At 55.2% G+C, this 44,603-nt stretch carries 40 protein-coding genes, 2 pseudogenes and 1 riboswitch; of the genes and pseudogenes, 10 read left to right on the plus strand and 32 right to left on the minus strand.

Translation table 11 applies throughout. From position 1 onward, the window contains the following. Positions 1–192 precede the first annotated feature (192 nt). From KXG62_RS29525 to KXG62_RS29545, 5 genes and pseudogenes are all read left to right on the plus strand, one after another. Positions 193–495 carry a hypothetical protein gene (locus KXG62_RS29525; RefSeq protein WP_218095605.1) on the plus strand — a complete coding sequence of 101 codons (303 nt, stop codon included), beginning with the start codon at positions 193–195 and terminating at the stop codon, positions 493–495. 177 nt (positions 496–672) lie between these two features. Further along, entirely contained in the window at positions 673–939 is a 267-nt protein-coding gene (locus tag KXG62_RS34780; protein WP_218095606.1) for a recombinase family protein, read from the plus strand. 47 nt (positions 940–986) lie between these two features. Continuing rightward, positions 987–1,265, plus strand: a pseudogene (locus tag KXG62_RS34785) (recombinase family protein); the annotation flags it as partial. Next, positions 1,246–2,283: a recombinase family protein gene (locus KXG62_RS29540; protein WP_246627707.1), complete on the plus strand. Its 1,038-nt coding sequence runs from the start codon at positions 1,246–1,248 to the stop codon at positions 2,281–2,283. The pseudogene KXG62_RS34785 and the gene KXG62_RS29540, both read left to right, overlap by 20 nt. An 88-nt stretch (positions 2,284–2,371) precedes the next feature. Further along, positions 2,372–2,644 (plus strand): hypothetical protein, encoded by a 273-nt coding sequence (locus tag KXG62_RS29545; protein ID WP_218095608.1) that lies wholly within the window; start codon positions 2,372–2,374, stop codon positions 2,642–2,644. A gap of 105 nt (positions 2,645–2,749) precedes the next feature. Here KXG62_RS29545 and KXG62_RS29550 read toward each other — a convergent pair whose 3' ends face one another. Both KXG62_RS29550 and KXG62_RS29555 read right to left on the minus strand, forming a co-directional pair. Beyond that, on the minus strand, positions 2,750–3,118 hold the full coding sequence (locus tag KXG62_RS29550) for a DUF423 domain-containing protein (RefSeq protein WP_218095609.1): 369 nt from the start codon (positions 3,116–3,118) through the stop codon (positions 2,750–2,752). A gap of 96 nt (positions 3,119–3,214) precedes the next feature. Further along, positions 3,215–3,730: a CcdC protein domain-containing protein gene (locus tag KXG62_RS29555; RefSeq protein ID WP_218095610.1), complete on the minus strand. Its 516-nt coding sequence runs from the start codon at positions 3,728–3,730 to the stop codon at positions 3,215–3,217. Positions 3,731–4,011: 281 nt separating this feature from the next. On the opposite strand from KXG62_RS29555, the gene KXG62_RS29560 reads away from it, so the two are divergent. Beyond that, positions 4,012–5,193, plus strand: a complete 1,182-nt coding sequence (locus KXG62_RS29560; RefSeq protein WP_218095611.1) for a sensor histidine kinase — start codon at positions 4,012–4,014, stop codon at positions 5,191–5,193. 2 nt (positions 5,194–5,195) lie between these two features. Further along, the gene (locus KXG62_RS29565; protein WP_218095612.1) at positions 5,196–5,870 is read left to right on the plus strand and encodes a response regulator; all 675 of its coding nucleotides are present in this window, start codon (positions 5,196–5,198) and stop codon (positions 5,868–5,870) included. Between the two features lie 93 nt (positions 5,871–5,963). On the opposite strand, the gene dgoD is transcribed toward KXG62_RS29565, so the two are convergent. The 22 genes from dgoD to KXG62_RS29675 form a co-directional block, all read right to left on the minus strand. Then, entirely contained in the window at positions 5,964–7,112 is a 1,149-nt protein-coding gene (gene dgoD / locus KXG62_RS29570) for a galactonate dehydratase (protein ID WP_218095641.1), read from the minus strand. Next, positions 7,112–9,895 (minus strand): glycoside hydrolase family 2 protein, encoded by a 2,784-nt coding sequence (locus tag KXG62_RS29575; protein ID WP_218095613.1) that lies wholly within the window; start codon positions 9,893–9,895, stop codon positions 7,112–7,114. The genes dgoD and KXG62_RS29575 overlap by 1 nt, the downstream gene beginning before the upstream one ends. A gap of 16 nt (positions 9,896–9,911) precedes the next feature. Beyond that, the gene (locus tag KXG62_RS29580) at positions 9,912–10,745 is read right to left on the minus strand and encodes a carbohydrate ABC transporter permease (protein ID WP_218095614.1); all 834 of its coding nucleotides are present in this window, start codon (positions 10,743–10,745) and stop codon (positions 9,912–9,914) included. Positions 10,746–10,771: 26 nt separating this feature from the next. Next, positions 10,772–11,650, minus strand: a complete 879-nt coding sequence (locus KXG62_RS29585) for a carbohydrate ABC transporter permease (RefSeq protein WP_246627705.1) — start codon at positions 11,648–11,650, stop codon at positions 10,772–10,774. 66 nt (positions 11,651–11,716) lie between these two features. Beyond that, entirely contained in the window at positions 11,717–13,000 is a 1,284-nt protein-coding gene (locus KXG62_RS29590) for an extracellular solute-binding protein (protein WP_218095616.1), read from the minus strand. Positions 13,001–13,139: 139 nt separating this feature from the next. Further along, on the minus strand, positions 13,140–14,063 hold the full coding sequence (locus KXG62_RS29595) for an ArsR/SmtB family transcription factor (protein ID WP_218095617.1): 924 nt from the start codon (positions 14,061–14,063) through the stop codon (positions 13,140–13,142). Positions 14,064–14,199: 136 nt separating this feature from the next. Continuing rightward, positions 14,200–14,853 (minus strand): TVP38/TMEM64 family protein, encoded by a 654-nt coding sequence (locus KXG62_RS29600; RefSeq protein WP_218095618.1) that lies wholly within the window; start codon positions 14,851–14,853, stop codon positions 14,200–14,202. Between the two features lie 17 nt (positions 14,854–14,870). Continuing rightward, positions 14,871–15,722 carry a hypothetical protein gene (locus KXG62_RS29605; RefSeq protein WP_246627706.1) on the minus strand — a complete coding sequence of 284 codons (852 nt, stop codon included), beginning with the start codon at positions 15,720–15,722 and terminating at the stop codon, positions 14,871–14,873. A gap of 55 nt (positions 15,723–15,777) precedes the next feature. Beyond that, positions 15,778–16,398, minus strand: a complete 621-nt coding sequence (locus tag KXG62_RS29610) for an NAD(P)/FAD-dependent oxidoreductase (RefSeq protein ID WP_218095619.1) — start codon at positions 16,396–16,398, stop codon at positions 15,778–15,780. Positions 16,399–16,434: 36 nt separating this feature from the next. Beyond that, complete coding sequence (locus tag KXG62_RS29615) at positions 16,435–18,867, minus strand: heavy metal translocating P-type ATPase (protein ID WP_218095620.1); 2,433 nt, start codon at positions 18,865–18,867, stop codon at positions 16,435–16,437. 118 nt (positions 18,868–18,985) lie between these two features. After that, positions 18,986–19,186 (minus strand): copper ion binding protein, encoded by a 201-nt coding sequence (locus tag KXG62_RS29620; RefSeq protein ID WP_218095643.1) that lies wholly within the window; start codon positions 19,184–19,186, stop codon positions 18,986–18,988. A gap of 24 nt (positions 19,187–19,210) precedes the next feature. Further along, positions 19,211–19,537, minus strand: a complete 327-nt coding sequence (locus KXG62_RS29625) for a metal-sensitive transcriptional regulator (protein WP_218095621.1) — start codon at positions 19,535–19,537, stop codon at positions 19,211–19,213. Positions 19,538–19,698: 161 nt separating this feature from the next. Then, a complete protein-coding gene (locus KXG62_RS29630) occupies positions 19,699–21,075 on the minus strand; it encodes a DJ-1/PfpI family protein (protein ID WP_218095622.1) in 1,377 nt (458 codons plus the stop codon). A 406-nt stretch (positions 21,076–21,481) separates the two neighbouring features. Next, positions 21,482–22,138 carry an ABC transporter permease gene (locus tag KXG62_RS29635; protein WP_218095623.1) on the minus strand — a complete coding sequence of 219 codons (657 nt, stop codon included), beginning with the start codon at positions 22,136–22,138 and terminating at the stop codon, positions 21,482–21,484. An 18-nt stretch (positions 22,139–22,156) separates the two neighbouring features. Then, positions 22,157–23,053 (minus strand): glycine betaine ABC transporter substrate-binding protein, encoded by an 897-nt coding sequence (locus KXG62_RS29640; protein WP_218095624.1) that lies wholly within the window; start codon positions 23,051–23,053, stop codon positions 22,157–22,159. An 83-nt stretch (positions 23,054–23,136) separates the two neighbouring features. After that, positions 23,137–23,835 carry an ABC transporter permease gene (locus KXG62_RS29645; RefSeq protein WP_218095625.1) on the minus strand — a complete coding sequence of 233 codons (699 nt, stop codon included), beginning with the start codon at positions 23,833–23,835 and terminating at the stop codon, positions 23,137–23,139. Beyond that, a complete protein-coding gene (locus tag KXG62_RS29650) occupies positions 23,825–24,982 on the minus strand; it encodes a betaine/proline/choline family ABC transporter ATP-binding protein (protein ID WP_218095626.1) in 1,158 nt (385 codons plus the stop codon). The genes KXG62_RS29645 and KXG62_RS29650 overlap by 11 nt, the downstream gene beginning before the upstream one ends. A gap of 85 nt (positions 24,983–25,067) precedes the next feature. Then, on the minus strand, positions 25,068–25,931 hold the full coding sequence (locus KXG62_RS29655; protein WP_218095627.1) for a tyrosine-type recombinase/integrase: 864 nt from the start codon (positions 25,929–25,931) through the stop codon (positions 25,068–25,070). Between the two features lie 250 nt (positions 25,932–26,181). After that, positions 26,182–26,697 carry a DUF2179 domain-containing protein gene (locus KXG62_RS29660; RefSeq protein WP_218095628.1) on the minus strand — a complete coding sequence of 172 codons (516 nt, stop codon included), beginning with the start codon at positions 26,695–26,697 and terminating at the stop codon, positions 26,182–26,184. A 421-nt stretch (positions 26,698–27,118) separates the two neighbouring features. Continuing rightward, positions 27,119–28,012, minus strand: coding sequence for a glycine betaine ABC transporter substrate-binding protein (locus KXG62_RS29665; protein ID WP_218095629.1), 894 nt, complete (start codon positions 28,010–28,012; stop codon positions 27,119–27,121). A gap of 4 nt (positions 28,013–28,016) precedes the next feature. Next, positions 28,017–28,856, minus strand: coding sequence for an ABC transporter permease (locus KXG62_RS29670; RefSeq protein WP_218095630.1), 840 nt, complete (start codon positions 28,854–28,856; stop codon positions 28,017–28,019). Next, a complete protein-coding gene (locus KXG62_RS29675) occupies positions 28,831–30,051 on the minus strand; it encodes a quaternary amine ABC transporter ATP-binding protein (protein ID WP_218095631.1) in 1,221 nt (406 codons plus the stop codon). Before KXG62_RS29675 ends, KXG62_RS29670 begins: the two co-directional genes overlap by 26 nt. Positions 30,052–30,325: 274 nt before the next feature. On the opposite strand from KXG62_RS29675, the gene KXG62_RS29680 reads away from it, so the two are divergent. Together KXG62_RS29680 and KXG62_RS29685 are read left to right on the plus strand one after the other, a co-directional pair. Beyond that, positions 30,326–30,889 carry a GbsR/MarR family transcriptional regulator gene (locus tag KXG62_RS29680; protein WP_218095632.1) on the plus strand — a complete coding sequence of 188 codons (564 nt, stop codon included), beginning with the start codon at positions 30,326–30,328 and terminating at the stop codon, positions 30,887–30,889. A gap of 254 nt (positions 30,890–31,143) precedes the next feature. Beyond that, positions 31,144–32,184 carry a YkvI family membrane protein gene (locus KXG62_RS29685; RefSeq protein ID WP_218095633.1) on the plus strand — a complete coding sequence of 347 codons (1,041 nt, stop codon included), beginning with the start codon at positions 31,144–31,146 and terminating at the stop codon, positions 32,182–32,184. A gap of 112 nt (positions 32,185–32,296) precedes the next feature. On the opposite strand, the gene KXG62_RS29690 is transcribed toward KXG62_RS29685, so the two are convergent. The 7 genes from KXG62_RS29690 to KXG62_RS29720 form a co-directional block, all read right to left on the minus strand. Then, positions 32,297–33,157, minus strand: a complete 861-nt coding sequence (locus tag KXG62_RS29690) for a DUF421 domain-containing protein (RefSeq protein WP_218095634.1) — start codon at positions 33,155–33,157, stop codon at positions 32,297–32,299. Positions 33,158–33,252: 95 nt separating this feature from the next. Continuing rightward, positions 33,253–34,425 (minus strand): cation:proton antiporter, encoded by a 1,173-nt coding sequence (locus KXG62_RS29695; RefSeq protein WP_218095635.1) that lies wholly within the window; start codon positions 34,423–34,425, stop codon positions 33,253–33,255. A gap of 186 nt (positions 34,426–34,611) precedes the next feature. Next, on the minus strand, positions 34,612–36,141 hold the full coding sequence (locus KXG62_RS29700) for a glycine betaine uptake BCCT transporter (RefSeq protein ID WP_218095636.1): 1,530 nt from the start codon (positions 36,139–36,141) through the stop codon (positions 34,612–34,614). 79 nt (positions 36,142–36,220) lie between these two features. After that, complete coding sequence (locus KXG62_RS29705; protein ID WP_218095637.1) at positions 36,221–36,547, minus strand: hypothetical protein; 327 nt, start codon at positions 36,545–36,547, stop codon at positions 36,221–36,223. 20 nt (positions 36,548–36,567) lie between these two features. Further along, positions 36,568–36,732, minus strand: coding sequence for a hypothetical protein (locus KXG62_RS29710; RefSeq protein WP_218095638.1), 165 nt, complete (start codon positions 36,730–36,732; stop codon positions 36,568–36,570). 227 nt (positions 36,733–36,959) lie between these two features. Continuing rightward, positions 36,960–37,097, minus strand: a riboswitch (cyclic di-AMP (ydaO/yuaA leader). Positions 37,098–37,169: 72 nt separating this feature from the next. Beyond that, complete coding sequence (locus tag KXG62_RS29715; RefSeq protein ID WP_218095644.1) at positions 37,170–37,928, minus strand: class I SAM-dependent methyltransferase; 759 nt, start codon at positions 37,926–37,928, stop codon at positions 37,170–37,172. A 115-nt stretch (positions 37,929–38,043) separates the two neighbouring features. Further along, positions 38,044–40,161, minus strand: a complete 2,118-nt coding sequence (locus KXG62_RS29720) for a bacterio-opsin activator (RefSeq protein ID WP_218095639.1) — start codon at positions 40,159–40,161, stop codon at positions 38,044–38,046. A gap of 137 nt (positions 40,162–40,298) precedes the next feature. Here KXG62_RS29720 and KXG62_RS29725 point away from each other — a divergent pair, with 137 nt between their 5' ends. Then, entirely contained in the window at positions 40,299–44,171 is a 3,873-nt protein-coding gene (locus KXG62_RS29725) for an S-layer homology domain-containing protein (protein WP_218095640.1), read from the plus strand. Between the two features lie 120 nt (positions 44,172–44,291). Here KXG62_RS29725 and KXG62_RS29730 read toward each other — a convergent pair. After that, positions 44,292–44,423, minus strand: a pseudogene (locus tag KXG62_RS29730) (DinB family protein); the annotation flags it as partial. Positions 44,424–44,603 lie beyond the last annotated feature (180 nt).

Consider the following 44,603-nt stretch of genomic DNA (forward strand, 5'->3'; position numbering starts at 1 on the left):
TCTTCTGTTGTGGTAGTGATTGGTCGCACTTTCACTTTACCAAACGAAGCGGTGTTTTTCTATTTTTCAAGTCAACTACCTAATTGCTTGGAAAACCTCCCTGTACAAGGATTCATGCCGATTTTGGCTCTGCGAAAGTTGAGTTATAAACATATATCATAATCTGGAATGTAATCGAATGGAGGCTATCTTATGGACAAACCCACGCAACAAAAGCTAATGGATTTTCTGAAAGCAAACTTCGATACGGATGGCAATTTACGCTTTTTAGCAGTGTCAGCAATGAAACTTGTAGCAGCCGATCAGTTGACAACACTCTTCAAAGTTAGAATCGCCATTACTTTTCAGGCAGGTGATTCAGTCATCCCATTCTTCGACGGAACCGACATGTACGTTGGGATTAGTCCGAGTTCCATCAAATTTGCTCGCGAGCACGAGTGGGCCGACGGACCTCCGATCATGGAGGGAAGCCCGAACGAGCTTGCTCTGCCCTGAGTTTTGGAACTAGCTGAACCGTTCTTCGTTTCCCCCGAGGCTCAAGAAGCGGCAAACACAAGCTCTCACTGCAAAATGTGAAGATTTCCACCCTGACCGAGCGGATAGACTTCTCGGTGGCGCTGAATCAATTCGCTCTTCAATTGACGTCAGCACTCCACTCTTTGGAGCATCGCCGTGATCGGAATTAAGGTGCGGACTTTGTTTGAATTGAACGCAAAACCGATCATCACCGCTATTTACGTCCGGATATCGACCGAAGAACAAGCCGAGCACGGCTACTCCATAGACGCCCAGCGCGAAACACTGGAAAAGTATTGCGCTGATACCCAAAGAACGGTTTTCCGGATATATTGCGACCGGGGAGTGAGTGGTAAGAGCATCAATGGTCGCTTTGAACTGCAGCAGATGATGAAGGATGCGGAAAAAGCGTCGAACACTTAAACAAGCATAATGTAGCCTTCCGCTCATTCTCGGAGAATTTCGAGACAGCGACGCCAATGGGACGCTTCGCCCTGCAAATGATGGGAGCAGTCTCCGAGCTGGAGCGGAATACCATCCTGGAAAATATCAAGCTGGGACAGGGACAGAGGGCGCGGATGGGAAAGCACATCACCAAACTGCCACTCGGCTACCGGTTCGTCGACGTGCCGGATAGCGGCCCGGAGGCGCGTACGCTCGCTAGAGATCATCCCAGCGGAGGCGGCAATCGTACGGCGTATTTTCGAGCGGTATGCGTCTGGCCGGGGTCTGAAGTCGATCGCCAATGAATTGAACCACGGCGGTTTCAGGACAAGGAACAACAACCCCTTTTCCATCTGCGCCGTTCGAGATATTTTGGATAATCCGTTCTTTGTCGGCAAGGTGCGATATAACAGGTACACCAACTGGAGCGAGCGTCGAAGGAAAGGCAAAAACCCTAATCCTCTCCTAGTAGACGGCCATCATCCTCCTATCATCGTTGAAGAGCTCTGGGAGAAGGTCCAGTTTCTGCGCGAACGCAAGGCGTACACGTCAACCAAACGGTTCCATGGCAACTACGAGCTGACCGGGCTGATCCGCTGCCCCCAATGCGGCGCAGCGATGACGGCCAGCCGGACCAACAGCAAAGACAAGCACGGCCAGCCGCTCATCCTGATGTACTACTCGTGCGGAGCCTTCCGCAGCAAAGGCAGCGCGGTGTGCGGCGCGAACAGCGTCCGCAAGAAGGACGCCGAACGCTATGTCATCGACCGGATCAAGCAGGCGCTCGCCAAGCCGCACATCCTGCAAGCCATAGTCAAGAGCGTCAACGACCGCAAGGGGAACCAGGTTAAGCCGCTACAGGAGGGGCTCTCCACCATTCGGTCCGCGCTTGCCGACGTGCAGGCGAAGAAGTTGAGATACCTGGATCTCTACGAGAACGACCAGTTCGACAGCAGCCTGTTCGCGGGCCGCCTCTCCAAGCTGGAGGGCGAGATTAATCGCCTCCACGCCAGATGGTCCGAGCTGGAGTTGGACGGCAACCACTCGCCGCCGGTCTCCTACGAAACCGTCCGCTCCCTGATCGCGAGGCTCGACCACCTGCTGGACGCCTCCTCCACAGACCAGCGAAAAACGCTGCTCCATCTCATTATCAAGAAGATCACAGTCGACGATCACCGGCAGATCGATAAAATTGAAATGACCTTCGACGAAACGACGGAACACCATTTTTTAAGCCAGGCCCCTTCCGCTTGCACAACGGCGGAAGGGGCTTTTCCTTTTGACGGAAAAACCCCGAAGCATAGCCTGACCATCACCTTCTGAACAGCCGGATCAGTCAAAGGAGGGCGTAAGCATCTTCTCGCGCCTCCGCTCTTCCTCTATATAAATATTCCATTGGAGGTACACGACAATGAATGAATTCTACGGCCTGTCCTCACTCAAAGGCCTGCTGGCGGACACCCTGCGCGAAAAGCCCTGCGGCTATGTCATCGAAGAGATTTTCGCCCGTTTCCCCTCCGTCCCCGAACTGCTGGACGCGACCGAACAGGAGCTGACCGGCATCAAGGGCGTCGGCAAGGCAAAGGCGCGGCAGATCGTCTCCAACTGGCTTAAAGAGGCTCCGAACGTGCCTGAGCCTCTTCATTCTGGGGATATACTTACCTATCGTCTCCCATTCCTCTAATTTCGGAAATAATAATTATCTCCAGAAATCAAAACAACCGAACAACCCGCCGATCCCCATGTCGACGGGTTGTTCGATTGGCTATTACGTCAGCTCCCGCCATCCCTACCCCCGTATGAACGCACACGCCAGCACGATCCAGCCGGCTACAAATGCAAGCCCGCCGAGCGGGGTGATCGCACCGAGTTTTCGAATGCCGGTTAAGCTTAGCGCATACAAGCTGCCGGAGAAAAGGATGATACCGACCAGCAGCAGCCAGCCGGTTATGTTCACAAGTGGGCTCATCGGCACGCTGCCTGCGATCAGTCCGACGATCAGAAGCCCGATCGCGTGAATCATGTGATACTGCACGCCGGTCTGATAAACAGCCAGCATATCCGCCGTAAGCTTCTTCTTTAAGGCATGTGCCCCAAAGGCACCCAAAATGACGGAAACCGCCATATTCACGCTGCCTAACAGCAACATCACATTCAATGAACTTCCCCCTTACGTTCTTTCAGCTTCGCTTCCACCCCCATTGTAGCACGGTGTGACGCCCGGCGCCTAACGTCGGTTTGTGTCGCTGCACCACTACCGGGACAGCTGTCTTTGCTTCCGCAGAACGAGCAGATTGTACCCGGCATAGTAAGCAAACATCACAAGCAGCAATCCGGCCGACCAGCCGCTTACCATCGTCTGTATACTGCCTGCCCCCGACAAGCCTCCTTGTAAGCCGCCGCCCGGCTGCGCCTCGTATATACTGTAAAAGCGATAAACCAGCCGTCCGAAAAAGAGGACGGTGACGGCAACGCCGATCCATGCATTCGGACGGTAATGCCACCGTCCGCCGCGCTGCTCGAAATGCGTCAGCGCCGCGCCGTAATAGGCGAGCACGATCCCGAGAACAATTCCCGCCACATCCGAAACCAAGCTGACTGCGTGGGATAAGCCCCCCGCCAGAAACAACAGTCCGAGTACGGTGAAGACGACGATCATGATTTGCATTTTCTTGGAATTCAACGGCTGCCAGCCAAAGTTTCGGCGCACGCGGTTGAACATTCGGTACATAATAAACAGGCATAGCAGTACAATAATTACGGTTTGCATCTTTATTCTCTCCTCTGTTCAGGTCTATGTACTGATGTTACCTCAGACGCTGCCCCGAACACGACCGCCCCGAGATACAATTCGGTTCGGCACCGCCTCTATCTGCAGATAGAGACGTAGGCTGCCCCCTACTGTTTTCACCGCGCTCACTCCGGCTCATATTTTTTTGATTTCGGCGGACGACAAGGCTACAATGAATTCAACTTCTTCATGCGCAGGAGGCAGGAGGGCAACCCTGCTTCGCGGAACAGCCCGCGCAGCGGATATATGGAGGAATCAACATGTCGTCTGTCGATTATCGGGTGTACGGACAACCGCTCGTCCGGGCCGCGATTCTTTTCTTTCTTATGGATATGAACCGGTTGTTCAGCGGTTCTCCCTACCAAACGGCACTCCATCTCGTCATCTGGGCTTCCTTCTCCATCGTGCTGTCGATCCCCAGGTCATGGTGGACCAAAACACGGTTGGTTGCGGCAGGCGCCGTGATTACGATCGAGGCCGTATCGGCTTTTTTCTGGTTTCAAGAGGTGAAACCGCTCTACTTCATCGCGATTTTTATTTTTGCCGCCGCGGTTCACTTGTTCACCTCCAAGTCGCCGATTCCGGCAATGGCGGTTATGTTCGTAACGGCATGGCTGTATATCAAGTTCGGGCGTAACGACCTGTTCAATTTCATCTCCTTCGGTTTGCTCGCGTTCGTATTTTATTTTTCAATCCGAAGCCGCAAGCAGCGAAATGAAATGTACGAATTGAATAAGCGGCATTTGGCGGAGCTGCAGGAGGCTTACGACCAGCTTCAGGCGGCGTCCGTCACTTCGATGCAGTATGCGGTGCTGGAAGAACGGACGCGGATCGCCCGAGATATTCACGACGCGGTCGGGCATAGCCTGACCTCCTTGATCGTACAAATGCAAGCGATGCGCTACATGATGGCCAAAGATCCCGCCCAAGCGGAGCGCACGCTGGAAGACATGCTGACCATAGCCCGCCAAGGTCTTCAGGACATTCGAACGTCCGTCCATTCGTTGGCCGGCGACCGGTCGATTCCCGGCGTCATTCCTTTGAAGGCCTTGCTCTCCCGGATGGAGGCGTCGGCCAATATACACTATACGTTCCATGCCGACTTCAATGAGTATGAGGTGCAGGACGAGGTGTACGGCACTTTATTCCGAGTGCTGCAGGAAGCGACCACCAACATTATTCGTCATTCCCAAGCTTCGTTCGTGGAAGTCCGTATCCACAGGCAGTCCGACACCATCGTAATGCACATTCAGGACGACGGGATATTGCAGCCCGGGCAGAGCATCCGCGAAGGGTTCGGTCTGCGGGTGATGAAAGCCCGGCTGGAGGAAGGTGGCGGACGCCTTCATTATGCCATTCAAGAACCGCATGGCCTGGAGCTGATCGCCGAGATTCCGGCGTTTGCTCCAGGCCTGCCTCGTACTGACCAGAAGGAGGAATGACGATGCCGAACGATGAAAAAATTAAAGTGCTGCTCGCCGACGATCAGACGATGATCCGCCAAGGGTTCGGCTACATGATCGGCCTGCAATCCGATATGACGCTTGCAGGCGAGGCGGCGGACGGAGCTGAAGCGGTTGATCAGGCGCTGCAATGCCAGCCCGATGTCGTCCTAATGGATATTCAAATGCCGCGGATGTCCGGAATCGAGGCTGCACAGAAGATTTTGCTGCAGCGGCCCGATACGAAGATTGTCATATTGACGACGTTTGACGATCAGGAGTACATCTATCAAGGCATTCGCGCGGGAGCGGTCGGGTATTTGCTCAAGGACGCGGAGGTGGAGGACATGCTGGATGCGATTCGTTCGGCGTATCGCGGCGAAGCCGTGTACAAGACGGGGCAGGCGGCAAGCGCCATATCCAGAGCGATGGCGACAGGGCCGATCCCTTCTTCCCGCGAGTCAAGCCCAACGCCGCTGCTCGAACCGCTGACGGAAAGAGAGCGTGAAATATTGCAGGAGATGGCTTACGGGCTGCGCAACGACCAGATCGCCCACAAGCTGTTCATTACCGAGGGAACCGTGAAATCGCATGTCCACCGCATCTTGCAGAAGTTCGGCTGCGAGGACCGGACGCAGGCCGTCGTCGCCGCGCTGCGCAGCGGCATGGTGAACTAAGCTGCGCGCGGACCCGAAGACAAACGTCAGGCCAGCACCGACTTTTCGCACCGATGCTGGCCTCATATCCATTCATTTATTGTATAGCGCGTCTTACCACTCCGCGACCGTACCGTCCGCGTTGCGCCATAACGGGTTTTTCCAATCATGGCCGATCCGAGCCATCTCGCGCACCTTCTCCTCATTCACTTCCACGCCGAGTCCCGGCCCTTGCGGAATATCGACAAAGCCGTCCTTGTAGCGGAACACCTTCGGGTCGATCAAATAGTCGAGCAGGTCGCTGCCTTGATTGTAATGGATGCCCAGGCTTTGCTCCTGAATGAAGGCGTTCGGCGAGCAGGCGTCGACCTGCAGGCACGCGGCCAGCGCGATCGGCCCGAGCGGGCAGTGCGGAGCGAGCGCCACGTCGTAGGCTTCCGCCATCGCTGCGATTTTGCGCGTCTCCATCACGCCGCCCGCATGTGATACGTCGGGCTGAATAATGTCGACGATGCCCTGCTGCAGCAGCTCCTTGAAGCCCCAGCGCGTGTACATCCGCTCTCCGGTCGCGATCGGCGCCGAAGTGTACTTGGCGATCTCTTTCAGCGCTTCGTTGTTCTCTGGAAGCACCGGCTCTTCGATGAACATCGGGCGGAACGGCTCCAGCTCTTTGACCAATATTTTGGCCATCGCCTTGTGCACTCGGCCGTGAAAATCGATGCCGATCCCGAACTCCTTGCCGCCTACTTCGCGTACGGCAGCGATCCGGTTCAGCACTTCCTCCACCTTGTCGAACGAATCGATATAGTGAAGCTCCTCCGTACCGTTCATCTTCACGGCCGTAAACCCGGCGTCGATCTGCTTCTGCGCCGCTTCCTTCACGTCGCTCGGCCGGTCGCCGCCAATCCAGTTGTACACGCGGATACGGTCGCGGCACGCGCCGCCCATCAGCTCGTACACCGGCGCGTTGTAGAACTTGCCCTTAATGTCCCACAGCGCCTGCTCGATGCCGGACATGGCGCTCGTCAGCACCGGTCCGCCGCGGTAAAATCCGCCGCGGTACATCACCTGCCACAAATCTTCGATCCGCATCGGGTTTTGCCCGATCAAATACGGGGTCAGCTCTTCGACCGCCGTTTTGACCGTTTCCGCCCGGCCTTCGACGACAGGCTCGCCCCATCCGACCAGCCCGTCGTCGGTCGTCATTTTCAGAAACAGCCAGCGCGGTGGAACTTTGAACAATTCGATCGATTTAATTTTCATCATTCATTCTCCTTCATGGCAATATCGATTAATCGATGCAGCACGAGCGAAGCGATCGGATCGGCTTCGTAATGGTCAAGCAGCTTCCAGGTGACGACCGTGACGGTTCCTTTGCCTAGCGGATGACGGACGATGGAACCACCGTTCTGCCCTAGCCATCCCTGGAAGTATCCCGCGATCACTTCTCCGGCTTCGGCGATTCCGGGGTTGCCGAACATGTTGACCGTCCGCTTCACGCCGACCTTCTTGTAATCGGCAAACGGCAGCACATAGTCCGGATACAGTCCGCCCGCTTCCCACCCCATTTCACGGTGCAGCGGAATCCCCCGGAACATGTCGGGGTCGACGTAATTGAGCGAGGACGCGCGCGGCCAGCTTTCCCCCGGAGGCAATTCCCGGAACGTGAACGGTCCCGATGCGGACAGCTTATCGCCCTTTTCCGCCAGAAACAACACCCGTCCGCCTTGACGGGCGAACGTCTCGATGTCCTTGTCCAGGCAATCGGTGACGACAACCTGGTCCTGCTGTAAGCCGGAAGCGATCTGCCAGCCTTGCCGCTGCAGCTTCGCCGCAAATGCCGGACTCATGCGGTGGACCGTGATTGGAGTCGTGTTCCCTGCCTGCAGCACGCATTGCGACCTCGGCGTAATCGTCAGTTCATACTCGTTGCGAGCAATAAGCCTTCCTTCGGAATACCACTCCAGCTCCAGCCGTTCGAATGCCGCCGCCGCCGTCTCGGGAACGGCAAACATAAGAGCTTGCGGCAGGCGGTTCCACGGCCCGCTGCATTCCGCCGCTATTTCGCCCGTTAGGCCCGACTCGGCCAATCGCCAGCGCACCAAGCCGCTGCGAGGCTCAAGATCGTCGTTCGTCAGAACAAGATCCCAGGCTACCGTATCGCCCGACCATACGTTGGCCGCAGCTATCTCGGCAAAGACGCACGCCGCTCCGTTGAAATCGGCCAAACGGTCGAAGCCTTCCTTCGGCTGACGCAAAAAGTCGAGCCATCCGTTCGTTTCCCACTCGATGTCAGTGAACTCCGTTACGACGTATCCGCCGATCGCCGGTCTTTTGCGCATTTCTTCAACAAGCGATTTGACCGCGCGGAACATACGGCGCTGCGAGTGCAACGCAAGCTGTTCGAAGCTGCCGAACGTCCGGTCCAAGCCGAATTTGTTCATATTCTGCAAGGCCGTCGTCGGCTTTTTGTAATCGTCTTGATGCGTTTCTTCGCCTTGATTAACGAACCACCATGGCTCATTGCCGTCATAGAACATTTTGAGCCGTTCTACGTCGGGCAGCCCCCACACCCCGAATTCGGATACAATGATCGGTTCGCCTTGGGAGCGGTACGGCTTCACGAAGTTGGCATCGGGGTCGCCGATGACGAACTCGTCCAAATCTTTGCGCCACTCGTCCAGTTGGTCGGGACAAGCAAAGTAACGGTGATGATCGTTGATGTCGGTCTTAATATGAGTCCAACCGCTGTTGTCGCAAATGAGCCGGGTCGGGTCCCATGCCCGTACACTGTCGACCAGTTCGGCTACATGGCGCTGCTTCTCGGGGTCGAATTCCAAATCCCATTCGAGCCCCCATTCTTCATTATATATCGACCAAATAATAATGGAAGGATGATTATAGTCCCGCTTCAGCATCGCCCGGAGCTCCGCCACAAATCGTTCCCGCGCGGACGCAGTCCACTTGACGTAATTCGGCGGTTCCGCCCAAATGAGCATGCCGAGCCGATCGGCCCAATATAAGTATTCGGGTGTTTCCACTTTTATATGCTTTCGCAGCAAATTAAAGCCCATCTGCTTGGCCAGAGCGATTTCGCGTCGAATATACGCCTCGTCCTCCGCCGTATAGATCGTATCCGGGTAAAAGGCTTGATCCAGCGCGCCGCGAATATATACCGGCTGGCCATTGACGTAAATGCGCCCGTCCTTTTGCTCCACTTTACGCATTCCGAATGTCGTGACATACTGATCCGTTTCCGTCCGATGATCGATGAGGATAAGTTCGATTTCATATAAATGGGGCTGCGCCGGTGACCACAGCTTCATATCCGCTACGTTCACCCGCAGCTCGGCTTCCAGCCGTTCCTCCGACCGCAGCGCTGCCGGCACGACCAGGATGCCGTCGTATGACGAAGCTTCGAACGTATCGGCTTCCCCGCAAGCATGCGGCCGGATCGTATATTTCAGCTTCAAGTCTCCGGGAGCGCCGCTGCCGCCCGTCAGCTCGATGCGAACGCCCAGCTCCATCGCATCCGTATCCGGCGTAATCGCGGCGCTCAAGATATGCGCGTCCGACCGCTCTTCGACCCGGACTGATTGCCATATGCCGCTGACGCGCGTATACCAGCTGCCTTGCTTTCCGATCGGGATTTCCGCATTGTCCTTCGGATCGAATACGCTGACCGTTACCGTGTTCCGCTCCCGGATCAGCTCGGACGGGATGCGCAGCTCGAACGGCGTAAAGCCGCCCTCATGCTCGCCGACCCACTCATCGTTCCACCATACGGAACAACGATAGTCGACCGCGCCGAAGCATATATAGTGCTGCCGCTGCGTCGAGCAATCCGTTAATTCCACTTCTCGCCGATACCACGCAACGCCGTTATATCCGACAAGGTCGCCGCCCTCGCGCTGCCAGATGTGCGGTACCTTGACCTTCATCGCCTCTTCATCCCATGGCTTCTCGTACCAAGCTTCTCTCTCTCCAATCTGCAGCGGGTCTTTGGCGAATCGCCACTCCCCGTCCAGACTCCATGTTTGTCTCATGCTATCTCTCCCCCGATTATTTGATTCCGGTCATCGTTATGCCTTTAATAATATGTTTCTGGAACAAAATAAACGCGAGAATCGCCGGCAAACTGGCCAGCACATTGGCCGCCATCGGAATGATCAGCTCCGCGGTATATGCGCTTTGGAACGTCGGGATCCCGACGGGGAGCGTCATCATTTTCTCCTCGGTCACGGCCAGGAAAGGCCACAAGTAGTTGTTCCAGGAGGTGACGAAGGTGAAGATGCCGAGCGCCGCCATGGACGACCGGGACAAAGGCAGGAACAAGCTCCAATAAATGCGCAGCCAGCCGGCTCCGTCGATTTTGGCGGCCTCCACCAAATCTTTCGGAATGCCGTCATAAAACTGCTTCAGAATAAATACGCCGAGCGGCGCCGCCAAGCTGGGCAGTATGAGAGCCGGATACGAATTGATCAGCTCCATATCGACCATGATTTGAAACAGCGGAATGATCTTCGCTTCGATTGGCACCATCAGCCCCATAATGACAAGCCAGAAAATAACCGATTTCCCGACGAATTGAAGCCGGGACAGCGCAAAAGCCGCCAGCGAATTCAATATGACGGTCAGCACGGTCGTCACGACGGCGACGAACGAACTGTTCCAGGTCCAATTCCAAATGGACGCGTTGCCAAGCACATACTTATAGTTGTCGAGCGTAAACGGAGGCTTGAACAGCTCCCCGATTACCGTAACCGCGCTGCCGCCGGGCTTGACTGCCGTAACAAGCATCCATACGAGCGGTATGAGCCAGACGACGGCCAGTCCGAAGCTGGCCACATAAAGCAGCAGACGGCCCAAGGTCATTTTTCGCAAGCGATGTGTCATGTGGTTTCACCTTCCCGTACTAGCCGTCAGTCTTTGTTCGACAGCAGCTTGAATTGGATGATCGCGAATACGATCGTGACGACGAACAGCACGTAAGACATCGCCGATGCGATTCCCATGTCGCGTTCGATAAAGCCTTTTTCATAAATATATTGAACGAGCGTCCGGGTGGACGTTCCCGGCCCGCCCTTCGTCATCAAGTACGTTTGTCCGAACAGCTTGAAGGACGAAATGGTCTGCAATACGACCGTAAGCAGCATGACGCTCTTAATCGACGGCAGCGTGATGGCTGTAAACTGGCGCCAAGCCCCTGCCCCGTCAATTCTCGCCGCTTCGTAGATGTCCTCCGGAATTTCTTGAAGCCCGGCCAGGAACAGCACCATATTGAACCCGACGGTCCACCATACGGTCGCGATTAATACCGAAATCCAGGCCAGCTGCGGCTCGTCGAGCCAGAACAGCTCCTGCACGACGCCGAGCTTGTGAAGAAACGTATTCAGCAACCCCGTATACGGCTGCAAAATAAATACCCAAATGCTCGAAATGACCGAGATGGACAACACGAACGGCAGGAAAAACACCGAGCGAAGCAGCGTCGTTCCTTTCAATTTGGCATTGACGATAAGCGCCAATCCCAGACCTACGACAATTAAGGAAGGCGTTGAAATGAGCACGAAGTAAAATGTGTTCCAGAGCGCTTCCCAAAAATAACGGTCGCGGAACATGTCCGCATAGTTGGCCAGTCCTACGAATGTGTAATCCATCGAAATGGACACTTTGTTCAAGCTGGTCACGAAGCCCCGAATAATAGGGTAGAGCATAAACATCGAGTAAATGATCAGGAAAGGAAGCAAGAACAAGTAAGCCGCGATATTCTCGCTCTTTCGTCCCCACAGCTGTCTCACGGCGCAATCCTCCTTATCAGAAGCAGAGTGCCTGAGAACCTGCCCCAGACACTCTCGTTCCATCCATTATTTAGCCAGCAGTTCGTTAATTTCTTTCTCCGCCCGCTCCAGCGTTTGCTCCGGCGTGGCCTGGCCGTTCATCATGACATTGAGATGCTTCTTGAATATATCCTGCACGGCCGTAATCTTCGGCGAGTTCGGCATATAGCTGACGTAGTCCGCGATTTCCACGTAGTCGCTGCGGTATTTCAGCGCCTTGAATTCATTGGATTGCAGAACAGACGGCTTGCTTGGCACATGGCCCGCTTTAGCCCAGGACGCTGCGTTGGAAGCAACCCAGTCCGCGAACTTGAGCGCCGCCGTTTGCTTCGCTTCGTCGGCCGTTTTTTGCACCGGCAGCACGAACGTGTGGGAATCACCCCAGGTCGCTTTCTTCTCGAACAGCTGCGGAATCGGCGTAGCGATGAATTTTAAGTTCTGATTTTGCTCCAGCGAGCCGGTCATCCACGCCCCGTTGAACATGAGCGCGCCTTTGGCCGCGGTGAAGATTTCGCCGCCGTTCTTCGTATTTTTCGGCCACAAGTCCTCCGTGACCATTTGGTTCATCAACGCAAGCGCCTGCTTGCCTTTATCATTGTTGAAAGCGGCTTTCTTGCCGTCATCGCTGAGCAGCTTGCCGTTCATCTGGGAGTACAGCGTCCACCAGATGCGCAGCGGCGAATCGCCGCTCGAGGTTGCCGCCACCGGGAAGACGCCGGCCGGCGCTTTCGACTTGATCGCTTGCAGCGTTTTCATAAATCCGTCTTTGCCGGCTTCCAGCTTCACTTTGCCGTTCGCATCGACAAGTCCGGCATCCTTCATGATGCTTTCATTCGCGAACAGGATGAGCGCATGCGTATCCAGCGGCACCGCGTAATTTTTCCCGTCGACAATCGTCGAGCTTAGAATGTTCTTGCTGTACGTATTCCAATCGATACCGGCTTTCTGTGCCGTACCGCTAAGTTCCTGAATCATTTTCGCCGAGGTCAGCTCCGCCAGCTTGGACGCATGCGCGATCGCAATATCCGGGGCTTGGTTCGACGCGATGGAGGTTTGCAGCTTCGTGTAATATTCCTCAGCTTTCAGATTCAATATTTCCACTTGAATGTCGGAATGACTGCCGTTGAACTTCGTAACCAGCTCTTTCATGAAGTCGCCGTCTCCGCCGCTGAACGGAGCCCAATATTTCAATTGAACCGCAGCCGGTTTGGAACCGCCTTCATTCGAGCCTGCAGCCGGTTCTTTCCCGCAGCCTGCCATGACCCCCGTCAACAGGACTGTGCTCAATACCAAAGCGCTTAACTTTTTCATCGTAATCCCCTCTCTGTTGTAACTGTCGACGCTTTTATTATTACATATTTAGTTGTTATATTTCAAGTATATTGGTAATAAAAATGTTGCCAAAGCCAGGAACCGTTTCTTCCACTCAAAACGGCCCCTTCAGTCTTTCTTATTGGCGTCCCTTCGGCACATATTTGACCTTCATGAGCAGATCCTGCTCGTAGTTTCCGAATTTCTTGCCGAAAAGATTCATGCCCCCCACATTTTGCGCATCCTGCTTAATGCCAAGACGCAATGAAATGAACGGCTTGTCCAGCAGACCAAGCTCATCGATCTTGATGCTGGAGATGCTTAACCCGTCAACATAGCTTCCTTCGCTATTAATTTTCCAATTTTTCAGCAAACCATACTGCGTATTGTTCGTTCCCCACCAAGAGGGCGTCAGGAAGCCTCTCTCCCCGCCAAAATCCCCCGGCGATGTCCAGGTGCCGATTTCTTGCCCGTTCACCCAGCACGTAATATCCGACGGCCAATCCGGCTTATGATAAGGAGCCTCCGAGCACAGTTCAAGCGAAAACTCCAGCTCCTCAACCTGCGTGCCGTAAGGAATCCGGTTCGGAAAATGATACTCCACATATCCCGAGCGGAACCAGAGCAGCTGCGCCCTTTTCCGGTCGGGCTCATAGAACGAACGCGGGTCGTCCTGCACAAGCAAGATGCCTTCCTCGCTGAGCAGCCCGCAGGTCGGCTGGACCTCGCAGTTCACGAACTCGCCGATCGGCAGCTCGATCTCCACCACATGCTCCTGTTCCTTCTCCCGCTCCGTCAAATTAATGATAATGCGGTCGTATTTCTTCGAATTGACCTTCTGCGTTCCGCGCCCCGGCACAATTTCCGTCGAGATGATGCCCGCATCCTCCAGCTTCTTGATGTTGACCGCCGCGGTAGAGAATGGCAGCTTCATTCGCTCTGCGATCTCATTGACGTTCTGCGGGCCTTCCGTCAAAATACGGACCATTTCCATCCGGTGCTCATTGGCTAGCGTCTTACATATTTCAAGTGCTTCGTGCAGCGTCAATTCCAACGTTCTCATGGATTGTTCTCCTTTTATAATAATAAATGTTGTAATAAAAATCGGTTACTTGTACTGTACAAAATTACGGTTGAAAAAGCAATGGCCGCTCAGGATGATCAGGATGTGCGTACACCTCAAAAATCCCCTTCCGGAATCAGAGCTCGGAAGGGGATTTTCCCATGGCTTTGGACGAAAGCGGGCGCTTCCTCCATAGCCGATAGCTGAAATAAACCACGACTAGAAAAGCGGCATAAATGCCAATCGCGATAGCAGCGGTTTGCATGTTGGAGAACACATGCTCTCCCACAAAAGCGAATATGAGCATGACGGGCACTTTGCCGATCAACGTCGCCGTCATGAACGCGATCCACGACATGCGGGTAATCGCCGAATACACATTGACCGCAGCCGACGGGATGATCGGGATCAGCCGGGCGAACAGCACCCCGACGAACGGATTGCGCTCATATATGGCCGTGAATCGGTCAAGCCGTCTGAATCGGGACAAAAATTCCCGTGCGGCGCGCTGCAGCACGTAGCGCGCCAGTACGAACATAATCCCCGCCGCAGCGCTGGATGCAAGCAGGTTGATGAAGCTGCCCGCGACAAGTCCGAATTTGGCTCCCATCAGGCCAGCTACAATCCCGTAAGGGATGACCGGCACGAGCGCCGCGAACAGCGCCAGCAGTGTCATCGGCACGAGCTGGGAACGGTCGCTGTACCGGACCCACTCCAACAGTTCTTCTTTATAGTAGAAAGACGCAACAACGGCAGCGGCGTATGCCGCTGCCAACATCCATTTTTTCAAAAGTCGTCCCCGCCCTCTTACGGAACTTTCACGACAAACGGAACGGTGAACACGCTGCCCTGATGCTGAAACTGTCCCCATATTTTATAAACGCCGCTGGCCGGGAACGTCGTCATAAATTTCGCCTCGGGTCCCGCCGCCTTTTCGTCCGTCGGATGCACGTGAAGGTACTGCGATGCATCGGCACTGAGCACGACGACGTGTCCGACCGCGCCGAGATACGGCTGCAAATTGGTAATCGGCTTTTTCGAAGCGGCGTCTTTGATCGTAAACGTCATGTTGACCGCTTGACCTGCCTGTAATTTATCGAAGGCGAGCGTCACTTCCTTGCCGTCGATCGTTTTCGTGAGATTGGCTTCCGGCTGGAGTGCCACCGGCTTGGCCGCATCGCCCTGCACGGTGATCCACTGGCTCTTCGTCATCGAGCCCATCCCGGTCGGAACGAAATCGGCGAACAGCTTGTAATCGCCGCCAGCCGGAAATTGCGTCGCGATTTGGAACGAACCTTTCCCCTTGTCTTCCGGGTGGATGTGATGGAAGTAGGACAAATCTTTGCTGACAACGATCAAATGCAGCTTCTTCTCGTGACTGATATCCAAGCTTTCGATCGGCTTGTTGTCCTTGCCGACGATCTGTATCGATACATTCGTATCCTGCTTCGCCTGCGGCTTCTCGCTGGACAGCTTGAATACCGCCTGAACGTCCTTCTCCTGACCGGCTGCCGCTCCCGCCTGCGTCCCCGCTTCATGAGCGCCATGGCCTCCGTGCTCCGCACTGCCGTTCGTTTTCGCATCCGACTTGCCGCAGGCGCTGAGTAAAGCGGCCGACAGCAGCAGCGGGATCGCAATTTTCATCATTTTCGCATTCATGTCATAATCCTCCCGATCGATTCAATCGCTTCATAAGCTTATTGGGCTTCGGGGGCTATCCGGCCACTGCCTCGCGCAGCGTCTCGGCGGTAACCCGCTCGATAAATTTGGAGAACTTCTCCTTCTTCTTGCCGTGATCCTGAAAGTATTGGATGAGACCTCGGACGACCGGGAGCAGGCGCTCTTCGGGGACGCGCTCCAAGAAGAGGAACCCGAGCGCCGCCTTCAGCGACTTCGCATCGCCGCCGATATAAATGTCATACGCGTCTCTCATCTTCACGACGCCGATATCTTTCAGCAGCGGCTCACCCGTCGCCAGCGCACAGCCGGAGTAACCGATCTTGAGCGGACTCGGCGCCGCGAGTCCGGCGACGGCTTCATCCAGCGCCTTGGCCGTACTCATACCGGCTTCCGCCGCACCTTTGCAAAAGTTACAGGTGATCAAGCTCTTCGTATACATTCCGGCGGGATAAAGCGCGAGCCCCGCTTGCTGCAGCTTCGCCTTGGCCTCCTCCGCTTGCTCCTCCTGCATTTCTACGTACAACTGCTTGAACGTGGTCATCTCGATGCGGGCATCGCTTCCTACAACGGTACCCAGCACAGCCAGCTGTTCCGGCTTGAACATCGTCCCCCCGACTTCAAACCCCGGCGTGACCGCAAATTTTAACGTCGCCATCCGTTCAGGCTCCTCTCCTTGCTCCATGACGAGCAGTTATACTTTCGTTCTTTGCAGACGCAGCGCGTTGAGCACGACCGACACGGAGCTTAACGCCATAGCCGCCCCGGCCACCCAAGGAGCCAGCAGGCCAATCGCCGCCACCGGGATGCCGATCGTATTGTAAGCCAACGCCCAAAACAAGTTTTGGCGAATATTCGTCATCGTCTTCCGGCTCATCTGAATCGCATCCGGGATGCTGCTCAAATCGCCCCGCATCAGCGTCACGTCCGCGGCCTCCATCGCCACGTCCGTACCGGTGCCGATCGCCATACCGATGTCGGCCATCGCCAAGGCCGGCGCATCGTTGATGCCATCTCCGACCATGGCGACCTTCTTCCCTTCGGCCTGCAGCTTCTTCACTTCCTCGGCTTTGCCTTCCGGCAGCACTTCCGCCAGCACGTGATCGATGCCAGCTTGCGCGGCGATCGCCCGGGCCGTGCGCTCGTTATCGCCGGTAATCATGATCACTTCGATGCCCATGTCTTTCAGCCGCGCCACTGCGGCCTGCGACGTTTCTTTGATCGTATCGGCGACGGCGACAAGGCCGGCGAACTTGCGGTCTACGGCGATCAGCATCGCTGTTTTGCCCGATTGCTCCAGCTCCGCCATCGTCTCCAGGGCGTCGCTTGCATCGATGCTGTACTCGGCCATCAGCCTTCTGGTGCCGGCGAGCACCTCTTTACCTTCCACGACGGCCCGGATACCGAAGCCGGGAATCGCTTCGAACGATTCCGCCGCAGGCAGCTCGACGCCTTTGGCTGCAATGCCGGCCACAATCGCCTCCGCAAGCGGATGCTCCGAGCTTTTCTCGGCGGCCCCGACCCATCTCAAGAATGACGGTTCGTCAATACCGACCGGCAGCACGTCTGTCAGCTCCGGTTTGCCTTTGGTCACCGTGCCGGTCTTGTCGAGAATGATCGTGTCGATCCGGTGCGTCGCCTCCAGGTGTTCCCCGCCTTTAAATAGCACACCAAGCTCCGCGGCGCGGCCCGACCCGGCCATAATGGACGTCGGCGTCGCGAGTCCCAGAGCGCACGGGCAAGCGATAACAAGTATCGCAATCGCCTTCTCCAGCGCTTCGGCGAAATCGCCCGAGGTGACGAAGAAGTACCATACAAGGAATGCGGCAACAGCGATCCCTACAACGATCGGCACGAAGATACCGGAGATGACGTCCGCTACACGCTGGATCGGAGCTTTGGAGCCTTGCGCCTCCTCGACGACCTTAATGATTTGGGCAAGCGCCGTTTCTTTGCCGACCCGGGTCGCCTTGATCTTGAGGAGTCCATTCTTGTTGATCGTGGCGCCGATCACGCTGTCGCCCGCTTGTTTCCCAACCGGGAGGCTTTCCCCGGTCAGCATCGACTCGTCTACGGAAGAGGTCCCTTCGACGACTTCGCCGTCCACCGGCACCTTCTCTCCCGGCTTGACGATGACGATATCGTGCACGATGACGTCTTCGACGGGAATGCTCATTTCCTGGCCGCCGCGAATGACGAGCGCCGTCTTCGCTTGCAGCCCCATTAACGTTTTGATCGCTTCCGAGGTGCGGCCTTTGGCCAGCCCCTCGAACAGCTTGCCGAGCAGCACGAGCGTGATCAGCACGGCGCTTGTTTCATAGTACAGTTCGGGGCCATGATGTACGCTCGCCCCTTGGCGGGCCCATTCCACGGTCAAGTATAAGCTGTAGAAATAGGCGGCCGATGTTCCCAAGGATACGAGTACGTCCATGTTCGCGCTTTTGTTGCGCAGCGCCTTGTACGCGCCAATGTAGAAGTGCCGGCCGATGTAGAATTGAACCGGCGTGGCCAGCGCAAGCTGAAACCACGGATTCATGAACAGCTCCGGCATCCAGATCCACGACGTGAACGAGAAGTGCGTCACCATCGCCCACAGCAGCGGCAAGGACAAGATGGCGGAGGCGATAAACTTCCGTTTTTGCCGGGCGATCTCTTGCTCGCGGTGCCCGGACGCATCCTCCAGCTCTTCCTTGACGAACGCCTTGTAACCGAGCTGTTCCACTTTGCGCTGCATATCGCCGATCGATACTTGCGCCGAGTTGTATTCGACATGCGCCGTCTCCAAAGCGAAGTTGACGGAAGCTTTGGACACGCCCGGCAGCTTGTTCAAGCCCTTCTCGATTCGCGCCGCGCAAGCTGCGCAGGTCATCCCGGTTAACCGCAGCTCGACGGCCTCCTTCACCGTACCGTAGCCGAGCTTCGCGATGCTTTGCTCCATTTGTGCGATATCGACCTGCTGCGGATCGAACGTGACGGAGGCTCTTTCGAGCGCAAAGTTGACATTGGCTTCCGATACGCCGGATATTTTCTTCAAGCCCTTCTCGATCCGGTTGGCGCAAGCGGCGCAGGTCATGCCGGTAATTTGCAGCGTTGCTTGCTCGCTTTCTTTGGACTGTGCTGTACTCATTGGATATCACCCTCTATATAAGGTACCCCTGTAGGGTATAATTATGTGCGAAATAATGGAGCCACACAGGTGGCTCCGGTTGATCTTCCCTGCTTGCTCACAGGACAGAAGAAGCGGATCAAACGATATCGTACCCTTGGTCTTCTATCGCCGCTTTGATCGCTTCGAGCGTTACTTTTGACTCGTCGTACTGCACCGTTACCGATTTGCCGGCCAAATCGACTTGGGCCGATGCGCCGATCTGCTTCACGGCCCCTTCAATCGAGTTCACGCAATGTCCGCACGACATTCCTTCGACTTGCAGCTTCGCATTTTGCATCATGATAACCTCCTATGAATTGTATTATTTCATTAATTTATTTACAGTGATCAGCAGCTCGTCAATAACCTCGCGATCGCCGGATTGAATCCGGTCGATAACGCAGCTCTTCATATGGCCTTCGAGAAGCAGCTTCCCGACGCTATTCAATGCGGATTGGATCGCCGCGATTTGATTCAGAACGTCGTCGCAATACGTATCCTTCTCAATCATTCCCTTGACGCCCCTGATCTGGCCTTCGATCCGGTTCAGCCGGGAGACGAGATTCGACTTCATCTTATCCGAGTGGTGGCTCTTGCGCTCCTCCTCGGCATGGCAGCATTCCTTCTCCACATCATTTGTAATGTCCATCGCATGATCACCTCTTGCACTTAATATACAATACCCCCGGTGAGTATGTCAACGGTAAAAATAATTGCAGTGATACCTTTATATTACCGCCCTGTCCCGGCGTTTATGCATACGGTGACCGCAGTGATCATGCGGTGAAAAACATGAGGACACTATTCCTCTTACAGGCGCCTTGCTGCTGGATGACAGCCGCTCCTCACTTTACGAATGAACCGTCTGTCGATATAGAAGGCAGCCAGCCCTGCTGCCAAACTAATCAAGACAGGTAGACCGAAACTTTCATAGGAAAACGGTTTGCCATGGAATTGAAGATCGGCCGCGCGGTATTCCAGTCGCTTAGCGCCATACTTTGCGGTCAGGACATCCTCTTGACTGGATAAATCCTCAAGCGGAGCGTCAAACATAAATCGGTCCGCCGAACCGCTGTGAATGAACTCAGGCGCCGCGTTATTCCCCTTTTCAATCCACTGTTTAACATGTTCCGCAGCTAAAGACTCCGCCTTCACCCCCGGAACGAACATGCGATCCAGCTTCGGAGCATTCGACATTTGGTATCGGGTGACAAGGTTCAGGTGATGCTTCGTTACGATCGGCTGCTTGGCGTCCGAGACGGTATATACTTTGGTCGTTCCGGAAGCGGCATACGTATCGAATATCGAAGCAAGCGCCCCGTCGTCCATCCCGTCATACAACAATACCCCTGCGCTTTTTTTGCTCCATTGGAGTGCTTGGTTCAACGTAAATATCCATTCGGTTCGATCTACATGATAAGGGTCAATCTTCGGATCGTTTACAAAATGATAGGAAGGATAATTCATTTCTTTCGCTATGTTCTCCGCCATAGGCTCCCCTAATTGCTGTGAGATCACATAGAGGACGGCATCGATGCCTGAGGTGAGCGCAGCGGAAGAAACGATGTTCCCGTCCGCGACATAGCGCACATCTCTTTTCCATTTCGTTTCAGGATATTTATCGATTTCGTGATAGTCAAAGCTTTTCCAATCGGTGACTGCCTCTTTGCCTTTTAGTAAACCGGTATCGGCCAGATTCAATCCCCCAGCGCAAATGCTTAACAGCTTCGCGTCCGAATGTTTCTGAATCCATTCCCGGATGGGCTTATACTTGGCTTCGTCCCCCATCGGCATGGCCGGGATCACAATGAGGTCGGGACTTTTCCCTAACAATCGATCCAGTTCGTCCAAAGAATAGTGCGGCATCAGATCCAAACCGCCGGAGAGTGTTTTCACGTTCTTGTCCGGGGCGACTGCGTAGACATTATAAGCCCCCGTCATCGCGAACATTTCATACGGAACCATAAAATCGAATACCTCCGTCGTCGGGTTGGATAGTAGGACCGCGACCGTAGGCTTCCGAGGATGATGCGCAGGGATGCTCACGTCTTGTAAAGCAGGCATTGGCGTTTGCCGAGTGGGAAGCCAGTACGCATGATTGGAGCGAATGTACCCCCACGCACCGATCCCGCCGAACAGGATGACGAACGTCGTGGCATAGACAACGACGCGCAATAATAACTTCATACTTGATTCTCCTCTGTTCCAATTTTCCCCGCTTTGCTGCCGCAGCGGCCGTTTCAGCCTCTGTCATCCGCTTCGCCATTGCGAGGTGTCTTTCATCTGCAGCCATCTTATCACGGCGGAACAATAGGCAGCCCGCAAATAATGACGATCACAACGCAAAATATTGCGGTCTTCCCGCGAAGTATGACGCTGGTTTTCGTGGAATGATGAATACAGCCGCTGTGCTGAGGAGCCAAGCGCCACGATGTCGGTCGCGATAACAAGGTAAGAGGAGAACTGCTATGTGCATGAAATTTGGCCGCCCACTGCGCATAGAAACGAGAGAAGAGCCTACCGCCGCGATTGCGGGGATAGGCTCTTCTTGGCGGCCGTTTAGGCTGCGGCAAATCATATGTTTCCTGCGCTCCTATACGCCGGAAACGGTGTTCCGTTTCTTCTGCAAGCGGCCGAGCGCCATATCCGCCATGATGGCCAGCAGCGCGGCAGGAATTGCTCCGGCGTAGATCCGCACCGGATTACGCAGGTTAATACCGGCGTAAATTTCCCGGCCGAGGCCGTCGCCGCCGATCAGCGGCGCCATCGTGGCGACGCCGATCGCGATAACGGCAGCCACCCGCAGGCCGGCCAACAGAAACGGAACCGACAGCGGCATCTGTACGCGCCACAGCAGCTGCACGGCGCTCATCCCCATGCCGACGCCGGCGTCCGTTACGCTGCGGTCGACTTGCGTCAGCCCCACATACGTATTGCGGATGATCGGCAGCAGCGAGTATAAGAACAGCCCGATGACGACGGTATAAAAGCCGAGTCCGAATACAATCATGAGGATGGCCAGAAGCGCCAGACTCGGAAATACCTGAATTACATTGGCCGCCTGTAAGATGAAGGCGCCCCATTTCTTATACTTCGCGCTAATAATGCCGAGAGGGATGCCGACGACCAGCGCCAGACCGAGTCCGCACAGCACCATTGCGATATGCTGCATCGTCAGCTCGAGCAGCTCCTCTGTATGTCCGGTTACGTAATTGTATAGCTGCACACCGATGTTCGGGGTCGAATCCATCCTGCATCACCTCGGTTCTTATTTGAGCAAGCCTTGCTTCTTCAGAAACTCGACAGCGACTTCCTTCTCGCTGCGTTTCTTGACGTCTACCTCATAATTCAATCCTACCATCGTTTCAACATCGATCTTGCCCACCAGCTGCTTGAGCGCCTCGCCGACTTCCGGATACTTCTGCAGTATTTCTTTTCTCGCTACGGCCGAAGCGTCGTACGGAGGGAAAAACTGCTTATCGTCGACGAGCGTTTTCAATTCAAATTGCTTGATGCGAGCATCAGTGGAGTAAGCAAGCACGATATCGACTTTCTTGTTCGCCACCGCTTCATATACTAATCCGATTTCCATCGGAAGGGTTTGCCCAAAGGATAAGCCATAATGCTTGGAAAAAGCTTTATAGCCGTCGTTGTCCCGCTCCAGCCAAGTCGTATCGACGCCGATCTTCATGTCTTTGGCCTTGTCTGCCAGATCGGAGATTTTCTCAAGTTTGTACTGGTCCGCCAAATCTTTGCGGACGGTAAATGCGTACGTATTTTCGAAGCCGAACGGATCGAACCATTCGAAGTCGAATGTTTTGTTAAAGCCTTCTTTGGCTTGCTGCAGTACTTTGGCACGGTCTTTCGTCTGCTCGATATCGAAATATCCGTTGAATATTTCGCCGGTATATAAGGTGGCCAAATCGATTTCTTTATTCTTCATCGCTTTAATGACGACGGGACTCGCCGCCAGATCGGCCTTCACGTCTACCTTCACCTTCGAGCGGTCCTCGATCAGCGCTTTGTACATTTGCGCTAAAATTTTGGGCTCGGTATACGTTTGCGCCCCGATCGTAATTTTATCGCCGCTTCCGCAGCCCGATAACAACACAACAACCGACAATATCAACAATAATGCTGACGTACCCCATTTTCTTTTTCTCATGTACTCCTCCTGGTAATACCGATTTTGTATAACATGTATGATGAAGCTGTCAGCCATGGCTTGTGCCTTGGCCGAAAGCAGCATTACGCCGCCGCCGAAGTCGAGATCGGCTTGGAAGCTGCCGCCATCGGTTTCTTGCGCATGCTCCGCTTCTCCACGAGGCCGAGCACATAATCGGCCAGCAGCGCCAGCACGATCGCCGCGAGCGCGCCCATAATAATCAGTTCGTCCTTATTGACACCCAGGCCGGAGAAAATCAATACCCCCAAGCCTCCGCCCCCGATCAAGGAAGCGAGCGTCGTCCAGCTAATAATGTACACGGTCGTGACGCGAATGCCGGAGATAATGTAAGGCAGCGCAATCGGCAGCTGAATGAAGACGATCCGCTGCAGCGGTCCGTAGCCCATCCCCTTGGCCGCCTCCAGAATACTGCGGTCGGCCGATTCCATGCCGGCATACGTATTGCGCAGCAAAGGCAGCAGCGCATACAGGAACAGCGCGAAGATCGCCGGCTTCATGCCGATGCCCATCAGCGGAATGAGCAGCGCCAGCAATGCCAGGCTCGGGATCGTCTGGAACAAATTCGCGACCCCGAACGTGAACGATTTCAAGAACCGGTTGCTGCTGTTAGCCAGCAAAATACCTACAGGGATCGCGACGAGACAGCCGAGGACAACGGCCAGCGCCGAAATCCACAAATGTTCCACCGTCGCAGCCCACAAATCGGGCATTCGCTGTGTCGCAAAAGCCGCGAGGTCGCTCCACCACGATTTATCCGACATCTGCGGCACCCCCCGTGCTTACGGAAGTATACAAATCCGCCATATGACGCACGACGCTGCCTCTTGTAATCAATCCCTTGAACCGCTGACCTTCGCCCAATACCGGAATATTGGCGAGCTGATGCTTATCCATGAGCTGCAGCGCCAAGATGAGCGGCGTGCCCGTCGGGACGGTATGCTCCACCGGTCTCATGACGTCGGCGACCGTCTTTTCTTCCCCGCCGTACTGATCCAGCACTTGATAAATCGAGACGGCGCCCTTCAGGATGCCCTGCGAATCGACGATGTACAGCGAATCGACGCGGCGCTTCTCCATCATCTGGATCGCTTCGGCCAATCCCCGCGTCGGAAGCGCGGTACCCGGGCTTTCGACCATTACATCGTCCACGCGCGGCATATCCTCGGCCACGACGCTGGATTGCAGCCGTTTTTGGCCGATGAAGCTTTTGACGAAATCGTTTGCGGGATGCCGCAAAATTTGCTCAGGCTTCCCTTTCTGCACGACGCTGCCGTCCTTCATGATGACGATCGTGTCGGCGATGCGGATCGCTTCGTCCATATCATGCGTGACGAACACGATCGTTTTTTTCAATTCCTGCTGAAGACGAATCAGCTCATCCTGCAGCTGCTCCCGACTGATCGGGTCGAGCGCGCTGAACGGCTCATCCATGAGGATAATGTCGGGATCGGCCGCCATCGCCCGGATGACGCCGATGCGCTGCTGCTGTCCGCCGCTCAGCTCCGAAGGATACCGGTTGCGGAAGACGTCCGGCGACATGCCGACCAGGTTCAACAGCTCATCGATGCGGGCTTCGATGCGGGACTTTTCCCATTTTAACAACGAGGGAACGACAGCTACGTTTTTCGCTATCGTCATGTGGGGGAATAAACCGATGTTTTGGATGACATAACCGATTTTTCTGCGGAGATCGACCGGATTCCATTCCTGCGTGCTCCGGCCTTCAATACGGATCGTTCCGTCCGTCGGCTCAATCAGACGATTGATCAGCTTCATCGTCGTCGACTTGCCGCATCCGCTCGGTCCGATCAATACCGTAATTTCGCCTTTCTTCAATTCCAGGTTCACGTCGCTCAAAGCCTTGAAACCATCGTCATAGACTTTGTTAACCCCCGTCATCTGAATCATGAGGAACACTCACCTTTCTTCCTGAATGGGATTTTGAAATCTTGCACACGAGTGGTTGTTCTGTTATCACTTCCCTTTATGGAATTTACTGCAGTCCGGAATAATACTGATACGAGGTTAAAAACGACTTATGACCCGCCCACCGCTTCATCATCATAATCGGGGCGCCCTGTTCGGCCAGCCGGCGGCAAAACGTATTCCGCAAATCGTGACAGCTGATCTCGAACCCGAGCTTCTCGGCGTACCCTTCGACGACGAACTGGACGGCGCGCGGCTGCATGCTGCCCGAACGTTCGGTGACGAACAGAAAGTCGCTCGTTTTATAGCATTCTTTGCCGGCCAGCGCCCGCTGCTCGATCCATTCACCCAGAACGGCTTGCGTCTTGGCATCGAGCGGAACCCGACGCAGCTCGGTCCCTCTGTCGTATACGACCAGCTCTCCCGGCAGCACGGAGGAGACGCGCAGCTCCGACACTTCGTCCAGCCGCAGCCCCGCATAGAGCAGAACGTACAGCAGCGCTACATTACGGCTGCGCTTGAACGGATTTTTCTCCTGCCCGGCAAGCGCGAGCAGCCGCGTCTCTTCTTCCGAGTTGAGCCAGCGGGGCAGCTCGTTTTTCTTCGGCGTATAATACCTGGCGCTGGCGGCCGGATTGCTTTTGACCATCCCTTGCCCCTCCGCCCATTTAAAAAATGAAGCGAGAATCGACACGTATTTGTTGATCGTCGAAAGACGCTTGCCTTGCAAATACAGCTCATCCCGGCTGGCAAAAATATCTTCCTGCACAACCGAGACCAGCGATTTGTCCGAACGCTGCAGCCAGTGGAGAAAGTGCGCGATCTCTGCCGCATACAGCTTGACGGTACTTTCCTCCTTGCCTTTCTCTCTAAGGTAGTGCGTAAATGGTTCAATCCATTGCTCCGAATACAGATTCTTAACGCCTTCCATTGTTGTTCTTCTCTCCGTTGCTCAGTGTAGGCTTTGGCATGGACGATGCAATGAATAATTTTATGATGAATTTTATTTTGCGATTAATTTAATTCTATGATGAATATCATAACACACTGGCGGGAAAGGGATAAAACATAACATCCCCCCGTATTTTACCGTAAATTGGGATCATCCCGTCTATCTGGACGTATACGCCGCATTTCAGTACAAATCCTCCCGTATGGACGGATATGCTCCCTATTCCGGTCTACTTGCGAATCGTATGGGTCCAAAAACCGCCGTGCAGCTGCTTCGGTTCCAGTGTGACTACAAATGCTTTTGGGTCGATCGCCAAAATCGATTTGTACAAATATTGCTCGTTTTTTCGCTTGGCCAGCACTTCCAGCACAAGACGTTCGCCATCCCTTCCGTATCCGATCCACGAAGTCACGCCGTAGCCCTGCTTGCGCAGGTCGTTCGCCATATTGCTGCCGACCTCGTTCGTAATGACCTTCAGCGTTACGTAGCCGAGCGCCAGCTTCTCCTCGATCCAGGAGCCCACCAATACGCCGAGGCCGTAGCCTAACGCATAAACGGCCAAGCTGAGCGGCTGCTTCAAATATTGCAGCACCATGTTAAGCCCAAGGACGTATATCGTAATTTCAGCGATGCTGATCGCGGCAGCGAAATACTTTTTCCCTTTGAGCGTCAAGATCATCCTCAGCGTAAAACAGGAGACATATACGATTTGAATGGCGAAGATGCTCAGCAAAATATTTAGCACGAAGGACCTCCTTGGTTGCCATGCCGCAGCAAATGTTGTATGAGATGAAAAAAGAAAATATTCAACGTATGGAGGATCATCGGCTAGCTTGCTTTCTCAACAACCTCCGAAACCAAGCCATAAAGCACACCGAAAAAAGAAGCACCGCCTCGATTCCTCTCCTAATGGAGCAGCAGCCGGGTCAAAAAGAAAGTCCTCGCTTCTACGCTCCTATGTGTAGGATTCCACTGCCATATGATTATCCATTCCGTTCATTCGTTACATTTTTTTGGACTTTTGTTGACGGCCCGTCACACTTACGCTTGTAAAGCAGATTGATTCTTATTCCCCCCGGGGCTATGAAATGAAACAGCTTGTGATGACTTTCAAATAAAGAAGAACACCCCCGGCCAATTCATCCGGGCAGTGTTCCGTCGCCTTCTTATTTTGTCTTTAAGTCTTCGATCGACTCAATCTCCATATACGCTGGAACGACGAGACCGGTTTTGGTGCCGTTCAAGTTCGGACCGAGATCTTCGAATTTACCTTTGAACTTATCATAATAATCCTTATGGGTGGTCGGCAGCCAAGCCGCTACAATCGCATCGGCATCTCCGCCGGAAATGCCGGCCCACATCGGCCCCGCTTCCACCTGCAGCAAATCGACGGTATATCCCAGTCTGTCGGTCAGCACCTGCTTGACGACATTCGTGCTGGCGATTTCTGAGTCCCACGCCACATAGGCCAGCTTCAGCTTCTTGCCGTCTGCTTTGGCAATATCTTTCACCCAAGCATCGACTTTAGCCGCATTGCCTTTAACCCATTCGGCAGCAGCCTCCTCCGGCTTTTTCCCGTCCTGAATGGCTACCATGACCTTGGCCATATCCTCCGGCGTCCATTCAAACCGATCCAGAAAGCTGTACGCGGAAGGATGGTCCGCCTTGAGACCTTGTCGGACCACGGTATGGATTTGCTCGTCCCCTCCGTATACGCCTTTCGGGTCCTTCAAATATTTCAGGTCGTACTTGGCGAACATCCAGTGCGGCGTCCAGCCCGTAATGATAATCGGCTTTTTATTTTTGTACGCTTTGTCCAGCGCGGCGGTCATTGCAGCGCCGGAGCCCTCCACCAGCTTCCAGTCCTTTAGTTCGTAATCCTTCAGCGCCTTTTCCGTCGATTTCATGATGCCCGCCCCCGGATCGATACCGATGATTTCGTGCTTCACCTGATCGCCTACGGTCGCCGACCCAGAAGACGGCGCGTCTTTGGCGCACCCCGTTAACGCCACGATACTTGAAATTCCGACAATCATAAGTCCTTTGATCCATTTGTTCATTTCGCTATTCCCCTTTTCGCTTTTTTCTTTTGATAAAATGCTGCGTCAGCCGGTCCAGCATGATCGCCAGTATGACGATCGACAAGCCGGCTTCGAAGCCTTGGCCCGTCTTGATCTGCGTCACGGCGCGGTACACATCGGCGCCGATGCCCTGCGCTCCGATCATCGAAGCGATGACGACCATCGACAGGGCAAGCATGATCGTCTGGTTGATCCCGGCCATAATGGACGGCACCGCCTGCGGCAGCTGCACCTTGAACAGCTTTTGCCCCGGCGTGGAGCCGAAGGCATCAGCCGCCTCAACCAAATCCGCAGGCACTTGGCGAATGCCCAGATTCGTCAGCCGAATCGTAGGCGGAACGGCGAAGATTACGGAAGCGATCACACCCGGCACGACGCCGAGCCCGAAGAAGGTGACCGCGGGAATCAAATACACGAAGGCCGGCATCGTCTGCATGAAATCGAGCAGCGGCACCAATACGCTCTGCGCCCGATTGTCTCTTGCGCATATAATGCCAAGCGGCACGCCGAGCGCAATGGAAATAATCGCTGAGGTCATCACGAGCGCGAGCGTATCCATCGTATGTTCCCAATACCCCAAGTTGTCGATAAGCAAAAGCCCGACGAACGTGAACAAAGCAAGCGGCCAGCGCGCAAACCAGAAGGCGATCGCCGATAAAATCACGATCAGGAGAAGGGCCGGCGGCAAGTGAAAGATGGCCGAGAACAGGTTGACAATGCCTTCAATCACCGTCGAGATGATATCGAACAGAACCGACAGCCGGCTTTCAAGACCGTCGACCAAACGCTCGACCCAATCAGCTAATGGAAGCTTCGGGATCATCCGGCTCCACCTCCTTCGCAAGCGGATGTCCGGCTAAGGCTCCAAGCACCGCGCCGCGCACAATGACGCCCAACAAGCGGCCCGTCTCGTTCACGACCGCAACGGGATACTTGGACGTGCCGCACACGTCGAACAAATCATGGAGAAGGACGTCAGGCGCAACCGTCGGGGGGTCTTTTACCACGATGCTTTCCAGCGTTCTTCCTTCTCTCGCTGCCGCGGAAGCGTCGTCCGCGGTAATGACGCCGAGCAGCCGCTTGCTTCGGTCCACAACGAACAAATTCGATATTCCTCCGTCTCTCATGAGCTGCAGCGCGACCCTGGGGCCGCGGTCAGGCGTAATCGTCTCCGGCCTGCGCATCACGTGAGAGGCGTTCAGTACTTTGGACAAATCGACATCCTCGACAAACCGTTCCACGTATTCGTTGGCGGGATTGATCATGATTTCTTCCGGCGTTCCGATTTGTACGACGACGCCGTCCTTCATCAGTGCGATACGGTCACCGATACGCAGTGCCTCGTCCAGATCGTGTGTAATGAAGACGATCGTCTTCTTCATCTTCTCCTGCAGGCTGAGAAGCTCATCCTGCATATCTTTGCGAATCAACGGATCGAGCGCGCTGAAGGCTTCATCCATGAGTAGAATGTCCGGGTCGTTGGCCAGTGCCCGCGCAAGGCCGACGCGCTGCTGCATCCCGCCGCTAAGCTGCTCGGGATAGCTTTCTCCCCAAGCTTCAAGCTCCACAAGCTGCAACGCGGCGAGTGCTTTATCCCGGCGCTCCTTCTTTGCTGCACCCTGCACCTCCAGACCGTATTCCACGTTCTCCAGAACCGTCCGATGCGGGAATAGCGCGAACTTTTGAAACACCATGCTCATCGTTTCCCGGCGCACCCGACGAAGCTGCTCCTGACTCATTTGTGTGATATCTTTTCCGTGGACGAGGATGCTGCCTTGCGTCGGTTCGATCAGACGGTTCAGCAGACGCACTAGCGTCGACTTTCCGCTGCCGGAGAGCCCCATAATGACAAAAATTTCTCCGGGCTCGATCGAAAAATGGACGCGGTTAACCCCTACCGTGCAGCGGAGCTCCTTATATATTCGTTCTTTGCCCCAGCCTTGATCCAGCAATGGCAGCGCCCGCTCCGGCTCGCTCCCGAACACTTTGGTAAGCTGCTTTACTTCGATAATCGCCAAACTCACACCTCATTCCAATTCATTTCCAACTCCTTACACAAGTCTAACGGAACAACAAAAATGGTGTCAACCGTTTTTAAAGTTTATTTCGTTTGTACAGAAAAAACTTTACGATTGTATTCTCCGCTTTTCCCTCCATTTCCGCGCTTTTCCTGCCCGATCTGTTCCTTTACATTGTCCGCATTGTTTTTTACAATGAGCCTAAACGCGATTATGCTTTTTATGGATGCAATAACCTTGGACTATGCATGACACCGACAGAGGAGCGGGAATAATGATAAACGAATTAAGCGGTATCACGCCGGAAGCGGAGCAATCGATCCAAAAAGCGCGTAAGCGAATCATTGAATCCATCGGTAAAAATATGGATTTGTATGGGATCACGCTGTCCACCGGATTGTTGTACGGACTGATGTTTTTTCAAAATAAACCGATGACGCTCGATGAAATGGGAGAGGCCATGGAGATGAGCAAAACCAGTATGAGCACGGGCATTCGTACGCTCCTGGATCTCAATATGGTCAATAAGGTATGGGAAAAAGGGTCTCGGAAAGATCAGTACGAGGTGGAACGCGACTGGCACCAGACGTTCACTGATTTTTTTGCGATCAAATGGCGAAAAGCCGTTGAGATGAATTTGCAAGCGTTGCGAAAGTCGCAGACCGAGCTGCGTACGCTCGCCGACGAGCATCCGGGAGAGGAGCTTCTCCAATCGTACATTGGTCTGGACATGGAAAAAATCGATCAAGCGATCGGCTACTACCTGTGGCTGGACCGGCTGATCGACACACTGGAATCCGGGGAGATCTTCAGCCTTGTCCCGAAGAAGCCGCAGTAACACACCCCCTAGCGTAAGCCTGTTGTAAAAGAAGAAAGGATAGACTTCGCCCGAAGCCTACCCTTTCTTCTTTTTTTGCCGTGCCTGAGAGGTAAGGCTTGCCTTGTCGTTCAACGAGCGCGGGCTTGCGCCGATACGGTCTGCAAGGCGCATCGAGGGCTTCCATTTTGTATATGATCCACCGTGGAATAAACGGGCCTGTCTCACATACAATTGTGGAGTAGGATGATTCTTATTCCTCCGGAGGCTATAAGATGAAACAGTTCATGCTGACTTTTCAAATCGCGGCAGCCTATGCCGGGACTGTCGTAGGCGCCGGATTTGCATCCGGGCAGTCGATATTGCAGTTTTTTACCGTCTACGGCGTCTGGGGAGAACTGGCGATTGTCATTAGCACGGTGCTGTTCATTTGGATCGGAACGAAATTGATGGTGCTGGCCCGCCGCATTCAGGCGTTTTCCTTTCAGGAGCTGAACGTATATTTATTCGGTCCCGCCTTCGGCAAAATCGCGAACGGACTGACGTTCGTTCTATTGCTTGGCGTCACCTCAGTTATGCTCTCCGGCACCGGCTCCATCTTCGAGGAGCAGCTCGGCCTGCCTTCTCAATGGGGCATTATCTCGAGCATCGCCTTATGCTGCCTCGTCATGTCCAAGCAAATCAGAGGCATTCTGGCAGTCAATTCGCTGGTTGTTCCGATGATGCTGTTGTTCATGGCGCTCGTTGCGGTCAAAGCCGTCGATGTGGGCGAGCTTCCTCAATTCACCCGCTTGCTGGAAGAAGAGCGACCCGGACTCAAAGGATGGATAGCCCCGTTCTCCTATGTCGCGCTTAACATTGCCTGCGTACAGGCGGTTATGGTACCGATCGCCAGCGTAGCAAGCAATGACCGCGCGCTGCGGTGGGGAGGCTTCTGGGGAGGAATGGTGCTGGGGGCGATGCTGCTGATCAGTCACTATGCCATGTATGACCATATGCCGGATATTCGGCATTTCGAGATTCCGATGGCGGAGATCATCCGGGATTACGGCCCTTGGATGCACATCCTGTTCCTGCTTGTCATCTACGGCGAAATCTTTACGACGATCACCGGCAACGTATTCGGCATTGCCCGGCAAATCCAAAGCCGCCACAGATTATCGAACCGCTGGCTCGTCCCGATCATTTTGCTGGCCGGCTTCCTGATCAGCCAAGTCGGCTTCGCCTCGCTGCTGGCCTATCTTTACCCGCTGTTCGGATACATGGGGATCATCCTGCTGTTGTTTTTGGCAGCCAAGAGAATGCCTGTTCGTTAGCGGTCCGGGCAGTATACGGCCAGCACGTGCCAGGCGCATCCTCAAGCAAGCCTTTTCGGCCTTTACTGGATCCCCTACTCCTCTTCTGTGCTGTATCGTACCGGAACGCCCGTTACCGCTGGAGCAGCGGCGTGACGGATTCCACGATTTGCGCCGTCTTCTTCGAAAGCTCCCCGTACATGCGTTTCATGGTCTCCTGCCCCGTCGCCAAACCGTATAAAGCAAGGTCCGCTTCGCACTTCTTCAGCGTCGCCAGCAGCAGCTCGTTCTGGGATGCTTGCGGCAGCTGCAGCATATCGTCGTATACGTCTACGTAGAGCTGAGCGTATGTGTCGACTTGACCGATAAACACATTTTCGATCGTCACGCCGATCTTCTCAAGCTCCGTTTGCAGCCATTCCCGGCTCAACCCGCGGGTAGCGAGCGGCTCGTCCATGATGCTGCCGTCCATAATGACCGTTTGCGTCTCCTGCTCCGGTCCGATTTTGATGCCCAGATGTTTGGGGGTGAGCGGCTGGTTTTCTTTTTTGAGCAGCACACTCAGCTCCCCGGTCGCCTCCAGTACGGCAAACTCGACATCGGCGACGTTAAATACGTTCTTCTTGCGGAGCTGCTCCAGCAATTCGTCGGTGGAGTACCGTTCTTTTTTCATGTTCTCCTCGAGCACTTTGCCTTCCTTGATAAAGACCGTACCGTCGCCCTCCACCCAACTGCGCAATCGTTTGCTCTTCAGCGTGAAAAATTCGAACAAATATGGAATCAGGAACCATATCAGTATCGACGTCACGCCGTGCATGAAATGGGATTCCAGCTCCGTTGAAATAAACCCGGCCAACGATCCGAGCGTAATGCCGGCAATATATTCGAAGAAATTGAGCTCCGATATTTGTTTTTTACCGAGAATACGGGTTAATAGAAAAATGATAGCGACCGCGGCAAGCGATCGTAACACGATGTGAATCCACTCGGGCAACGCACTCACTCCTTTTTCATCTGGACCGACCAGCGGGTACGCGGTCTCACTATCATTATTTATCAAAATCGTTTTTGTTATTTATAGGAGATTATTTACATTCGTTGGTGCACTTTCGCTGCATCCTGCTCCCCCGCAGGTCGCCGCTCGCGGAAAAATAGCTTCATCATCGGCGGCGTGACCAGCGTCGTGACGAGAACGACGACGACAATGACCGCGAACATCTCTGTGCTTAACAGGCCGGAATCGAGCCCCATCGCGGCAATGATCAGCGCCACTTCCCCGCGCGACACCATCGCGGCGCCGATACCAAGCGAGCTTCTCCACTGAAACCCTGCGAGCCTGGCTCCAATCGCCGATCCGACCAGCTTGGTCAATATCGCCAACACGCTCAATCCGACGATCAATCCGATATGACTGCCGATGCCGATAAATTCCGCCGTCACCCCGATCGACGTGAAGAAGACCGGAACGAAGATGGAATATCCGATCGTCTCCACCTTCTCGAATACTTCATGCTTGTATTTCGTCAAGCTGATGGCGACTCCGGCGATATAGGCACCGATGATCCCGGCCACGCCCGCCGACTCCGCCATATAGGCATAGACGAAACAAATGATCAGAGCCGCCGAGATGACGGTTTCGGTCACCCGCAGCGGAGCGAACCGGCTCAGCGCCCAAGGCACCACCTTCCAAGCCAGCAAGATCGCGACGGCGAAGAAGATTACTTTTTTGAGAACGACCATCCCCAGGTTCACATCACCGCCCGCAAAGCTCATCACGAAAGCTAATGCGATAATGACGAGAATATCGTCGATCACGGCCGCCCCCAATATTGTGGTGCCCTCTCTGGACTTCATTTTCCCCATTTCTTTCAGTGCCTGAACGGAGATGCTGACGCTAGTGGCCGATAGCAGCAGGCCAAGAAAGATCGATTGCATCGGCGGAAGGTCGATAACCAGACCCGCCGCATACCCGAGTGTAAACGGGACGAGAATACCGAGCACGCCGACATAACCCGAGGCTTTGCCCGTGCTCTTGAACTGCTCGGTGTCGGTCTCCAGGCCCGCGATGAACATAAGCAGGATGACGCCGATTTGGCTGATCTCCTGAATCATCTCCGTATTGGTGACGACGCCCAGCACGGTTGGACCCAGAACGATTCCGATCAGGAGCTTGCCGAGCACGGACGGCTGCCCGAGCTTGACGCTGATGTCCCCGGCAATTTTGGAAGCAAATAAAATAATGGCTAATTGAAAAATGAGCATGGAACTCCACCTTTCTGCGATAACGTTAGGATGCGTAATTTAAGGTCAAACAACACAAAGAGGACCCTGTACCACAGCCGCTAGACATAGCGGTGCCCTGGTGACAGACTCCTCCAAAGTAAGGCCTATTCTGTTGTTCGATAACTTAATACGCGCGAAAGGCTCACCGGTTTCAAAAAAGTTGATTTATGGCTGCTCTTCGTGGATGAGGGCTTCCAACGCGCTGCGGAACTGCTTCTCCTTCTTGCGGCGGGCCCGCGCTTCTTCCTTCAACGAGCGCAGCAGCGAGCGGCACATGAACGCCATGATGATGGCGAAGGGAAGCGCGGTCACGATCGAGGCGGTCTGCAGCGCCTGCAGTCCTTGGCTGAGCAGCAGCACGATGGCGATCGCCGACTGGACGAGTCCCCACGTTAGTTTGATTTTAGCCGAAGGCGTCAGATTGCCCCCGGTTGAGAACATCCCGAGCACGAATGTCGCCGAATCAGCCGAGGTCACAAAAAAGCAGACGATCAGCGCAGTCGCGATGAACGCGAGCAGCCTGCCGAATTGAAGGTGCTCAAGTGAGACGAACAGTGCAGAGGTTACGTCCTTGCTGACCGCAGCCGCCAAATTGACGCCCTCCAGCATCTGCTGATGCAGCCCGGTGCCGCCGAAGACGGAAAACCAGATCAAGCTGAACAGGCTTGGGATAAACAAAACGCCCAGCACAAACTCCTTGATCGTGCGCCCCCTGGAAACGCGGGCAATGAACATGCCGACGAACGGCGCCCATGAAATCCACCATGCCCAGTAAAACAATGTCCAGTTGCTGACCCAGGTGCCTTGCGTGAACGGAGTGAGCCTCAGGCTCATTTGAATCAAATTTTGCAAATAACCGCCTAACGACAAGGTAAACGTATCCAGCACAAATGTAGTCGGGCCAAGCACGAATGTGCAGAGCAGCAGACCTAGCGCGAATAATAGATTGGCATTGCTTAATATTTTGATGCCGCGGTCTAGCCCCGACAACGTAGAAATCATGTAGAGAATCGTAAGCAGCGCAAGAATGGTGAGCTGGATGCCAGTCTGGTTCGGGACTCCCCACAGAAACTGGAGCCCCCCGTTAATTTGCAGCGTGCCGAGTCCCAAGGAAGTCGCGACGCCGAAAGCGGTGGCAATAATGGAGAGAATGTCGATCGCTTTGCCGAGCGGACCGTTCACTTTGTCGCCCAGCAGCGGATAAAACGTCTGACTGATGAGTGCTGTCCGTTTTTTTCGATATTGAAAGTATGCAAGCGTGACGCCAACGACGGAGTATACTGCCCACGGATGCAGCCCCCAATGGAAAAAAGCGTACCGCATCGCGAGCTGCGCCGCTTCCGCCGATTCGCTCGCCGCCCCCTGCGGCGGCGTTACGTAATGAGACAGCGGTTCCGCAACACCCCAGAACACTAGACCGATTCCCATCCCCGCGCTGAACAGCATCGCAAACCAGGTGAGATCAGAAAACTCGGGTTCATCGTCATCATCCCCAAGCCGGATGTTCCCGTACTTGCTGAACGCCAAGTATACGACGAAAATCAAGAAGCCGAACGCCGCGAACAAGTACAACCATCCGAACCGGCCTGTCGTAAAAGCGAAGAATTGGGAGGCTTGCTCGGAAAGACCTTCCGGGCTAATCGCTCCCCATAAGACGAATAAAATAATAACCGCAACCGAAATACCGAATACCATGCCAACCTCCGGGGAAACGTTTCCCCTAAGATTCCCGTATTGCCGGCAAGTTATTCCGGAGGCTTACCACACGGATAACTTATAATACCGCTACCATTGCGTCCCACATCGCATCGCACAGCTCTGCCGCTTTCGCTTCGAAGCCCGGCATCTTGACGATCCACTCGTTCCAAGCGCTGTCGATAGTCGGCCTATGCCCCTGCTGCGCCATATACGCCATCATTTGCCCGATCGTAAGCAATGGCAGCGACCTGCCCTTATCCACACCGCTCAAGTAGTAGATCATCTCTTCTTGGCCGCTGAACAAGATATACTCGCCTTCTTGCGGAACCCACCAGGAGCGAAGCTTCTCCTGCTGCCGCTCCGAAAGCCGTTCCAGATGGACGGCAGTAATTCTTTGAAGCATAGGCATCCCCCCGCAGTGCCTTATTTCGTTCGCTGCGAATTTTTCCGTTTCTCGATCACCTCTTCCTTGGTCGGTACGATCAGCTCCGTTTCCGGCCGTTTCCAGCCGTCGTCGCAATGGCAAAATCCGTTTTCATCCTTGAACAAAATTTCAACCACTTTCCCGTCTTTTGTTTTCATAATCATGTCCGGTTATTCCCCTTTCGCCGGCTTGATGAGAGAAGCTTGTGCATGAAGCTTCTGGGATGGATGGAGCGCTGTTGTAACCGCAATGCAAAAAGCCCGCAGCAGGCTTGCTTTGAACGCGAGGAAGGCAACGATCAACAGCTAGGCGGCGGGCCATGGAAAAAGTGCAAAAAAAGACCCGGCTCACGGGTCAACATATATGCTATACGTATGCATAAAGTCATGGAAATTGACCCATCCACTGCTGACGAGGTTAGCTGCCGGGCTCGGGAAAGATGGTTCCCTACATTGCTGATTCGCCCCAAAATCGTTGGTTCCCCCGCTTCCCGGCCCATAGATAGTCGGGAATTAAGCGTATTCTTATCATACAATACTCGTTCAACTTTCGTCAAACAAATCCCCTGCTCTACAAGCATATGTCGCATCGTGTCGTTTGTTTACTTGTGCGCGCCGATCTGCGACTCTGGTTTCGTCGCGGCGATCATCAGAAACATCGGGCGGCGCAATTCATCCCGCATGCCGGGAATCTGATCTAACATCTGTTGCGGCGGCTTCGGCTCGGATACCCCCGTTATCGTGAAGCCGGATTCAAGCAGCGCTTGGATATAGGAGGCGAAAGTGCGGTGGTACTTGACGACATCATTGTCCAAAAATCGGGTCTGCCGTACGCCTTCACTCTGATAATGGTCGACAGGCCAGTGCAGCCGCTCGCCCTGCGTGCCATATACCCAGTCTTGGGCTGCCACCGCGGTGAAGATCGGATGCTCGACCGAAAACACGAAGGTGCCGTCCGGTGCGAGAAATCGGTAGATGTTCCGGCAGATACTTTCAAAGGATTCGATATAATGGAGCGCGAGCGAGCTGATAACGACATCGAATGATTCTCTGGCAAAGGCCATCTCTTCGATCGCCATGCAGCGATATTCGATGGCGGCATCGTCGGTGCTTGCTCTGGCACGGGCAAGCATGTTCTCTGACAGGTCAATGCCGATTACGCTCTCGGCCTTGCGCTCACGCGCATACCGGCAGTGCCAGCCGAAGCCGCAGCCTATATCCAGCACGCGCCGGCCTTGCAGCTCCGGCAGCATCGCCCGAAAGGCGTGCCATTCGCCGGCCGCCTCCAATCCGCCCACCGATCTTGCCATTTGGCTGTAGCTTGCGAAAAATTCCGGATCGTCGTATTTATTTTGTTTCATCATGCTACTTCCCTTCCGTTCATGTTCGATCGTCTGTCGTGAATCCGTCTCGAAGCGGCAAAGACGCTTGACCGGCTCTGTTCCGTTCGATCTGTCTTGTGATGCATGCTTCCTCTCATCCGGTCCCCTTCCCCCCATCAGCCAGCGATTGCGTCAGTACATGGGCCAGATGGCTCACCGCTTGCTGCGAATGCCGGTAAAACGTGGTCCGGCTCATATGAAACGCTTCGGCGAGCTGATTCTTGTTCAGCTCTTTGCACAGAAAGCTTTCCCACAAAATGCGCTGCTCTAGCCGCGTTAGCGGGAACGGCGGATTGTCCTCGGTCAGGATGGCCCGTACGCAAGCTTGGACGGCTGCCCCCGAGACCCGCAGCTGCCGGACGATAGGCAGCTGCTCCAGCTTGTCGTATTCGGACAAATGATGGAGAATCTGCTTCGTCTCAATCGCATCGATGCCGGCATCCGGCTCTTGCCCGGCCACGGTGGCCGGCCCGCCGGATGCCGTTTGCTGAATGACACGCTGTACCCACTCTTCAAAGGTAATGTGCCGGAAATCCAGCTCCCACCAATTCAATTGGCCGCCGGTCGAACCATCCTGCCGATGCCTGTCCTTCGCCTGAAATCCCAATATCGGCAGCAGCATGCTAAGCTGCGGGTCGGACGTGAAGAGGATTGCCCGCCAGCCGCTTGTCATATGGATCAGCCATTGCTGCATGAGCATGGCGCCCAGTTCTTCGGGGCCATACCACGACTGGTTTACGTCAACCGCAGCCAGCAGGATGCACAAGGTGTCCGCCGCCTCCGCAGGAACACGACGCAGATGAACGCTTTCTTCTCCGAGCATCGGAAGCAGCGACGGCGCAAACCGCTCCAGCAATGGCACGGACTGCACATGGAGCCGGAAACCTGCGCAAAATCCGAGCGGTATTCCCGTGTCGCTTCGCACAATACAGAACCCTTCTGGGCTATGCAGGGCGATTTCGTCGAGAACCGCATGGCAGTCTTCTGCCCGGACCAGCTCCGACTGCCAGTCGGCACGTGCTAGGGAATCGGCGAGAAACCGGTGCAGGAAAGGCAAATCCTCCGGCCGATACGGTATCGGCTCCCCCGGCCGAAGGGCAGACGAGAAGTCGACATACGCATGGGCAGAAGGCAGAAACTCACGGTACAGCTCCAGCACATGGGAGGCGATGCGCATTTGCGTTCGCCGGTCCACCGTGCGGAATCGCTCAGCCAGCAGCCGCAGCGCCCGATGGCGAAGCGATTGGAACCGCTGCGGGTGACGGCGGCTGTAATCGTCCCGCAGCAGACGGGATACGACATGATGCAAGGATAAGCCTTGAGGCGTGGCACGGACGAACGACATGGAGGCCAGCTCATGAAATTCGCCGGGCGTGACCGGCTTGTCCAGCAAAGCGTTCAGCAGGAGCGGATCTCCCGCCGGCAGCAGCGACAACGCCGTCAAGGCGCGATGCAGCGCCGGCGAGGCCGCTTCACGCAGCCAATCGGCGCTCAGCATAGCCGGAATTTCATTCGAACGGTCACGCAGCTCTCCGCCGCGTGACCGAAGCAGATCGACGGTCAGCGAGAGAAGCAGCGGATGCCCGTCGGTCTTTTGGACAACTTCCGTCTGTACCTTCGTTACCAGACCGCTCTCCCGCAAATAATCCATCACCTGCGCACGCGTGAACAGCCCGAGCGGGAACGTCTCGATCCGCCCGCCGCCGCCCCAAGCGGGATTCATGTGCCACCTATCGGACAGGCCGCCGCGCGAGGCGACGACGAGCAGCACCTCGGATGACTCCAGCTGCGGCAAGAAGCTCGTCAGCAGCCAGCCCTCCAGTTGATCCAGGCGCTCGCCATTGTCCACCATGAGCACAGTTCGCTGACGCGACAGCTCGCCGACCACGTGAGGCAGAAGGCCGGTCCCCGGCTCTCTCCTTCTGCCATATTCGCTCTCCAGTGCCAGCTCAAGGCTCGACAGGAACGTGCCCGACGTGGCCAGCTCGCCCTGTCCGTCCAGCCACAATGCAAGCGCGGACGAACGACTAGCCCGATGGGCCATTTCGGCGAGCAGCGTTGTCTTGCCGATGCCTCCGATCCCCGAGATCGAGAAGATCCGCGCAATAGCATGAGGGCCGGCCAGCCACTGCTCCAGACGGTCCAATTCCCGCTCGAAGCCAATTACTCGACGACGGGAAGCAGGGTTTCCCGAAATCAAAATGGATTCCATCCCGTTCACTTCTTTCCGAACGATAAATTGAAACAAATTTGAAACACACAGTCGTTTCTATCTATTTTACACTACAAGAAGCATCCGAATAAACGATTTTCCTGATTGATTTCATTTGCAAAAGGAGATTTACAGCCATGAAACGTTTATCCATTCTGTTGACCCTGCTGCTCGCTTTCTCCGTACTGATCGGCGGGCAGGGCTTTCTTGTGCCGATCGCCCGCGCCGACGCCGGTTCCATCCCGCCCGAGGAAGCCGGCTGGGTGCTGATCTCGACCGCAGCGCAGCTGGAGCATATTAACCAAAATCAACCCTCTTACGTCGGCCGCAGCATCCGGCTGATGAACGATATCGACATGACCGGATATGATTGGATCCCGTTCGGCGGCAATGAGAACCCGGCGTTCAGCGGCACTTTCGACGGCCGAGGGCACCGAATTTCCGGAATTTCGATTCATGACGTTGCACGGACAGACGTCGGATTTTTCGGCATCGTATCGGGAACCATCCGGAACTTGAGCCTCTCGGTCGAGGCGGAGGGGGGCAGCTCCACAGGCGGTCTGGTCGGCAGGCTTAACGGAGGACGCGTTATCCTTTCCTCTACGCAGGGCACCGTTACGGGCGGCAATAGCAGCGACACGGGCGTGAGCAGCGTCGGAGGGCTGGTCGGCGTAGCGGTCAATTCGGCCATTGAACGCTCTCACTCGTCCGCTTCCGTGAAAAGCGGTTCCGCCGGCAATCAATTTGCGGGCGGTTTGGTCGGAGCGCAAGGAACCGGCATAATCAGCAATGCCTACGCGACAGGCACGGTTACCAATGCGTCGAATCCAGGCATTTTTTTCACTGCCGGGGGACTTGCGGCACAGCTCATTTACGGTACGATTGAAAGCAGCTATGCGGCAGGGGCCCTCACGCTAAGCGCAAGCGTCAGCTATGTGATAGCCGGCGGTTTCGCAGGCTCGTTGATAACTGAAGCATCGATCATAGACTCGTATTTCGATAATGTGACCACCCAGCAGACGAAAGGTGTCGCCGACTACAGCAGCGGCGGGTCGGTTCAGCTCGCCGGCCGCGCGACAGCCGACATGCGGCAGCAATCCAATTACGAGGGCTGGGATTTCGCCGACACGTGGACTGTTCATCCCGCCGTGAATGGAGGCTACCCTTATTTTCGCCCCATCTTCTTGACGAACGATCTGCCGCGGGCGACCAAAGAAACGCCCTATTCCTTGACACTGGAGGCGGTCGACAGCGCGGCCGGCGGATTGAGCTGGAGCGCTTCCCCGCTTCCGGCGGGCATGCGGCTGACCGGCTCCGGCACGCTGGAGGGCACGCCGGAGCTAGCTGGCGCCTTCCCCATCACTGTGACGGCGACCGATGCCGGGCTGCGAACAGCCAACGCGCTTATGACACTTTACGTAGACGAGTTTGCGCCGGATATAGCCGGATTCAGCATCGTCCCGGGCCGTCTGTTCGGATCGACGAAAGTGACCGCCACTCCGGGGAATCCCGATCATACTTTCGCCTATAGGTTCGGCGGCTCGGCAGGCGTACGCCCCTTCGTCGGAGTTCCGCTTCCAGGCGGTACGATACCGTACTCGCTTGGGACAGACATTCCTGCCGCAGCCGCGGGCCAAACGCTCGAGGTCTATGAGCTGGACGCCGGGCAAACGGTCCGGGCCTGGAGCAGCGCCCGACTAGAAGCGGCCCATATTCAAGACAAGGTGTTTGTCACCGGCGTCAGCCTTCATCCGTCGGAATTGGCCCTTACGGCAGGACAAGCTCCGCAGAAGCTGACGGCCACCGTCCAGCCTGCCGACGCGACGAATCCCGCCGTAACGTGGAGCACCAGCAATCCCGACGCTGCCTCGGTGGACTCCGCAGGAACAGTGACGCCGATCGCAGCAGGGATAGCGATCGTCACAGCCACGACCGTGGACGGGGCTTTTACAGCCCATGCAACGGTCACGGTGCAGCCCGTGCCGCCGACTACGGGCACGGTGACGGGCACGGTATACGGGATTGGAAATGTTCCGCTCTCCGGAGCTGCGGTTATGGCGAACGGGATGAGCGGCATGACCGATAGGCATGGGAACTTTACTTTGACGGGCGTTGCGGCAGGAACGCATACCTTAACGATTAGCGCACCGGGATACGACGTTTATATAACGAGCGTGAACGTCATCTCTGGGCAAACCGCGCAGTTGGGCCGCATCGACTTGACCCTCACCCCAGTGCCGGTCACCGGCGTCAGCCTTCATCCGACGGAGCTGATCCTTACGGCAGGACAAGCTCCGCAGAAGCTGACGGCCACTGTCCAGCCCGCCGACGCAACGAATCCCGCCGTGACGTGGCTCTCAAGCAATCCAGCCATAGCCTCGGTGGACTCGGCAGGAACCGTAACGCCGGTCGCCGAAGGGACGGCAACCGTTACGGTCACGACCGTGGACGGGTCCTATAACGCCCATGCAACGGTAACGGTGCAGCCCGTCCCGCCGACAACCGGCACGGTGACGGGAACAGTATACGGCATTGGAGATGCGCCGATCGATGGAGCTACGGCATCTGCGAACGGAATGAGCGGCACGACGGACGGCTATGGGAAATTTATAATAGGGAACATTGCCCCCGGCGCACATACCTTAACGCTTACCGCCCCGGGATACAATGACTACATGACAAGCGTAACCGTGGTTGCCGGCCAAATCGTAGATAGTGGCCGCTTCGATCTGACAGCCTTGGATACGGAGGAGCCTTCGGACCACTCGGATTCCGTTCAAAGTACAGGGCAGGTCCCCGCTCCCGATCCAGAGACCATGATGACCATCACCATCAACGGCCAGGACGTTCGCGTCGTCATGGCCAAAGAGCAAGCAAGCGATGGGCGGGCAGTCCTGCGCCTTATGCTGGACGGCAAACTTCTGAATACACTGTTTGCTGGTAGCGAAGCAGCCGATCTCGAGTTGAATAGTGCGGAGCCGATCGTGAAAGTAGACCTTCCTGCGGCAGCGCTGCAGGCCCTGGCCGACAGACACCCGAACGCCGTCATTCGCATCAGCGCGAGCGGTGCAAGCTACAGCCTGCCGCTCCATCTTTGGCTAAGCGTACCGATCGATGCGGTTGCCACAGTGGCGATCGCGCGAATCAATGATACCGATGGCGATGAACTGGCAGCTTCGCTCAACCAGCAGGGCTATACGATGCTTGCGGAACCGGTAGACTTTTCCCTCTACATTGATGGTAACGACATGACAGATACGGGCAGCGTATATATCATGCGGACGATTCCACTTGATGCCCCGGTCCTCCCGGACCGCTCGACCGTAGTCTGGATAGATGGAGCCGGCCGGCCGCATTTTATCCCCTCCGTCTTCAGGACGGTGGACCCGCAGCCGGAAGCGGTATTTTATGCACCGCATCATAGCTTGTATACCGCCATACGATCCAACCGAACGTTCGAGGATGTGAAGGGACACTGGGCACAAGCCGACATTGAGTTGCTGGCGAACAAGCTCGTCGTGCAAGGGACGGATCAGAATATCTTTGTCCCAGACCGGACAGTGACTCGCGCCGAATTCGCCGCGATGCTGATCCGCGCACTCGGACTGGATGAAAAGCCTGGCTATACCCTGTATTCGGATGTATCGCCAGAGAAGGATTGGTATTCAGGCGCGGTAGGAGCCGCTTCCAAGGCCGGAGTGATCGAGGGGTATGCGGACGGTACGTTCAAACCGAATGCGCCCATCACCCGAGAGCAAATAACGGTCATGCTATCCCGCGTGCTCCAATTCGCCGGAAAGCTTCGGGAGACGGACGAAGCCGCATTGGATCGCTTCGCCGACCATGCCGTTGTAGCCGACTGGGCCAAGCAACCGGCAGCCCAGCTGCTGGCAGCGAACGTGATCGAAGGTGTCACCGACACAACGTTCGCCCCGCAAGCGCTCGCTACCCGAGCCCAATGCTCGGCTCTGCTAAAGCGGATGCTCCACTATTTGAAATTTATCGATTGATACCAAAACTCCCAAGTCTGGACGCATGAAGCGCTGCAAACTTGGGGGTTTTTGCGTACATCCTGGCAATGAAGGTATTTTTCCGAACTACATTTTTTGAACAAGCTGCTCCGAATACCTTTATCTCACAAATGTTATATGGTCAATATTAACAGGTTCAATGCTGTCCGCTCGAAACCGCGAATTAATCTGCCCGCGATGATACTGACCATGCAAGGCTACATGAGTTAAAATATCCCGGACAGAACTCTGTGTCACACAGATCTCGTACTACTGCTCTGCGAGGCCTGACAAGGAGCTCAATTCGTTCTGCTAGAGTGAAGGACTGAAATAAATTCAGCCCCTCCTCATCAAACCGTACGTGAGGTTTTCCCTCATACGGCTTTCCGATGTTCGTCATTCATGTGCATGCGATCTACAGGAGCGTCTTTA

Origin of the sequence: Paenibacillus solanacearum, from assembly GCF_910593845.1 — a bacterium.
Taxonomy (GTDB): domain Bacteria; phylum Bacillota; class Bacilli; order Paenibacillales; family NBRC-103111; genus Paenibacillus_G; species Paenibacillus_G solanacearum.

Coding starts and splice junctions, on each gene's coding strand:
- KXG62_RS29525 (WP_218095605.1), top strand. CDS start 193: ATGGACAAACCCACGCAACAAAAGCTAATGGATTTTCTGAAAGCAAAC.
- KXG62_RS29545 (WP_218095608.1), top strand. CDS start 2,372: ATGAATGAATTCTACGGCCTGTCCTCACTCAAAGGCCTGCTGGCGGAC.
- KXG62_RS29555 (WP_218095610.1), bottom strand. CDS start 3,730: ATGCAAACCGTAATTATTGTACTGCTATGCCTGTTTATTATGTACCGA.
- KXG62_RS29560 (WP_218095611.1), top strand. CDS start 4,012: ATGTCGTCTGTCGATTATCGGGTGTACGGACAACCGCTCGTCCGGGCC.
- KXG62_RS29565 (WP_218095612.1), top strand. CDS start 5,196: ATGCCGAACGATGAAAAAATTAAAGTGCTGCTCGCCGACGATCAGACG.
- dgoD (WP_218095641.1), bottom strand. CDS start 7,112: ATGAAAATTAAATCGATCGAATTGTTCAAAGTTCCACCGCGCTGGCTG.
- KXG62_RS29575 (WP_218095613.1), bottom strand. CDS start 9,895: ATGAGACAAACATGGAGTCTGGACGGGGAGTGGCGATTCGCCAAAGAC.
- KXG62_RS29580 (WP_218095614.1), bottom strand. CDS start 10,745: ATGACACATCGCTTGCGAAAAATGACCTTGGGCCGTCTGCTGCTTTAT.
- KXG62_RS29590 (WP_218095616.1), bottom strand. CDS start 13,000: ATGAAAAAGTTAAGCGCTTTGGTATTGAGCACAGTCCTGTTGACGGGG.
- KXG62_RS29595 (WP_218095617.1), bottom strand. CDS start 14,063: ATGAGAACGTTGGAATTGACGCTGCACGAAGCACTTGAAATATGTAAG.
- KXG62_RS29605 (WP_246627706.1), bottom strand. CDS start 15,722: ATGAATGCGAAAATGATGAAAATTGCGATCCCGCTGCTGCTGTCGGCC.
- KXG62_RS29610 (WP_218095619.1), bottom strand. CDS start 16,398: ATGGCGACGTTAAAATTTGCGGTCACGCCGGGGTTTGAAGTCGGGGGG.
- KXG62_RS29615 (WP_218095620.1), bottom strand. CDS start 18,867: ATGAGTACAGCACAGTCCAAAGAAAGCGAGCAAGCAACGCTGCAAATT.
- KXG62_RS29620 (WP_218095643.1), bottom strand. CDS start 19,186: ATGCAAAATGCGAAGCTGCAAGTCGAAGGAATGTCGTGCGGACATTGC.
- KXG62_RS29625 (WP_218095621.1), bottom strand. CDS start 19,537: ATGGACATTACAAATGATGTGGAGAAGGAATGCTGCCATGCCGAGGAG.
- KXG62_RS29630 (WP_218095622.1), bottom strand. CDS start 21,075: ATGAAGTTATTATTGCGCGTCGTTGTCTATGCCACGACGTTCGTCATC.
- KXG62_RS29635 (WP_218095623.1), bottom strand. CDS start 22,138: ATGGATTCGACCCCGAACATCGGTGTGCAGCTATACAATTACGTAACC.
- KXG62_RS29640 (WP_218095624.1), bottom strand. CDS start 23,053: ATGAGAAAAAGAAAATGGGGTACGTCAGCATTATTGTTGATATTGTCG.
- KXG62_RS29645 (WP_218095625.1), bottom strand. CDS start 23,835: ATGTCGGATAAATCGTGGTGGAGCGACCTCGCGGCTTTTGCGACACAG.
- KXG62_RS29650 (WP_218095626.1), bottom strand. CDS start 24,982: ATGATTCAGATGACGGGGGTTAACAAAGTCTATGACGATGGTTTCAAG.
- KXG62_RS29655 (WP_218095627.1), bottom strand. CDS start 25,931: ATGGAAGGCGTTAAGAATCTGTATTCGGAGCAATGGATTGAACCATTT.
- KXG62_RS29665 (WP_218095629.1), bottom strand. CDS start 28,012: ATGAACAAATGGATCAAAGGACTTATGATTGTCGGAATTTCAAGTATC.
- KXG62_RS29670 (WP_218095630.1), bottom strand. CDS start 28,856: ATGATCCCGAAGCTTCCATTAGCTGATTGGGTCGAGCGTTTGGTCGAC.
- KXG62_RS29680 (WP_218095632.1), top strand. CDS start 30,326: ATGATAAACGAATTAAGCGGTATCACGCCGGAAGCGGAGCAATCGATC.
- KXG62_RS29685 (WP_218095633.1), top strand. CDS start 31,144: ATGAAACAGTTCATGCTGACTTTTCAAATCGCGGCAGCCTATGCCGGG.
- KXG62_RS29695 (WP_218095635.1), bottom strand. CDS start 34,425: ATGCTCATTTTTCAATTAGCCATTATTTTATTTGCTTCCAAAATTGCC.
- KXG62_RS29700 (WP_218095636.1), bottom strand. CDS start 36,141: ATGGTATTCGGTATTTCGGTTGCGGTTATTATTTTATTCGTCTTATGG.
- KXG62_RS29705 (WP_218095637.1), bottom strand. CDS start 36,547: ATGCTTCAAAGAATTACTGCCGTCCATCTGGAACGGCTTTCGGAGCGG.
- KXG62_RS29710 (WP_218095638.1), bottom strand. CDS start 36,732: ATGATTATGAAAACAAAAGACGGGAAAGTGGTTGAAATTTTGTTCAAG.
- KXG62_RS29715 (WP_218095644.1), bottom strand. CDS start 37,928: ATGAAACAAAATAAATACGACGATCCGGAATTTTTCGCAAGCTACAGC.
- KXG62_RS29720 (WP_218095639.1), bottom strand. CDS start 40,161: ATGGAATCCATTTTGATTTCGGGAAACCCTGCTTCCCGTCGTCGAGTA.
- KXG62_RS29725 (WP_218095640.1), top strand. CDS start 40,299: ATGAAACGTTTATCCATTCTGTTGACCCTGCTGCTCGCTTTCTCCGTA.